The sequence below is a fragment of the Cellulomonas sp. P5_E12 genome, from assembly GCF_054049315.1.
In genome coordinates this window covers 57672-115342 of record NZ_JBFUMP010000001.1, presented here as the reverse complement: position 1 = coordinate 115342, position 57671 = coordinate 57672, and the positions used below count along the sequence as shown (strand labels likewise).

The window sequence follows — 57671 nt, the reverse complement described above, 5'->3', positions numbered from 1 at the left end:
CCGCGAGCGAGCCGACGGCGTCCTCGATGATCTCGAGCAGCGGCTCGAGCTCGTCGGCGCTCCGGGCGAGGTTGTCGGTGGAGAGCATCCACAGCGTGACCACCTCGACGCCGATGTCCTCGCTCCACTCGAGCAGGTCGGCGATCTTGTCCGCCCCGGCCTGGTGCCCGTGCCGGGTCGACTCCCCCACGCTGCGCGCCCAGCGGCGGTTGCCGTCGAGGATGACCCCGACGTGCCGCGGGAGCCCGTCCTTCGGCAGCGACGCCGCGAGCCGGCGTTCGTACAGCCCGTAGAGCGGGTGGGGCAGACGCACGCGCACTCCTCGGATGGACGACCGGAACCCGCTCACCGTACTCGCCGCGCGGGACCCCGCGGACCCGGTCCGCGTCGGGTCGCTCAGGCCGCGCGCGGTACGTTCCTCAGGGTCCTTCGAGGGTCCTGACGGGGGCTGCGTCGACCGCATCACACCCGCCGTGCCGCGGTCGACACCCCTACCTACGGCGTCGTAACCTACGGTGTCGTAGGTTGCCGCTGACGAATCGAGACCTGTCCATGAGCACGTCCCCCGCGTCCGCCCCGGGAAGCTCCGGTGCGCAGCCGACGGCCCCGGTCCCCACGGCGACCGACGGGGCGTCGACGGGGATCGTGGAGCGGGTGGCGGACAACGTCAAGCCGCACCTGCGGGGCTGGATCCACGCGGGCGTCACGCCGTTCGTGCTGATCGCGTCGATCGTGCTCGTGGTGCTCTCCCCGACGCCCGAGGCCAAGTGGTCGACGGCCGTCTTCGGGGTGACCGCCGTCATGCTGTTCGGCACCAGCGCGATCTACCACCGCGGCCACTGGTCCCCGAAGACCGCCGCCGTCCTGCGTCGGCTGGACCACACGAACATCTTCCTCATCATCGCGGGCACCTACACGCCGCTGTCGGTGCTGCTGCTGCCCGCGACGACCGCCCGCGTCCTGCTCATCGTCGTGTGGTCGGGCGCGCTGATCGGGCTGCTGGCCCGCGTGTTCTGGCTCGGCGCGCCCCGCTGGGTCTACGTACCCGTGTACGTGGCGCTCGGCTGGGTCGCCGTCTGGTTCTTCCCGGAGTTCTACCGCGCCGGCGGCGCCGCGATCGTCGCCTTCATCGCGATCGGCGGGCTCGCGTACACGCTCGGTGCGGTCGTGTACGGCACCAAGTGGCCGAACCCGAGCCCCCGCTGGTTCGGGTTCCACGAGATCTTCCACGTGCTGACCGTGGTCGGATACGGGTGCCACTACATCGCGGTGTCGATGGCGTCGTACGGCTCCGCCTGACCCTTATGCGACCGGGACCACCGTGTAACGACGGTTGGCGAGCGACGGATTCTTCTCCCGGACGCTGAGCAGCGCGGCACCGTCGAGGTCGACGGTCCGGATCTGCGGCTGGTCGTCCATCTCCAGGCCGACCACGCCGTCGGGCGCCACGACGATCGAGCGACCGACCACGCCCTTGCCCGCCTGACCGACGGCGACGACCGCCGCGGTGTTCTCGATGGCGCGGGCGATCGCGAGGGTCCGCCAGTGCATGGCCTTGAGGTCCCCGGCGGCCCACGCGGCGGGCACGACGAGCACCTGCGCACCCGCGTCGACCAGCCGTCGTGCCGACTCGGGGAACCGCAGGTCGTAGCAGGTCAGCACGCCGAAGGTCAGGCCGCCCAGCTCGAGGACGAGCGGCGGCGCGTCCACGGGCCCGGGCGCGAGCCGGTCGGACTCCCGCTGCCCGAACGCGTCGTACAGGTGCACCTTGCGGTAGACCCCGATCAGCGCGCCCGTGCCGTCGACCGCCACGACCGCGTTGACCGCGCGCGGGTCGTCGCCGTCGGCCGGCAGGGTGACGCCCGCCAGCACCGCCACCCCCGTCGCGGCCGCACGCGCGCGCAGCATGTGCACGAAGGGGCCGTTCAGCGGCTCCGCGTGCTCCGCGCCGACACCCCGCGGGTCGAACCCGGAGGCGTACTCGGGGACCACCAGCAGGTCGGCCCGCGCGCGTGCGGCGGTGTCGAAGGCGTCCTCGACCACCTGGCGGTTCGCGCCGTGGTCCGCGCTGACCGACAGCTGCGCGACCGTCACGCGGACCGCAGGCCGCAGCGGCGGCTCGGTGGAGCTCACCGCGACCCGCCGGCAGGCCCGAGGCCGGGGCCGGGCTCGTCCGGGCTGCTCTCGCGCGGTGGATCGGGCGTCTGCTCGTCCTCGACGTACTCCCACGGGGCCACCGCCACGTCGGCGTCGACCTCGGAGTCGGGGCCGGCCGCGCCGGCGTCGACCAGCCCGAGGTCGGCGTGCGGCCCCGCGGTGCGGTCGTCACCCGGCTCGTCGTCGTCGAGCCCCAGCTTCTTCGCCCGGCGGTCCACCACGCGCAGCTGCTTGGTCAGCGACAGGAAGAGGAAGACGAGCGCGACGGCGAGCAGGAACGTGAACACGAATCCGAGGAACCCGGGCGAGCCGACGGGGCTGCCGTCGATGTTCACGTCCGACGGGGACGGGCTGGGCGTCGGTGCGACGAGCAGCAGGGCCCCGATCATGCGCGCAGCCCGGCGAAGAGGTCGTCCTCGGGCAGCGTCACGGGCACCCGGGACGACGCGAGCTCGTACTCCTCGGTGGGCCACTGCGCGATCTCGAGCTCGCGGGGGACGGCGAAGAAGAAGCCGTCGGGGTCGATCTGCGTCGCGTGGGCGCGCAGGGCGTCGTCGCGCTGGCCGAAGTACGCCGAGCACTCGATGCGCGTGGTGACCTCGCGCTCGGGGATCTCGCGGGCCTGCCGGGAGTCGATCCAGTCGCCGAACGGCGACTCGCGACCGGCGGCAACGAGGGCGTCGTGCACCGCGCGCATGCGCACCAGCGAGAAGCCGTGGTTGTAGTAGAGCTTCGACGGCGCCCAGGGCTCGCCGAGTCCGACGTACCGGTCGGGGTCGCCGGCCGCCTCGAACGCCTCGACCGAGACCCGGTGGCACATGATGTGGTCCGGGTGCGGGTAGCCACCCGACGGGTCGTACGTCGTGATGACGTGGGGGCGGAACTCGCGGACCAGCTGCACCAGCGGGGCCGACGCCTCCTCCAGCGGGACGAGCCCGAAGCAGCCCTCCGGCAGCGGCGGCAGGGGGTCGCCCTCGGGCAGGCCGGAGTCGACGAAGCCGAGCCACCGGTGCTGCACGCCGAGCGCTGCTGCCGCGGCCGCCATCTCGTGGCGCCGGTACTCGCGCATGCCGTCCAGGCCGCCCTCGACCGGGGGGTGCTGCGTGTTGAGCACGTCGCCCCGCTCGCCGCCGGTGCACGAGACGACCAGGACGTCGACGCCCTCGGCCGCGTACTTCGCCGTGGTCGCGGCACCCTTGCTCGACTCGTCGTCGGGGTGGGCGTGCACCGCCATCAGGCGCAGCCGCTCTCCGGTCACCTCGGGCCTCCCGTCGGTCGCCCGCCGACGGACCGCGGACGCGGACACGCTCGGCACGGGCGGGTGGTTGGACGAGAGACAATGATCGCGCACGCGGCGCCCCTGTCGCGCCACCGCCCGAGGAGCTCCGTGACCGACTCGCCCGCCACCCGACCGCCGGCCGGGCGCTACGGCCCCGAGCCCACGGCGCGGTCCGCCCGGCGCGGACGCCTCGGCCTTGTGGTCGCCGGAGTGCTCGGGGTCGCGCTGGTGATCTGGATCGGGCTGAACATGGCCGGCCGGCCGGTGTCCTGGAAGGACGTCGGCTTCCACGTCGAGGGGCCACGGGCCATCGAGGTGACGTTCGAGGTCACCAAGCCGAAGGAGTCGACCGTGACCTGCACGGTCACCGCGCTGTCCGAGTCCTACGCCGAGGTCGGGGTGCGCAAGGTCGACGTCGGGCCGGCCGCCACCGCCACCCGCCGCGTCACCGCCACCGTGCAGACCACCGAGCTCGCGGTGAGCGGGACGGTCGAGCGCTGCGATCTGGTGGACACACCCGGCTCGACCGGCTGACGGCACCCGAACGGGCGACAGCGCGCGGCGTCGGGGCGCCCCGGACGGGGTGATTCGGACCCCCGCTTGCTATCCTGGTCGTTTCGACGCCGCCCCGGTCCGGCACCACCACCGGTCGACGTGACCGCGAGGGAACGGCGGAGCACCCCTTCAGTACCCGATCACCGGACGTGTCCTCGGATTCCTCCGGTCGACCGGACTGCCGAGAGCACGCCCTCGTGGCGCAGACCGGCCCGTCCGGCACACACGCAAGGAAAGGAGCGATCGTGACCGATACGACTGCGGCCACTTGGCTGACCCAGGAGGCCTACGACCGCCTCACGGCTGAGCTCGCACGCCTCGAAGGAGAGGGTCGGGCCGAGGTCACCTCGCGCATCGCCGCCGCGCGCGACGAGGGCGACCTCAAGGAGAACGGCGGCTACCACGCCGCACGCGAGGAGCAGGCGAAGCAGGAGGCCCGCATCCGCGAGCTCAAGGAGAAGCTGCGCAACGTGCAGATCGGCACGCCGCCGGACGACGGGATCGTCGAGCCGGGCATGGTCGTGACGGCCGTCGTCGCGGGCGACGAGATGGTCTTCCTGCTCGGCTCGCGAGAGATCGCCGGGACCTCCGACATCGAGGTCTTCTCCCCGACCTCCCCGCTCGGCGAGGCCATCAACGGCCACAAGATCGGCGACTCGACCACCTACACCGCACCCAACGGGCGCGAGATCCCGGTCGAGATCACGGACGCGAAGCCGTTCGCCGGCTGACCCACCGCACGCACGGACGAGGCGCCACCCCCACCGGGGTGGCGCCTCGTCCGCGTCAGCCGTCCGTGAGCCGGTAGCCCGCCTCGCGCAGCTTCTGCAGCACGTACGCGCAGTGGTCGGGACCCTTGGTCTCCACCTGCGCCACGATCGCCACCTCGTCGAGCTGAAGGTCGCCGACCGTCCGCGCGTGCGACACGTGCATGACGTTCCCGCCCGTGTCCGCCAGGGCACGCAGCAGGTCCGCGAGCGCGCCCGGGGTGTCGTCGATGCGGACCTGGAGCTGCAGGAACCGGCCGGCCGAGGCGAGCCCGTGCCGGACCACCCGCATGAGCACCAGCGGGTCGATGTTGCCGCCCGACAGGATCGCGACCACCGGCCCCTCCACGGGACCGACGCCCGCCATGAGGGCCGCGGCCGCGGCGGCACCCGACGGCTCGACCAGCATCTTCGCCCGCTCCGCGAGGAGCAGCAGCGCCCGTGAGAGGTCCTCCTCGGAGACGGTCGTCACCTCGATGTGGTGCGCGTCCAGGATGCCGAACGGCACGCTGCCCGGCGTCCCGACCGCGATGCCGTCGGCCATCGTGCGCAGCTCCGGCGCCGGGACCGGGTAGCCGGCGGCGAAGGACGCCGGGTACGACGCGGCGCGGGCGGCCTGGACGCCGATCACGCGCACCTCGGGCCGCAGCTCGGCGAGGGCGGCGACGATGCCGGCAGCCAGCCCGCCGCCCCCGACCGGCACGACGACGGTCGCCACGTCGGGCACCTGCTCGACGATCTCGAGGGCGATGGTGCCCTGCCCGGCGACGACGTCGTCGTGGTCGAAGGGGTGGATGAGGATCGCGCCCGTGCGCTCGGCGAACTCCCGGGCGTGCACCAGGGCCTCGTCGACGCTGGCGCCGACCAGCTCGACCCTGGCCCCGTAGTCGCGCGTGGCGGCGATCTTCGGCAGGGCGGCGTCGGCCGGCATGAACACGACGGCGTCCAGACCGAGCATCCGGGCTGCCAGCGCGACTCCCTGCGCGTGGTTGCCGGCGCTCGCGGCGACGACCCCTCGCGCCTGCTCGTCGGGCGAGAGCCTGGCCATGCGCACATAGGCGCCGCGCAGCTTGAACGAGCCCGCCCGCTGCAGGTTCTCGCACTTGAGCCACACCTCGGCGCCGCACACCTGCGAGAGCGCGCGGCTCAGCTGCACGGGCGTGCGGTCCGCGACGCCCTCGAGCAGCCGGGCGGCGGCCCGGACGTCGGCAAGGTCGGTCATCGGGGACCGGCCGCGTCGTCGTCGGCGGCGGGGTCCTCGCGACGATCCGCCGCCTCCGCCCTCGTCGCCACGCGCTCGGACGTGGCCTCGGCCACCTGCGCGATGGCGCGGTCGAGCACCGGGTGCCCCCGACCGCGGACGGGGACGTGGTCGTCCGTCCCGAGCTGCGGGAACTTGTCGTGGCCGTGCAGGTAGAGGACGACGGTGTTCAGGGTCGCGACGATGGGCACGGCGAACAGCGCGCCGATGATCCCCGCGACGAACGACCCGGCGGCCACCGACAGCAGCACGGCGACCGGGTGCAGCGACACCGCGTGGCCCATGAGGAACGGCTGCAGGACGTGCCCCTCGAGCTGCTGCACGAGCAGGACCACGACGAGCATCCAGATCGCCGACGCCGGACCGTTGGAGACGAGCGCCACGAGGATCGCCACCGAGCCCGTGACGACCGCGCCCACGATCGGGATGAACGACCCGAGGAACACCAGGACGGCGAGCGGCAGCGCGAGCGGGACCTGCAGGATCGCGGCGCCGACCCCGATGCCGACGGCGTCGACGGCGGCGACGAGGATCTGCGTCCGCGTGTACGCGCCGAGCGTGACGAGCCCGCGCCGGCCGGCCTGGTGGACGTGCTCGCGGGAGCCCCGCGGGAGCAGCCCGATGACCCACGCCCAGATGGAGCGGCCGTCGAGCAGGAAGAAGAACGTGCAGAACAGCGTGATCAGCGCGCCGGCGGCGACGTGGGCGACCGTCGTCGTCGCGTGCAGCGCGCCCGAGACCAGCTCGGAGCTGCCGCCGCTGAGCGACCCCTGGATCTTGTCCAGCCACCCCGAGATGTCGGCGGTGGTCAGCTGCAGCGGGCCCTCGGCGAGCGAGGTGGTGAGCTTGTCGATGCCCTGGGCCGCCTGGTCCCACAGCTCCCCGAACCCCTTGACGATCGACCGGCCGGCCAGCGTGAGCAGACCCGCCACGAGGACGACGAGCCCGGCGAGCGAGACCGCGGCCGCCGCCACGCGCGGCAGCCTCGTCCTGCGCTGCAGCCAGCCGACGAACGGCGCGAGCAGGACCGTCAGCAGCAGGGCCACCGCGATCGGGACCACGACGACCTTGAGCTCGGAGAGCAGCCACAGGAACACCGCCAGGGCGGCGCCGATGAGCAGCAGCCGCCACGACCAGTCCGCCGCGTTGCGCACCGACGGCGGCACGGACTGCCCGTCGGCGGCGCGGATGACGCTCGTGGCCGACGGCGCCCCGGTGCGGACCCCCGCCCGGGGTACGGCCGCGTCGTCGCCTCCCGGTGCGACCCCGCCGGACCCGCTCACGCGTCGCGCCCCGCCGCGAGAGCGGCCTCGAGGTCGGCGATCAGGTCGGCGACGTCCTCGATCCCGACCGACAGGCGCACCAGGTCGTCGGGGACCTCGAGCTCCGTGCCGGCCACCGAGCCGTGCGTCATCTTGTGCGGGTGCTCGACCAGCGACTCGACCCCGCCCAGCGACTCCGCGAGCGTGAACACCTGGGTCGCCGCGCAGAACGCCAGTGCGGTCGCCTCGCTGCCGGTGCGGAACGAGATCATGCCGCCGAACCCGCTCATCTGCCGCGTCGCGACCTCGTGGCCCGGGTGGCTCTCCAACCCCGGGTAGATCACCGACGTCACGGCGTCGTGCGCGGCCAGGTACTCGGCGATCGCCGTGGCGTTGCTGACGTGCCGGTCCATGCGGACGGCGAGCGTCTTGAGCCCGCGCAGCGTCAGCCACGCGTCGAACGGCCCCGCCACCGCGCCCGAGGCGTTCTGGTGGAAGCGCACCGCGTCGGCCAGGACCGTCGTGCCGGTCGGACCGTCGAGCCCCACCGGGAGCTGCGCGCCGTCCGCGACGACGAGCGCACCGCCGACGACGTCCGAGTGCCCGCCGATGTACTTCGTCGTCGAGTGGACGACGACGTCGGCGCCGAGCGCGAGCGGCTGCTGCAGGTACGGGGTGGCGAAGGTGTTGTCGACGACCAGCAGCGCGCCCGACGCGCGCGCGTGCGCCGCGAGGACGGCGATGTCCGCGATGCCGAGCAGGGGGTTGGTCGGGGTCTCCACCCAGACGACCTTGGTGCGGCCGGGCTGGATCGCGGCGAGGACCGCGTCGGCGTCGGAGAGGTCGACCGCGGTGTGCTCGATGCCCCACGGGCCGAAGACGCGGGCGATCAGCCGGTAGGTGCCGCCGTAGGCGTCGTTGGGGATGACGACGTGGTCGCCGGGCCGCAGCGTCGCGCGCAGCAGGGTGTCCTCGGCGGCGAGGCCCGACGAGAACGCGAAGCCGGCGGCGCCCCCTTCCGCCGCGGCCAGCGCCGACTCGAGCGCGGTGCGGGTCGGGTTGGCCGAGCGCGAGTACTCGTACCCGCCGCGCAGGCCGCCGACGCCGTCCTGCTTGTAGGTCGAGGTCGCATAGATGGGCGGGACGACCGCCCCGGTGGTCGGGTCCGGGTCCTGACCTGCATGGATGGCGCGGGTCGAGAAGCCGGCGGAGGACCAGTCGTCGTCGTGGGGGTGCGCGTGGTTCGTCACGCCTCACAGGCTAGGCGCTCGGGACGCTGAGGCCTCGGTGAGCCGCAGCCGAGCGGCCCGGTGCGCTGCGAGTGCGGTCTCGGTCATGGAATGGTGCGCTCTCGGTCTGGTATTCGTTCGGTCAAGACATTCCCACGATCGGTGCAGGCGAACGGGAACAGGACGGGGACGGGCGCCGTTGACATCGCCGGGAGGACCCAGGTGACCAACCGGGCTCCCGGAGAGGAAGCAGACTCATGAGCTGGCTGTTCGGATCCGCACTCAAGTCCACGATGGTCGAGCCGGAGCGCGCCCTCGCGGGTCGCGACCGCTACGCCTACACCGTCCCGACGACCCACACGGTCCTCGGCACCCCGCTGCAGGGCCCGTGGCCCGAGGGCACCGAGGTGCTCTACGTCGCGATGGGGTGTTTCTGGGGCGCCGAGCGCACCTTCTGGAAGGTCCCCGGCGTCGTCACGACGGCGGTCGGCTACCAGGGTGGCTTCACGCCCTTCCCGTCCTACGAGGAGACCTGCACCGGCCAGACCGGCCACACCGAGATGGTTCTCGTCGCGTACGACCCGTCGGTCGTCTCCGCCGAGGACCTGCTGCGGACCTTCTGGGAGTCGCACGACCCGACGCAGGGCTACCGGCAGGGCAACGACGTCGGTACGCAGTACCGGTCGGCCATCTACACCACGACGCCGGAGCAGGAGCTCGCCGCCCGCACCACGCGCGACGAGTACCAGCCGCGGCTGACCCGGGTCGGCTTCGGCCCGATCACCACCGAGATCCGGTCGGCCGACGACGCCGGCACGTTCTACTACGCCGAGGGCTACCACCAGCAGTACCTCGACAAGAACCCGAACGGGTACTGCGGCCTGGGTGGCACGGGCGTCTCGTGCCCGCGCCCGACCGGCGCCTGACCCTGTGCGCACGCCCCGCTCGCCGACCACGGCGGGCGGGGCGTCGTCCGTGAGAGGGCACCCGGGGCCAAAGATGCACGGGCGGGTGACCGACTCGCCCCCGCTGTCGGCCACCCGCCCGCCACGGGGCCGGCGACAGGTCCCCGGTCGCCGGCCGCCCTTCGGCGTCGTCCTTGGCGGACCGGCGGGTCGATCCCCCGGTCCGCCGCGAACGTATCGGCGTGCCACTGGGCCCGTCCACGCCCGTCCATCGGGCGCTGGACCCCGGTCCACCTGCACAAACGTCCATCTCGGCACCGTGGCGACCGTGCCGGTGCGCGGCCAAGGTGTCGCCCAGCGGGTCGGGAGCCGACAGACTGCACCCCGTGACCTCCGAGCTCCCGGCCGGCATCAGCGACGTGATCGCCGGCATCAACACCGAGGACCCTTCGCTCTTCCGAGGCGCCTTCACGGACGACGCGGTCGTCGACGACTGGGGCCGCACCTTCCGCGGCCCGGAGGCGATCGCGGGCTGGAACCGCACGGACAACCTCGACAAGCACACGCGCGTCCGCGTGACGGGCTACGACCGGCACGGCGACGCCCACGCGGTCGCGATCGACGTGAGCGGCGGCGGCTTCCACGGCGCGGGGACCTTCACCTTCCGGCTTGCCGACGACGGCCGGGTGTCCCGCCTCGACGTCACATGAGCGAAACGGCACCCGGCCAGACAGACACCTCCACGGCGACGAGAGCCGCCAGGATCCTCGCCGCGGCCCTCGTCTGCGGCGCCGCGATCCTGCTCTTCGCCGTCCACGTCCGCCCGCTCGGCTACGTCCCGCTCGCGCTGGGCGTGGGTCTCGGGCTGCTCGTCGACAAGCGACTGGGCACGGACCTCGCCCTCGTCGCGCTCGGCCAGGTGATCATCAGCACGATCTCGCTCAAGGCCGACCTGTCGAACGCCGGGATGGCGCGGTTCACGGTGGCGCTGGGCTTGGCGGTCGTCGTGCCGACGGTGCTGAGCCGCCGGGCGTTCCACGACGACAAGATCCACTTCCCCGTCCGCACGGGCCGCCGCTGGGAGCGCTGGCAGTGGGTGTACCTCGGGGCGGTCGCCGTGGCGGCGTACCTGATCCTGCCGGCGTACTTCCTCGGGTCCGGCGTCTGGCAGAACTGGCCGGACCTCGACGGCACGCACGACATCGTCCGGCTGTTCCTCGGGGTCAACGCGGTGGGCATCTGGGACGAGCTGTTCTTCATCTGCGTCGTCCTCGCGCTGCTCCGGGCGCACTTCCCGTTCTGGCTGGCCAACCTGCTGCAGTCCGCCGTCTTCGTGTCGTTCCTGTGGGAGCTGGGCTACCGCTCGTGGGGGCCGCTGCTGACGATCCCGTTCGCGCTGATCCAGGGCTGGATCTTCCGCCGGACCTCCTCGCTGAGCTACGTCGTCGCGATCCACCTGACGTTCGACCTCGTCGTGTTCCTGGTCCTGGTGCACGCCCACGACCCCGCGCTGTTCGACATCTTCGTCACCGGGGGGCCGTAGGTTGGCCTGGTGACGCTGACCAACTGGGCCGGGAACTACACCTACCGCGCGGCCGACATCCACCGCCCGCGCACGGTCGAGGAGCTGCAGGAGATCGTCGCGAGGTCCCCGAAGATCCGCGCCCTGGGCACCCGGCACTGCTTCAACGACATCGCCGACGACCCCGCCGCACTGGTCGCGCTGGACGGCCTCGAGGTCGCGCCGGAGATCGACGAGGCCGCCAGGACGGTCACGGTCACGGGCGGCACCCGCTACGGCACGCTCGCCCAGCACCTGCACCCGGCGGGCTGGGCGGTGCACAACCTCGCGTCGCTCCCGCACATCTCCGTCGCCGGTGCCGTCGCGACGGCCACGCACGGCTCGGGCGACCGGAGCCCCAACCTCGCGGCCGTCGTGCGCCGGCTGGAGCTCGTGGGTCCGGACGGGGACATCCGCACGGTGGAACGCGGCGACGACGACTTCGCCGGCTCGGTGGTCGCGCTCGGCGCCCTCGGCGTCGCCACGCGCGTGACCCTCGACATCGAGCCGACCTACGACGTCGCGCAGGAGGTGCACCTCGACCTGCCGTGGAGCGCTGCTCTGGAGCACCTCGACCAGATCACCGGCAGCGCCGACTCCGTCAGCCTCTTCACCGACTGGACCGGCGAGACGATCCAGCAGGTCTGGCGCAAGACCCGCGTCACGGACTCCTACGCGCTGCGCACCGACTTCTTCGGCACGACGCCCGCCGACGGCCCGCGCCACCCGCTGCCGGGCATCGACCCCGTGAACTGCACGGCTCAGCTGGGTGAGCCCGGGCCGTGGCACGACCGCCTGCCGCACTTCCGCATGGACTTCACGCCCAGCAACGGCGACGAGCTGCAGTCGGAGTTCCTGGTCCCGCGGGCCCACGCGGTGGACGCCCTGCAGGCGATGCGCGCGCTGAGCGACCGGATCGCACCGTTGCTGCAGGTCACCGAGGTCCGCACCATGGCCGGGGACGACCTGTGGCTCTCCACCGCCGAGGGCGGAGACCGCGTCGGCCTGCACTTCACGTGGCTGCCGCGGCAGCCCGAGGTCGAGGCGCTGCTGCCGACGATCGAGGCCGCGCTCGCCCCGTTCGACGCGCGCCCGCACTGGGGCAAGCTCTTCGCGGACGAGAATCGCGACCTGGCCCGCCTCTACCCGCGCTGGGACGACTTCCGCTCACTGGTCGCCCGCACCGACCCCGACGGCGTCTTCCGCAACGCGTTCCTTGACCGGCACGTCCTCTAGGACCGCCAGCGGTTGACCTTCGCGACGAGGTCCGCGTCACCGACACGTCCGGTCGGCGACAGCGTCACCACGCCGGTGCCCGGCTGCAGCCGCGGGTCGGTCGCGTAGCGGTCCGCCAACGCCGCCTCGGCCGCGGCATCCCCGGCGTCGGCGGCGACCAGCAGCGTGGCGACCTCGTCGGCGAGCCGGTCCAGCTCGTCCCCGGGCGTCGGCGTCTCGGGCAGGGTGTCGCCCCACGCGTCCCAGAGCAGCAGCTCGTCGCGCTGCCGGTGCGCGAGCTCGGTGACCACGTACCCGCGGACGAACTCCGGGCCGCACAGGAAGGGCAGGGAGGGGTCGACCCCGTAGGTCGAGACGTCGAGCCCGTCCCGCCGGTGCGCCAGCCAGACCTCGGCCGCGGTCTCGAACGGCGCCCCGATTCCCGACGCCATGTCGTGCGAGTCGAAGCCGAACCAGTTCTCGGCCATGTTCAGCTCGGGGTCGAACCGCACCCACCGGGCGCCGTCCCAGTACTCGCCGACGACGTGGTCGTGGTGGAACCCCGGCCGGAAGTAACCCGAGAACCCGACCCGGCTGCGCGCGGGGATCCCGTGCTCGCGCAGCACACCGAGGGCGACGAGCGTGTGGTCGCGGCAGCAGCCCGCAACCTGCTGCGCGGGCGCCCGCGGGGCGACGAGCGGACCGGCCGACCGTCGCTGCGCCTCCGCGAGCACGTCGGAGAGCCAGCGCAGGTCGATGTCGGCGTCCTGCCCGGGCTCCAGCTGCTCCGCCCCACCGCGGTAGTGGATGACCACCGAGCAGGCGGCCTCGTGCAGCGCGCCCGGCGACGGGTCGACCGCGGCGAGGAGCGGCGCGTACGGACCGGGGTCGGTGTAGCGGCTGTGCGTGGCGTACGAGGCGACATCAGGCATGCGACCAGCGTGGGCCCTGCCCCAGGGGCAGGGTCAAGCGACGGGTCGGGCGACGTGCGCAACGACGCCCGAGTCCGACCACGGGACCGGGTAGATCTCGCGCTGCGGGCCGCCGTGCGCCCGCCCGCCCGACACGAACCACGTCTCCAGAGCGACGTAGGCGCCGATGATCCGCGGGAACCGGCAGTCGGCGGCGGTCACCGGCACGAACGCCATGGTGTGCGCGGGCTCGCGGCGCAGCGTGATGCTGCCGGTGGGGTCGACCGGCCCCTCGTACGGCACGCAGACCTCGACCGGCCCGTCGCCGTCGTTGCCCACGGCACCGTGGAACAGCACCCAGAACTCGTCGCCGCGCGCCGCGCCGACCCCGTCGAGGAACCGGCGGACCTCCAGGACGTCGGCCGCGATCGCCGCCACCAGCTCGACCTGCGGGACGTGCCGGGTCACCGACGCGACCGTGCGTGCGGGCACCGGCTCGACGACCACGTCGTCGACACCGAACTGGCCCACGTGCGCGGGGCCGGGCGGCCCACCGAGCGCGTGCAGGACGAGGTCGAGCTCCGGCCCGTGCTCGGCCAGCTCGCGGCGCCGGCCGTCCCACCACGAGCGGATCGCGCCGGCCTGACCGCCCTGCGCCGCGAGCACGTCGGCGATCGAGCCGAGCGGCATCTCCAGCCGCCGCAGCAGCGAGATGGTCCGGGCGCGGTCCAGCTGGTCGGGGTCGTAGTAGCGGTACCCGCTGTCCGGGTCCACCCGCACGGGCTCGAGCAGCCCGCGGGCGTCGTACAGCCGCAGCGCCTTGAGCGAGAGCCCCGACCGGCGCGCGAACTCCCCGATCGTCACCTCGCCGTCGGCCACGGCCCGAGGATAGCGACGGCCCCCTGCATGCGGACGCGCAGCAGCGCAGGGGGCCGATCGCCTCAGATCAGTTGCTGGTGCCGACGATGTCGACGACGAAGACCAGCGTGTCCCCACCCTTGATCCCGGCCTGCGGGGCGCCGCGGTCGCCGTAGCCCAGGTGCGACGGGATGGAGAGCAGCACGCGGGATCCGACCTGCTGGCCGACGAGGCCCTCGTCCCAGCCGCCGATGACCGCGCCCACGCCGATCGGGAAGCTGATCGAGGAGCCGCGGTCGTACGAGTTGTCGAACACTCCCCCGTTCCAGGACTGGCCGAGGTAGTGGACCTCGAGGTCGTCGCCGGCCTCGACGAGGGCGCCGTCGCCGCGGGAGAGGACGACGACCTCGAGCTCCTTGGGCGCAGGCGCGTCCGGGAACGTGAGGGTCGGCTTCTGGCCGAAGGTTCCCGATGCCTCGGGCAGCGCTGCGGACATGACGTACTCCTTCAGTGGATGACAGTGCGCGCACCATCTTGCCAACCCCGACCGACACCCGTCGCACCGAGGGGTTGACCGCGTTGGCTAATGGCATTAGCTTATCTCTCATGACACACCACCTGCAGCGCCCCGAGGGACGGATCGCCTACACGGTCGACGGGCCTGCGAACGGCCCGCTCGTCGTCCTCATCCCCGGCATGGGGGACCTGCGCAGCACCTGGCGCGAGCTCACCGGCCCGCTCGTCGACGCCGGCCACCGCGTCGCCGTGCTCGACCTGCGCGGCCACGGCGACTCCGACACCACGTTCAGCACCCACGGCGACGTCGTGACCGGCCAGGACGCGCTCGCACTCGTCGAGCACCTGGGCGGCCCGGCCGTCCTCGTCGGCAACTCCATGGGCGCGGCCGCCGCCGGCTGGGCCGCCGCCGAGCGGCCCGACCTCGTCGCGGGCCTGGTGCTCACCGGCCCGTTCCTGCGCGAGCGCCCGATGCCGGCGGTCGCCGTGGCGGTCTTCCACGGCCTCGAGCGCCTGCTCTTCGCCCGCCCGTGGGGCGGGGCCATCTGGGCGTCGTACTACCGCGGCTACCTCAACCGCGGCACCAAGGCGCCGTGGCTCGACGAGCACGTCGCGGACCTGCGCGCGGCCATGAAGGACCCCGCCCACCTGCGCTCCTTCCGGCACCTGACCGTCCAGCTCACCCACGCCCCCGTCGAGGCCCGCGTCCCGGAGATCGTCGCGCCCGCCGTCGCCTTCGTCGGCGCCATCGATCCCGACTTCAAGGACCCGGCGGCGGAGGCTGAGTGGCTGCGCGGCGCGATCGACGCCGACGTGACCCTCATCCCGGGCGTCGCCCACTACCCGCAGAACCAGGCGCCCGAGGTCGTCGTCCCCCGGACGCTCGCCTTCCTCGCGGACCTGCCCCGGGACGCCGACGGCCGCTTCCGGGTGGGCGCGAGCGCGCGTGCCTAGGGCGGGGCTCGACCGCGCCGCCGTCGTCGACCTGGCCCTGGCGGTCGTCGACGAGGGCGGCCCGACGGGCTTCACCGACCTCACGCTGTCCGCCGTCGCGACCCGGGCGGGAGTCGCGGTGCCGAGCCTCTACAAGCACGTCGCCGGCCTGCCCGCGCTGCGCCGCGAGGTCGCCCTCGTCTGCATCCAGGGGTTCGGGGACGCCCTGCGAGCCGTGCGCGCCGACCACGACGGCCCCGACCTGCTGCCGGCCATGGCCCAGGCGGTCCGGGACCTCGCACTGCGCTCCCCCGGCCGCTACCAGGCGGTCCAGGGCAACGCGTGGCTGCACGATCCCGACGCCGGCGGCGTGCGGGAGGCGGCGGAGGGCGTCGTGGCCGAGCTCGCCGACGCCGTCGCCGCGCTGGGCGTCCCCCCGGAGCGTCAGATCGACGCGGTCCGCGCCGTCCGCGCGGCGGTGCACGGGTTCGTGGTCCTCGAGCTCGACGGCGGGTTCGGCATGCCCGACGACGTCGACGACAGCTTCGCCTTCCTCGTCGACGGACTGGTCGGCGGCCTGGAACGGCTGGGCGTGGGCTAGCCCCTGTGCTGGGATGGGTGGAGCCACCGCGAGGGAGGTTCGCCCCATGAGAGGTGTCCGCACGGGCTACGGCCTGGCCTACCGGATCGGGTTCGCCCCGTGGGAGCACTACGGCCGGGCGGCGTCCTCGACCTTCGACCGGCTGCTCGACCGCGAGGAGGCCGACCGGACCCACCCGCCCGGCCGGGCGCTCGACCTCGGTTGCGGGCGTGGCCAGAAGACCCACGAGCTCGCACGCAGGGGCTGGGACGCGGTCGGCATCGACACGGCCACGCACGCGATCGAGGTGTCGCGCCACAGCCCGGCGTCCGATGCGCGCTTCGTGGTGTGCGACGTCACGGACCTGCCGGCGGCCGGCCTGGGCACGTTCGACTTCTTCCTCGACGTCGGCTGCTTCCAGCACCTGGACGCCGACGAGCGTGCGGCCATGGGTCGCGGGGTGTCCGCCCTCGCGAACCCGGGCGCGACGCTGCTCATGCTCGAGTTCCAGGCGACCCGCTGGCGGTCCTTCACCGGCGGGGTGACGCCGGCGGAGATCCGGGCGGCGTTCGCGAACTGGCAGATGCTCTCGGTCGAGCCCGCGTCGACGACCGGGCTCGGGTGGCCGATGACGAGGACCGCGCCGCAGTGGTACCGGCTCCGCCGGGCGACCTGACCCGTCAGGCGCGAGCCTCGGCCGTCACCTGGGCGGGCTCCGGCGCCAGCAGCGCGCGCAGCCAGTGCAGCTGCCGCTGCACCTGGAACGCCTGCCCGCCCTCGTGCTGGTTGTAGGCGTAGACCTCGATCTCGGTCGCGGGCCGCACCGACGACACGCCGGCGTAGTGGTTGTAGGCCGCGAAGACGGTCGACGGCGGGCACGTCTGGTCGCGCAGAGCGACGGAGAACAGCGCGGGTGCCGACGCGCGACGCGCGAAGTGCACGGCGTCGAGGTAGGACATCGTGCGCATCACGACGGCCTCCTCGTCCCGGTGCACCGCGAGGTACTGCACGAGCTCGCCGTAGGGGAACGCGTCGGTGATCGCCAGCGCCCGCGGGTAGTGGCACAGGAACGGGACGTCCGGCATGACCGCGACGAGCCCGTCGGCCAGCCCGCCGACCGCGAGCGCGAGCCCGCCGCCCTGGCTGATCCCCGTCACGGCCACGCGGGAGGCGTCGACCCCGGGCAGCGCGCGGACCGCGTCGACGGCCCGCACGCCGTCGGTGATGAGCCGCCGGTAGTAGTGCTCGTGCGGGTCGCGGATCCCGCGCGTCATGACGCCCGGCGACGCCGGTCCGGAGCCCGCCGGGTCCGGGGTGTGGCCGCCGTTGCCCCACGTGGACCCCTGGCCGCGGGTGTCCATCACCAGGTGCACGTACCCGGCGGCGGCCCAGGCGAGCCGCTCGTGCGCGAAGCCGCGACCGCCGCCGTACCCGATGAGCTCGACGACGGCGGGCAGCTCCCCGGCGACCCCGGCGGGTCGCGTGACCCACGCCTTGATCGGGTGCCCGCCGAACCCCGCGAACGTCACGTCGAACGCGTCGATCGCGGTGAGCCCGGTGTCCACCGGCGTCACGGTCAGCCCGAGGTCGAACGTCCGCGCCTCGTCCAGCGTCGACGCCCAGAAGTCGTCGAAGTCGGCCGGCTCGTCCAGCTCGGGCAGGTAGCGCTCGAGCTCGGGCAGGGGCAGGTCGAACAGGGCCATCGTGCTCCTTCGGACGACAGTGCGGACAGCGTTTCCCGGGAGAACCTACCGCGCCAGGAACCCGAGCAGGTCGTGCCGGGTGAGCACCCCGACCGGCGACCCGTCGTCGACGACCATGAGCGCGTCGGCCTTCTGCAGCGCCGACCGGGCGGACTCCACGGACTCGCCCGAGCCGATGAGCGGCAGCGCCGCCGACATGTGCCGGTCCACGCGGTCCGACAGCTCCGCCTCCCCCGAGAACACGGCGTCGAGCAGCTCGCGCTCGCTCACGGCGCCGGCCACCTCGCCGATCTTCACGGGCGGCTCGGCACCGACCACCGGCATCTGCGAGACGCCGTACTCGTGCAGGATCTCGATGGCGTCGCGCACGGTCTCGTTCGGGTGCGTGTGCACCAGGTCGGGCAGCGTGCCGGTCTTGGTGCGCAGGACGTCGGCCACGGTGGCGCCCTCGTCGGCGGCCAGGAACCCGTACGAGCGCATCCACGAGTCGTTGAAGATCTTGGACAGGTAGCCGCGCCCGCTGTCGGGCAGAAGAACCACGATCACGGCCTGCGCCGCGGCGGCCGGGTCGGACTCCTGCAGCCGGCGTGCGTAGCGCAGCGTGGCCTCGACCGCCATGCCGCACGACCCGCCAACCAGCAGGCCCTCCTCGCGCGCGAGCCGCCGGGTCATGGCGAACGAGTCCGCGTCGGAGACGGCGATGATCTCGTCGGGCACTGTCGGGTCGTAGGCGGCCGGCCAGAAGTCCTCGCCCACGCCCTCGACCAGGTACGGACGCCCGTCGCCGCCCGAGTACACCGAGCCCGCGGGGTCGGCGCCGATGACGACCACCCGCCCGTCGGAGACGTCGTGCAGGTAGCGCCCGGTGCCGGTGATGGTGCCGCCCGTGCCGACGCCCGCGACCAGGTGCGTGACGCGCCCGTCGGTGTCGGCCCAGATCTCGGGGCCGGTCGACTCGTAGTGGCTGGCCGGCCCGTTCGGGTTCGCGTACTGGTTGGGCTTCCAGGCGCCGGGGATCTCGCGCGCGAGGCGGTCGGAGACCGAGTAGTACGAGTTGGGGTGGTCGGGAGCGACCGCAGTGGGGGTCACGACGACCTCCGCGCCGTAGGCCCGCAGCACGTCCCGCTTGTCCTGGCTGACCTTGTCGGGGCAGACGAACACGCAGCGGTAGCCCTTGCGCTGCGCGACGAGGGCAAGGCCGACGCCGGTGTTCCCGCTGGTCGGCTCGACGATCGTGCCGCCGGGCCTCAGCAGGCCGCTCGCCTCCGCGGCCTCGATCATCTTCAGCGCGATGCGGTCCTTCACGGAGCCGCCGGGGTTCATGTACTCGACCTTGGCGAGGATCGTCGCCGTCAGGCCTGCGGTCACGGACGTGAGCTGGACGAGCGGGGTGCCGCCGACGAGCTCGGAGATGTGCTTCGCGTACTTCACTGGGCTGCTGCTCCCATGGGTGGCGGGGCGGGCGGACGCACGTCGACCCGGGTGCGATCGATCATCGCACCCGGGCCGACGAGAGGTCGTGCACCGACGGTCAGTCGCGGCCCTGCAGGATCGCGAACAGGCGCAGGAACTCGAGGTACAGCCAGACCAGCGTGACGATGAGGCCGAAGGCGGCCGACCACGCGAACTTGGCCGGGGCGCCCTTCTCGACGCCGCGCTTGATGGCGTCGAAGTCGACGATCAGGCTGGCCGCGGCGAGCCCGACCCCCACGAGACCGGCGAGCACGCCCCAGATGCCGTTGCGGAACGGGCCGAAGCCGTCGCTCGCGATGAAGAACGACGCGACGAGGTTGGCCACGGAGAACAGCAGGTAGCCGACCATGCCGATGAGCAGGAAGCGCGTGAACTTCGGGGTGACGCGGACCTTGCCCGAGCGGAACAGGAACAGCGCGCCGGCGAAGGTGGCCAGCGTCGCGATGACGGCCTGCGTGACGATCGGCTCCGCGGTGCCGGTCGACGACCCCTCGACCACGAAGTTCTGGAACAGCAGGCTGATGCCACCGAGGAAGAGGCCCTCCGCCGCGGTGTACGCGATGATCAGCGCCGGGCTCGGCTCCTTCCGGAACGCGTTGACCAGGCCCAGGACCAGGCCGCCGATCGCGCCGACCCACAGGAGCCACGGCATCGTCGGCGTCAGGTACCAGGACCCGACGGACACGACCACGAGCAGCGCGAGCAGCCCGCCGGTCTTGATGATGACGTCGTCGTACGTCAGCCGCCCAGTCTCGCGCGTGGTTGCGGCGGGGGCGTCGTACATCTGGTCGAGCGTGGCCGCGTCGGTCACCTGGGCACCGGCGGTGCCGTAGGAGACCGTCGACGCGGGCGACTTCTGGCCCCGGCGCTGGACGGGATCCTGGAAGACCGGACTGTTGTTGAACACGGGATTGGCCATGGCGTCCTCCTGGACGGATCGGGCGCAGTAAGACAAGGCTGTCACCGTAGCGAACGTGAACAGGGGCGCGTTCGTTCCCAGGTTTCCCTACTCACGGGTTCTCGGCCTTTCGGCTGGGCCGCGCTCCCCCCATGGTCCGATGTAAGCCCTTGCGGCCCGACCTAGGGTCGTCAACGGTTCTGCTCCCGACGACGAGGAACGGCTGATGATCGAGGCCCACGACCTGACGAAGAGATACGGCACGAAGGTGGCGGTGGACGGCATCTCGTTCACCGTCCAGCCCGGAAGGGTGACCGGCTTCCTGGGACCCAACGGTGCGGGCAAGTCCACGACCATGCGGATGATCGTCGGGCTGGACAAGCCGACGCACGGCAGCGTGACCGTCAACGGCAAGCGGTACGCCGAGCACACCTCGCCGCTCACGCAGGTGGGCGCGCTGCTCGAGGCCAAGGCTGTCCACACGGGCCGCAGCGCCCGCAACCACCTGCGGGCCATCGCCGCGACGCACGGGATCGGCGACAAGCGCGTGAACGAGGTCATCTCCATGACCGGCCTCGACACGGTCGCCAAGCGCCGCGTCGGCGGGTTCTCGCTCGGCATGGGCCAGCGGCTGGGCATCGCCGCGGCCCTCGTCGGCGACCCGCAGACGCTGATCCTCGACGAGCCGGTCAACGGCCTGGACCCCGAGGGCGTCCTCTGGGTGCGCAACCTGGTCAAGTACCTGGCCGCGTCCGAGGGCCGGACCGTCTTCCTCTCGTCGCACCTGATGAGCGAGATGGCCGTGACGGCCGACCACCTGATCGTCATCGGCAAGGGCAAGATCATCGCCGACGGTCCCGTCGACACGGTGATCTCGCAGGCCACGCGGGCCACGGTCCGGGTGCGATCCCCGCAGGCGACGGACCTGGCGGCGCGCCTGGCCGGACCCGCGGTCACGGTGACGCCGTCGCCGGACGGCTTGCTCGAGATCCACGGCGCGACCGCGGTGGAGATCGGCGAGATCGCCGCCAAGGCCGGGTTCGTGCTGCACGAGCTCACCCCGCTCGCCGGCTCGCTCGAGGAGGCGTACATGTCCCTCACGTCGGAGTCGGTCGAGTATCACTCCGCCGCGCTGCCCGGCGAGGCCTCCGAGCCGCACGGCGCACACGCCGCGACCACGTCCCCGACCACCGGAGAGGATGCCCGATGAGCGCCGCCGTCGCCACCGAGCCGCACCGCCACGCCACCGCCACGAAGCCCTACCGGCTCAGCTTCGGCCACCTGGTACGCGGCGAGTGGATCAAGTTCTGGTCGGTCCGCTCGACCATCTGGACGCTCGCCATCTTCCTGATCGCGACGGTCGGCCTGGTCGTTCTGATCAGCCTGGCGTACGTCAACGCCCCGAGCCCCGAGCAGGGCGGTCCGCCCGACGCCAGCGACGCGCTCGGTCCGCTGAGCTTCGCCGTGACCCTCGGCCAGCTGGCCCTGGCGGTCCTCGGAGCCCTGACCATCACGAGCGAGTACACGACCGGGATGATCCGCTCGAGCCTGACGGCCGCGCCCAAGCGCCTTCCGGTGCTGTGGTCCAAGGCGATCGTGCTCATCGTCGCGGTCTTCGGGGCGGCCCTGGTGGCCGTGGCCGCCGGGACGGCCCTCCAGTGGCTCTTCTTCGACAGCAAGGGGCTCTCGGTCGACTTCAGCGACCCGGACATGATCCGGCCGCTCGTCGGGACTGCCGTGTACCTCGCGACGATCGCGCTGTTCTCGTTCGCCCTGGGCGCTCTCATGCGTCACTCGGCGGCGGCCATCGCGACCGTGCTCGGCCTCCTGCTCGTCGCGCCGATCCTCTTCAGCTCGATCCCGTGGAAGCCGCTGACCTACATGTTCCCGTTCCTCCCGGGAATCGCGGGGCAGCAGCTCACGCAGACCGACGCCCAGCTGGAGGCCGCCGCGGCCTCCTCACCGATCGGGGCTGACCTGACGGCGTGGCAGGGCTACGGCGTCCTCGTGATCTGGGTCGTCGTCGTCCTCGGGGTCGCGGCGATCCTGCTGAAGAAGCGCGACGCCTGACCCCAGGCACCACGAAGGGGGCGGTCCGGTTCCGGACCGCCCCCTTCGTCGTGCTCAGGCCGTGCGGCGACGCGCGACGCGTCCGCGGGCCTTCTCCGCCAGCGTGTACAGCACCGGCACGAGCACCAGGGTCAGCAGCGTCGAGGTGACCAGCCCCCCGATGACCACGATCGCGAGCGGCTTGGAGATGAACACCCCGCCGCCGGTGACGCCGAACGCCATGGGCGTGAGCGCGAAGATCGTCGCCAACGCCGTCATGAGGATGGGCCGCAGGCGCTTGCGGGCGCCCTCGGTCACGGCCTCGGCCAGCGGCCGCCCGTCGCGGCGGTACTGGTTGACCAGGTCGATGAGCACGATCGCGTTGGTGACGACGATGCCGACCAGCATGAGCACACCGATGAGCGCCGGGACGCCCAGGGGGGTGCCGGTGAGCAGCAGCGCCAGCAGCGCGCCCGTCGCGGCGAACGGTACCGAGACCAGCAGGATCAGCGGCTGCAGCAGCGACCGGAACGTCGCGACCATGACCAGGTAGACGATCGCGATGGCGACGAGCAGCGCGAGGCCGAGGTCGGCGAACGCGTCCTGCTGGTCGGAGGCCACGCCGCCGATGGCCACGCTGGAACCGGCCGGCACGTCGATCGTGTCGACCTTCGCCTGCAGCTCGCGCGTCAGCGCCCCGAGGTCCTGCCCGGACGGCGTCGCCGAGATCGTCGCCGAGCGTTCCCCGTCGACCCGCGTGACCGAGGTGGGCACGTCGACCTCGTCGATGCTGGCCACCTGCGTGAGCGGCACGATGCCGGTCGCCGTCGGCAGGACGACCTGGCGCAGCTGGTCGAGCGTCGTCGGGCCTGCCGTCGCCACGATCGTGACGTCCAGCGGCCCGTCGCCCAGGTCCACCGTGCCGATCGGCCGCGGGCTCATCACGGCCGCGACGGTGCCGGCCACCTGCGTCTCGGTGAGCCCGACCTGCGCCGCCGCGGCGCGGTCGACGACCACCTGCACGGTCGGCTGGGCCGCCGCGAGGTTGTTGGTGACGTCGGACGTGCCGTCGACGCCCTCGACCACGGTCTGCACCTGCTGCGCGAGCGTCGAAAGCTGGTCCGGGTCGTCCGAGCGCACGACGACGTCGACGGTCGAGCTGCCGAACGCCGCCCCGCCGCCGGCGACGGTCACGTCGCCCGCGGTCCCCGCGAGATCGTGAGTCGCTGCACGCACGTCCTCCTGCACCACGGCCGGGTCCGCGTCGCCGTCGAGCGTGAGCGCGAACGTCGCCCGCGGGGTCCCGCCGCCGCCGCTGAACGCCGCCTCCGCACCCCCGGACGTGCCGACCGTCGTCTGGACGGTGGTCACGCCGTCGACGCCCAAGAGCGCCTGCTCGACCTCCTTCGCGGAGGCGTCCTGCGCCGGCAGCGACGTCCCGGGCGCGAACGACTCGGTGACCGTCAGCGTGTCCTGGCCGGAGTCGCCCAGGAAGTTGGTCTCGAGCCGGGGCACCAGCGCGAGGGTGCCGACGAAGATCAGCAGCGCTGCGCCCAGCGTGAGCACCGGGTGCCGCAGCGCCGTACCCAGCGTCGCGAGGTAGCCGCGCTGCAGGACGCCGGAGCGCTCGCGCTCCTCGACCTCGTCGCGCACGTCCTTCTCGACCGGGACGGCCTCGTCGACGTCAGCGGTCGGCGCCCCCGCAGCCCGGGCACGTTCCTTCGTGGACGGCCGGATGAACCAGAACGCGAGCACCGGCACGATCGTCAGCGCGACGAACAGCGAAGCGGTCATGGCCACGGCGACCGTCACGGCGAACGGCCGGAACAGCTCCCCGACCATGCCGCCGACCAGCGCGATCGGCAGGAAGACGGCGACGGTGGTGACCGTCGACGCGGTGATCGCCCCGGCGACCTCGCGGACGGCCGTCAGGATCGCGGTCGCCTTCGCCTCGCCGTACGACATGTGCCGCTTGATGTTCTCGATGACCACGATCGAGTCGTCGACCACCCGCCCGATAGCGATGGTGAGCGCGCCGAGCGTGAGGATGTTGAGCGAGTAGCCGCCGACCTTGAGGCCGACGAACGTGACCAGCAGCGACAGCGGGATCGAGATCGCGGACACCAGCGTCGAGCGGACCGAGCCGAGGAAGAGCAGGATCACGAGCACCGCGAACAGCAGGCCCAGCGCACCCTCGGTGGCCAGGCCGTTGATGGACTCCTCGATGAACGGCGCCTGGTCGAACACGACCGCGACCGTCACCTGGTCGCCCAGCTGGTCCTCGAGGTCCGCGACCGCGTCCTGCGCACCGTGGGAGATCTCGACCGTGTTGCCGTCGGGCGTCTTGGTCAGCGCGACCGCGAGCGCCGCCTCGCCGTCGAGGCGCGAGTAGGAGGTGGCCGGCACGGGCGCGACCTCGATGTCGGCCACGTCGCCGAGCGTGGTCGGGGTCGAGGCACCGACCAGCGGCAGGGCCTCGAGGTTCTCGACGGAGGACAGCTCGCTGCCCACCTGCACCGAGAGGGTCGTGTCGCCCTCGTCGACGGTCCCGGTCGGGATGACGACGCCGTTGTCCTGCAGGATCGTGGTCACCGCGGCGGGCGACAGCCCGACCCCGGCGAGCGCGGGCATGTCGAGCGTGATGGTCACGGCGTCGTCGGCGACGCCCGTCACCGTGACCTCGCGGACGTCGTCGATCTGCTCGAAGCGCGGCACCACGGTGTCCTGCACGAGGGTCGCCAGGTCGGCGTCGGACGTCCCCTCGCCGCCGGAGATGGACAGCTGCACCACCGGGAAGTCGTCGAGCGAGCCGGTGAAGACCGTCGGCTCGACGCCGCTGGGCAGCGAGGTGCGCACGCGGTCGACCGCCTGCTGCAGCGCCTGCGCCGACGCGTCGAGGTCGCCGCCGTACGTGAGCTCGACCGTCGTCGTCGACAGGCCCGTGGACGACGTCGAGGTGACCTTCTCCACCCCGTCGACCGCGCGGACCGCCTGCTCGACGGGCACGGTCACCTGCTGCTCGACCAGCTGCGGCGAGGAGCCGGGGTCGACCGCGACGACGACCGCCGTCGGGATCTGCAGCGACGGGATGAGCTCCTGCTTGAGCGACCCGAGGCTGATCCAACCGAAGACGGCGATGGCGATGGTCAGCAGCGCGACCACCGCGCGGTTTGCCAGCGAGAGGCGGGCGAGGCGATACATGCAGGGGTCTCCCGAGTGTGCAACAGCTGACGCGGAACCGCGCCCACGTGCGAGAACGCGCCCGACCCGGGTGCGGTTCCCGGTCCGGACGCGTCCTACGTCACATCTGCTGGCGAGGTCAGACGACCTCGCCGAGCGCCTCCTCGGGCACGCCCTCGAACGCCTCGGCCTCGCGGTTCCACCGCGACCAGAGCACCCTCTCGCCCACCGTGCGCGCCACCACGTGACCGAACACGAGGAACGTGACGATGCCGACGGCGAGCACGACCACGCCCACCCAGAACGGGGCACTCAGGCCGACGTGCTCGGCCAGCAGCCCGGCGACGACCGGCGCGGGGGCCGCGAAGCCCCAGCGCACCAGGTTGAACGCCCCCGTGGTCACGCGGCGGTCGGGCGAGCCGGTGGCCAGCGCGAGGTCGGTGAGGTTGGCGTTGCAGATGCCCATGCAGACGCCGGCCACGACGAGCACGATCACGGACTGCGCGGTGCTGTGCGAGGTCGCCAGGCCGATCAGCGTCAGCATGAGGACCATCAAGGCGAACCCGACGGTCTGCACAGCGCCGAACCGGTGCGCGAGCCGGTGCCCGACCACCAGGATGCCGAAGGCGAGCCCGGCGCCCCACGCCGTGAACACGAGGCCCAGCGGCACGACGTCGAGGCCCAGGAAGATCGGCGTGTAGCCCAGCACGATGAAGAACACGAAGTTGTAGGTCGCGGTGATGACGCAGAGCGCGACGAACGCGGGCCGCCGGAACGGGTGGAACACCTGGCCGAGCCGCAGCGGCGGCGGCATCTCCTCCGGGTCCTTGAGGCGCGTCAGCGAGATGATCAGCGCCGCGATCATGAACAGGCCGCACAGGAAGAACGGCACGCGCCAGCTGATCTGCCCGAGCAGGCCGCCGATCAGCGGGCCGATGGCGAACCCGAGGCCCACGCACGTCTCGAACAGCTCGACGACCCACTTCTTGTCGTTGGCCAGCGACACCAGCAGCACCATCGCCGTGGCGAATAACATCGCGTTGCCGAGTCCCCACAGGCCGCGCAGGACCGCCAGCGACACGATGCCGCTGGACAGCGAGGCGAGGATCGCGGCGACCGCGACGGTGCTCACGCCGGTGGCGAGGACCTTCTTGTATCCGAACTTCCCGGTCGCCATGACGGCGGGGATCATGCCGACCGCCATGACGGCGATGTAGGCGGTGAAGAGCAGCTCGATCTGCCAGGTGGACGCGCCGATGGCAGCACCGATGGCGGGGAGGATGGGGTCCACGATCGCGATCCCCGCGATGGCGAAGAACGCCGTGAGTGCTGTCGAGTAGATCGCGGTCTTGTTCGGTTCTGTGCGGGACGACGCCACGTGCTGATCCTTGTATCTGTATGGGGCAGCTAACTCCATGTAGGCTACACCCATGAGCGACGACGACGCAGCCGCTGCGGTCGAGGCCCAGGTGGCTCTGCTGCTGCGGCTCGCGGACCGCAGCCGCCGGGCCACCACCCGCCTGTCCACGACGCTCGAGCGCTCCGCGTACCTGGCGCTCCGCCTCCTCGACACCACCGGCCCGGCCGGTATCAACGAGATCGCGGACCACCTGCGCCTCGACGCGTCGACCGTGACGCGCCAGGTGCTGGCGATGGAGGCCGCGGGCTACGTGACGCGCGAGCGCGACGTGCACGACGGCCGCCGCGCGGTGGTCACCACCACGCCCGCCGGCACCGCGGCGCTGGCCGACACGCGGGCCGCGCGTGCCGAGGTCTACGCGGACGTCCTCGCCGACTGGTCGCCGGACGACCGTCGCCTCCTGGCCACGCTGCTCACCCGCCTCAACGACGACCTCGACGCGCACGCGACCCGCACCTGACAGCGGGCTCGACTAGCGTGGGCCGCCGCACCACCACCCCCTCCGACGAAGGACCTCGATGACCGACGCACCGGCCCGCCCGCGCCCCGCCCCGCTCGTGGGGGTGGTCGTCCGGACGGAACGGATCGCGGCGACGATGGTCCGGGTCGTCGTCGGCGGCCCCGGGCTCGCCGCGTTCCAGCCGTCGCCGCACGCCGACTCCTACGTCAAGGTCGTGTTCCTGCCCGCGGGCACGCCGCGCCCGCTGCGCGAGGACGGCCGGCTCGATCTCGACGCGGTGCGCGCGACCCTGCCCCCCGAGCAGCAGCCCCGCCAGCGGTCCTACACCGTCCGTGCCTGGGACGCCGGCGCCGGCGAGCTCACGCTCGACTTCGTGGTGCACGGCGACGAGGGCATCGCCGGCCCGTGGTCGGCAGATGCCCAGCCCGGCGACGAGGTGCTGCTGGTCGGCCCCGGCGGCGCCTGGTCGCCCGACCCCGCCGCCGCGTCGCACCTGTACGCCGGCGACGCCAGCGCCCTCCCGGCCATCGCGGTCGCGCTCGAGCGCCTGCCCGCCGACGCCGTCGGGCATGCCGTCATCGAGGTGCACGACGCGCAGGACCAGATCCCGCTGACGTTCCCGCCGGGCGTGCACGTCCACTGGGTCCACCAGGGCATCGGCGTGGCTGGCCTCGCTCTCGTCGACGCCGTCACCGCTCTGCCCGAGCTGCCCGCCCCCGTCAGCGCGTTCGTGCACGGCGAGGCCGGCGTGGTCCGCGAGCTGCGCAAGCACGTGCGCGTGGACCGCGGGATCACGCGCGACCAGCTCTCGGTCTCCGGCTACTGGCGGCTGGGGGCCGACGACGAGGGCTGGCGTGCGAGCAAGCGCGACTGGCTCGCCACGATCGAGGAGTCGGAGCAGGGGCTCGACTGACCGGCTGAGGGGGCCTACGCCTTCTGCAGCCGGACGACGACCGCCTTCGAGACCGGCGTGTTGCTCCCGATCGCCGTGCTGGCCAGCGGGACGAGCACGTTCGCCTCGGGGAAGTACGCGGCGGCGCACCCCCGCGAGGTCGGGTAGGACACCACGCGGTAGCCCCGCAGCCAGCGGTCCGGTTCCCCGGGCCACTCGCTCGCGATGTCCACGCGGTCGCCGTCGGCGAGGCCGAGCTCGAGGAGGTCGTCCGGGTTGACGAACACCACGTCGCGGCCGTTCTTGATGCCGCGGTAGCGGTCGCTGAGGCTGTACATCGTCGTGTTGAACTGGTCGTGCGAGCGGACGGTCTGCAGGATCAGCCGGCCCGGCGGGCACTCCACGGGCACGAGCTCGTTGACCGTGATCATCGCCTTGCCGGTCGTCGTCGGAAAGGTCCGGGAGTCGCGCGGGCCGTTCGGCAGCACGAACCCGCCCTTGCGTCGGACCTGGCGGTTGAAGTCCGCGAAGCCGGGGACGACGCGCGAGATCGACTCCCGGATCGTGTTGTAGTCGCGCTCGAACCCGGCCCAGTCGATCGGCCCGTCGTCGCCCAGGACGGCGCGGGCCAGGCGGGTGACGATCGAGATCTCCGAGAGCAGGGTCGGCGAGACGGGCGGGACCGCGCCGTGGGTCCCGTGCACCGCGCACACGGAGTCCTCGACGGAGACGAACTGCGGGCCCGTCTCCTGCAGGTCGACGTCGGTGCGACCGAGCGTCGGCAGGATCAGCGCCTCCGCGCCCGTCACCACGTGCGACCGGTTGAGCTTGGTCGACACCTGCACGGTCAGGTCCGTCCCGCGCATCGCGGCCTCGGCGGCCGCCGTGTCAGAGATCGCCGCGACGAGGTTGCCCCCGAGCGCGAACCAGACCTTGATCTCGCCGCGCTGCATCGCCTCGATCGACCGCACGGAGTCCAGGCCGTGCCGGCGCGGCGGCTCGAACGAGAACTCGGCGGCCAGCGCGTCCAGGAACGCGTCGGGCATCTTCTCCCAGATGCCCATCGTGCGGTCGCCCTGCACGTTGCTGTGCCCGCGGATGGGGGACGCGCCCGCGCCGGGCTTGCCGATGTTGCCGCGCAGCAGGAGCAGGTTGACGATCTCCTTGATCGTGTCGACGCCCTTGCGGTGCTGCGTGATGCCCATCGCCCACGTGATGATCACGCGGTCGGCCGCGAGGTAGCGGTCCGCCAGCTCGTCCATCTCGGCGGCCGTGAGACCCGTCGCGGCGAGGACCTCCTGCTCGTCGAGCGCCTGGAGGTGCGCCCGGAAGTCCTGGAGCCCGAGCGTGTGCTCGGTCAGGAACTCATGGTCGAGCACGGTGCCCGGGCTGCGGTCCTCGGCCTCGAGCACACGCCGGGACACCCACTGCAGCAGGGCCATGTCGCCGCCGCTGCGGATCTGCAGGAACTGGTCGGCCAGGTCGGTCCCCCGGCCGACCATCCCGCGCACCGTCTTCGGGTTCTTGTAGCGCCGCATCGCCGCCTCGGGCAGCGGGTTGACCGCGACGATCGCCGCGCCGCTGCGCTTGGCGTCCTCGAGCGCGGTGAGCATGCGGGGATGGTTGGTGCCGGGGTTCTGCCCCATGACGATGACCAGGTCCGCCTTCGCGAAGTCGTCGTAGGCGATGGTCGACTTGCCGACGCCGAGCGTCGCGTTCATCGCCGTGCCCGTCGACTCGTGGCACATGTTCGAGCAGTCGGGCAGGTTGTTGGTGCCGAAGGCGCGCACGAACAGCTGGTAGAGGAACGCCGTCTCGTTGGCCGTGCGGCCGCTGGTGTAGAACGCGGCCTGGTCGGGTGAGTCGAGGCCACGGAGCCTGTCGGCCACCAGGCGGAGCGCGTCCGCCCAGCTCACCGGCACGTAGTGGTCGCTGCCGGCCGCCTTGTGGACGGGCTCGACGAGCCGGCCCTGCATGCCCAGCCAGTACTCCGACTTCTCTTGCAAGTCCGTGAGCGAGTGTTCCGCCCAGAACGTCGTCGGCACCGTCACCGGGGTGGCCTCCCACGAGACTGCGCGCACGCCGTTCTCGCAGAACTCCGCGCGCGCACGGTGCGCCGGGTCCGGCCAGGCGCAGCTCATGCAGTCGAACCCGTCCTTCTGGTTCACCCGCGAGAGCAGGGTGAGCGAGCGGCTGGGCCCCAGGTCCTCGAGCGCGTAGGTCACGGCGTTGACGACGGCCGGCAGCCCCACGGCCCACGCGTCCGGCGGGTGGACCCTCATCCGGTCGTAGGTCGGGTCCTCGACGGGCGGCTTGCGCGGCATCAGACCCGCGCTCCGACCAGCACGCGCTCGGGCCGCGAGTACACGACCATCGACGACCCCCGCAGGAACCCCACGAGGGTGATCCCCGACTCCTGCGCGAGGTCGGCGGCGAGCGAGGACGGCGCGGACACGCCGGCCAGCACGGGGATGCCGGCCATGAGCGCCTTCTGCGTCAGCTCGAACGACGACCGCCCGGACACCATGAGCACCGTGCCGCGCAGCGGGAGCAGCCCTGCCGTGAGCGCCCAGCCGACCACCTTGTCCACGGCGTTGTGGCGGCCGACGTCCTCGCGCAGCACGAGCAGCTCGCCCGTGGCGGCGTCGAAGAGTCCGGCGGCGTGCAGCCCACCCGTCTTGGCGAAGACCTCCTGGCGCTCCCGGAGGCGGTCGGGGAACGTCGCCAGCAGCTCGGCCGCGATCGCGCGGTCGTCGTCGGCGACCGTCCAGCGCGAGCGCGTCCGGACGGCGTCGATGCTCGCCTTCCCGCAGAGCCCGCAGGACGACGTCGTGTAGAAGCTGCGCTCCAGGCTGGGGTCGGGCGCCGGGACGCCGCGGGCCAGCGTCACGTCGAGGACGTTGTAGGTGTTGAGGCCGTCGACGGTGGCCCCGGCGCAGTAGCGCGCGGCGGCGAAGTCCTCGGCGGCCGCGACGACACCCTCGGAGACGAGGAACCCCGCGGCGAGGTCGACGTCGTGGCCGGGCGTGCGCATCGTGACGGCCAGTGCGCGGCCGCCGACGCGGATCTCGAGCGGCTCCTCGGCCGCGAGCACGTCCTCGGTCCGCCGAGCGCCGTCCTGGAGGGTGATGCGCGTGACTCGTCGTCGAACCGCGATGCGTTCCATGGCCCCATCTCAGCACTCAGGGGCCGGTCCGGTGCCCCCGCCGGGGTTCGAACCCGGACTGTGCCGGGTTTAAGCCGGCTGCCTCTGCCAGTTGGGCTACGGGGGCCGGGCCACATCCTGCCAGGGCGCGAACGAGCCCCCGGTCCGCGAGGGATCCGAGGGCTCGTGTCGGGCGTGCTCAGGCGCTCTTGGCGCCCTTGGTCGCGCTCTTCTCCGCCGGCGACCCGGCCTCGGCCTTGATGGCCGGCAACGACGGGTCCTTCTCGCCCGGCTCGACCGCCCGCGGCTTGGCGGGCACCGAGGCGGAGCGGAACTCCGCCCGGGGGTCGTGCAGGCTGCCGAGCGCGACGACCTCGCGGCGCAGCAGCAGCGAGCCGGTCCAGCCCGCGGCGATCCGGATCTTGCGGTTCCACGTCGGCATGGCGGCCACGTGGTACGAGCGGTGCAGCACCCACGCGAGGAAGCCGCGGACCTTGATCCGGCCGAACATCTGCGCGACGCCCTGGTACATGCCGAGCGACGCGACGGCGCCGATGTTCTTGTGCTTGTACTCGGTCAGCTCGGCGGAGCGCAGCACGCGGGAGAGGTTGTCGCCCAGGTGGTTGCCCTCGCGCAGCGCGTGCTGGGCGTTCGGCGGGCAGAACTTGCCGGGGTTGTACAGGTCCGGCACGGCGGCGCAGTCACCGGCGGCGTACGCGTCGGGCACTACGGTGCCGTCGGCGTCGACCACCTGCAGGAACGCGTTGCACGTGACCCGGCCCAGGCCGTCCAGCGGCAGGTCCGAGTCCTTGAGCACCGGGTTCGCCTTGACGCCCGCGGTCCACACCAGGGTCTCGGCGTCGAACTCGGTCTTGTTCGACAGCACGATGTGGCCGTCGACGCAGCTGCTCAGGAAGGTCGACAGGTGGATCTCGATGTTGCGCTTGCGCAGCTGCTCGAGCGTGTAGCCGCCCAGCTCCTCGCTGACCTCGGGCAGGATGCGCGGCGAGCCCTCGACCAGGACGAACCGCAGCTCGTCCTGCTCGACGGCCTTGTAGTACTTGACCGCGGCGCGGGCCATGTCCTCGACCTCGCCCAGCGCCTCGATGCCGGCAAAGCCGCCGCCGACGAACACGAAGGTGAGCATGCGGCGACGCAGCTCGGGGTCCCAGGTGCTGGCCGCGACGTCGATGCGGTTGAGCACGTGGTTGCGCAGCGCGATGGCCTCTTCGACGTTCTTGAAGCCGATGCCGAAGTCCGCCAGGCCCGGGATGGGCAGCGTGCGGGCGACGGCGCCGAGGCCCACGACGAGGTGGTCGTAGGTGATCCAGTACGCGTCGCCCTCCTCGGGCGTGATCTCGACCGTGCGGTCGGCGTGGTTGATCTGGCTGACCTTGCCCTGCAGCACGTCGACGCCCTTGAGCGCGCGGCGGTGCGGCGCGACGACGTTGCGGGGGTCGATCGAGCCGGCCGCTGCCTCCGGGAGGAACGGCGCGTAGGTCATGTAGGGGCGCGGGTCGACGACGACGATGGCCGCCTCCCGCTTGCCGAGGCGCTTGCGCAGCCGGCGTGCCGTGTACAGGCCGACCGTGCCGCCGCCGAGGATCACGACGCGGGGCACCTTGCGAGGCTTGCTCGGGCGGGCCGCCGCATCCACGGAGGCCTTCGGGGTCGCGACGTCGGAGGCAGACTGAGGCATACCTTCAACGGTAGCGGCGCGAGGGTTCCACTGCCGTACCAGAACCCGGTGATACTGCGCACAGTGCGCGCTCAGGAAGGCTCGACGGCGTTCGCCCGGACCACTGTGGAGTACCAGCTCGCGCTCTGCTTGGGCGTCCGCTCCTGGGTGTCGACGTCGACGTGCACCAGCCCCCACCGCTGTGTCATGCCCTCGGCCCACTCGAAGTTGTCCAGCAGCGACCACGCGTAGTAGCCGGTCAGGCGCACCCCGTCGCCGATCGCGCGCGCCGCCTGCTGCAGGTGCGCGCGCAGGAACTCGAGCCGCTCGGGGTCGTCGGTGGTGCCCTCGGGCGTCGGGTCGGGGATCCCGTTCTCGGTGATGACCAGCGGCGGCGCGTCCGGGTAGTCGATGAGCAGGTCCATCAGCAGGTCGTAGAGGCCCTCCGGGTGCACCTGCTGCCAGTCCGCCGCGGACGTCGGGTAGAGCGCGACCTGCTCGCCGTTCTCGTCGACACCTGCGACGCCGTAGTACTGCACCGCGAGGACGTCGAGCGGCGCGCTGATCGCCGCCAGGTCGCCGTCCTGCACCAGAGCCCCGAACTTCTGTGGGTCGGCCGGGAGCTGGCCGGGTTGGTCGCCGAGGGCGTCGGCTGGGTACCTCCCCCGCAGGACGGGGTCGAGGAACAACCGGTTCTCGACGCCGTCCACGCGGACCGCCGCCGCGTCCGCCTCGCGGCTCACCGGGTAGACAGGCATGAGGTTGAGCGCGATGCCGATGCCCCCCGCGGCGCCGCTCTCGCGGAAGGCCTGCACCGCCCTCCCGTGCCCGAGCAGCTGGTGGTGGACGGCCGCGGCCGCCTGGTCGACATCGGTGATCCCGGGCGCGTGCGACCCCCAGCGGTAGCCGACGAACGCCGTGGTCTTCGGCTCGTTGATCGTGAGCCAGGTGGCGTCCACGTCCCGCAGGGCGTCGAACATGACCGCCGCGTACTCGCCGAACCGGTCGGCCGTGTCGCGGACGGCCCAGCCGCCCGCGTCCTGCAACGGCTGCGGCAGGTCCCAGTGGTAGAGCGTGATCGCGGGGTGGATGTCGCGGGCCAGCAGCCCGTCCACGAGACGGCGGTAGAAGTCGACCCCCGCCGGGTTGACCGCCCCCGAACCCGTCGGCTGGATGCGCGGCCACGCCACCGAGAACCGGTACGCGGGCAGCCCCAGGTCCTTGATCAGGTCGAGGTCCGACTCCCAGAGCCTGTAGTGGTCGGCGGCGGGGTCACCGGTCGAGCCGTCGCGGATCCGTCCCGGCGTTGCTGCGAAGGTGTCCCAGATCGACGGGCCGCGCCCGTCCGCCGTCGTCGAGCCCTCGATCTGGAACGCCGACGTCGCCGCGCCCCACACGAATCCCGCCGGGAACGTCATCGGCTCCGCCGGGGGCCGCCAGGTCGTGTCKGGTGCCGGCGGGGTCGGCGCGGGGTCCGCGCCCTCCGGCGCGCAGGCGGCCAGCAGCCCAGTCGTCGCGCCCAGCTGGAGCAGCAGGCGGCGGTCGAGCACAGGCTCCCTCGTGGGCATGGCGCTCCTCCTCGAGCGACGACGGCGTCGGGCCTTGCTCTGGCGCCATGAGAGCGCTCCCAGGTCACATCCTGCCAGGTGGTCCGCCGTTGGGGGGCACCACCGGGCTCACAGATCCCGCGGAGGTGCGGAGTGGGGCGGGTTGGACCGCAGCGTCCGCACTCGTGCGGGCCAGAACCCGCAGCAGTGCGGACGTGTGGGCCTCCCGCGCTGCGTCCGCACTCGTGCGTGCCAGGACCCGCAGCAGTGCGGACGTCCGGCCTCCCCCGCAGGTTCGCAGATTCGGTCGTCGTGGCGCTCGATCGTGCGGACGTCCGGCTTGGGATGACGCAGCGTCCGCAGATTCGGTCGTCGGTACGCGCGATCGTGCGGACGTCCGGCTTGGGATGACGCAGCGTCCGCAGATTCGGGCGTCGCGACGCGCGAAAGTGCGGACGTGCCGGAGAGGCATAGCATCCGAGCAGGTGGAGGCCCTGGGGTGCTTCTGCTCGGACGTCGTCAGCGGGTGGCGATGCTCCAGGCGATGCCGTCGAGGATGTCGTGCTCGGAGGTGACGACCTCGGTGAGCCGACCGCCGGCCGCGGCGACCTCGTCGCGAACTCGCCGGACGACGTCGGCCCAGACCAGCGCGCCGGCGCCGATCACGTCGATGCGGCCGGGGTGCATGAACCCGAGGGCGGCACGCCCGGCACGGGTCCGGCCGAGGAGGTCGTCGCACGCGGCGAGCACGACGTCGACCGGCAGCACCGACCCGTCGATGATCGCGGGGTCGTAGGCAGGCAGGCCGAGCCCGTGGGCGGTCACGGTGGTCACCGAGCCGGCGAGCCCGACGAGCGTGACGGTCTTGCCGAGCGGGACGATGGCCGCAGCCGTGTCGAGTGCGGCGCCGACGTCGGCGTGGGCGGCGGCGATCTCGGCGGCGGTCGGCGGGTCGCTGCGCAGGTGGCGCTCGGTCATCCGCACGCACCCGACGTCCATCGAGAACGCGGCCTCAGGCGTCGTCGTACCCAGCACCAGCTCGGTCGAGCCGCCACCGAGGTCGACGACGAGGAACGGGCCGGGATGAGCACCGGCGAGCACGCCCGTGGCCCCGCGGAACGACAGGGCGGCCTCCTCGTCGCCCGGCACGACCTCGGGCTCGACGCCCAGCGCGGCACGCACCCCGTCGACGAAGTCGGCCCGGTTCTCCGCGTCCCGCGAAGCCGACGTGGCCACGAACCGGATCGCCTCGACGCCGAGCTCCGCGCAGATGTCGTTGTAGCGCCGGGCGGCGTCGAGCGTGCGCTCCAGGGCCTCGGGGGCGATGCGACCGGTCCGGTCGACGCCCTGCCCGAGGCGGACCACCTCCATGCGGCGGTCCAGGTCCACGAGCGTGCCGGCGTCGGGATCGACGTCGGCGACGAGCAGTCGGATGGAGTTGGTCCCGCAGTCGATGGCAGCCACACGCGTCACGCGCTCATCCTCCCCCACCGTCGCCCGCCCCACTCCGCCAACGTCCGCACATCCGGTCGCCAGGACGCGCGAAGGTGCGGACGCCGAGGAAGTGAGGTTGAGGCGCACCTACTCGGATCTCGCGTCGACGCAAGAGTCGGGTCAGCAGGTGCAGCGGTCGGGGCGCCACTCGTCGCGGATCAGCGCCAGGGCCTCGTCGCCGATCGGGTTGACGCCCGGGCCGGCGGCGAGGGCGTGGCCGACCAGCACGTGCAGGCACTTGACGCGCGTCGGCATGCCGCCGGCGGAGATGCCCGCGATCTCCTCGACGTGCCCGAGGGCCTCGCGGTCGGCGAGGTACGCGTCGTGCGCGCGACGGTAGGCGGCGGCCAGCTCCTCGTCGTCGGCGAGCCGGGCGGTGAGCTCCTTCATGAGCCCGCCGGCCTCGAGCGTGCTCACCGCGGCGACCGCCGGAGGGCAGGTGAGGTAGTAGGTCGTCGGGAACGGGGTGCCGTCGTCGAGGCGGGGGGCGGTGCGCACGACGAGCGGGCGGCCGCAGACGCACCGGGCGGCGATGCCGACGACCCCGCGCGGGGGGCGACCGAGCTGCTCGGCGAGCACCGTGATGTCCTGGTCGGAGACGGCGTCGAAAGAGGTGGTCACAGCAGCGGTCCGTTCGTGCGCGGGGTGGGTCAGCCGCCCGCCGGGGCCGTGGGGATCGGGGCGGGCGTCCCATTGTCGCCCGTCGGCGCGGCATCGTCGGTACCGGCCACCGGCGTCTGGCCGGCCACCTGCACGGACTCCCAGACGTTCGCGTACCAGGGCAGGGTCGAGCCCGAGTCGAGCACGGACGCGGGGCCGTCGGCGGCGGGCGGGGTGTCGGGGATGGTCTCCGGGTCGATCACCCGGAACGCCTTCTCCCCCGGCATCACGAACGACAGCCGCTCGCGCGCCTGCGCCCGCACGTACGCCTCGTCGTCCCACCGCTTGAGGTCCGCCTCGAGGTCGTCGTTCCGCTGCCGCGCCGACTCGACCTGGCCGCGCAGCTGGTCCACCTCGACGCGCTGCTGCAGGTAGGAGTGCAGCGTCGGGTACACGAGCACGAACGCGAGCAGCAGCACGCACGAGAACACCATCGCGCGCACCGTGAACAGCCGCGGCACGCGCACCTGCACCCGCTCGGCGCGGGGGGTGCCGCGGGGCGGCGTCGGTGCGCTGCCGCGCGTGGCGGGGCGGGAGGCGGAGGGTCGCGACGAGGAGGGGCGGGCCGACGACGAGGGCGCCGGACCGACGCGGGGCGTGGCCCCGGACCGGGGGGCCGACGACCGACTGCCCGTGTTCCCGCGCGGCACGTTCGCCCCAGCGGTCGGCGTCCCGGACCGCGGGGCCGCCGGACGCCGACCCGAAGCGCTCGGKGACGCCGGGCGTCGGGGGGCAGACATGGCGTCGATTCTGCCTCGGACCGCACCGACCTGCGCGGACGTCGCGAAACGTGGCGCGCCGAAGGCCGGCCACCCGTGGGTGACCGGCCTTCGAGGTCGTGCGTCAGGCCTGGAACCGCGGGAAGGCGGAGCGGCCGGCGTAGCGCGCAGCGTCGTCCAGCTCCTCCTCGATGCGGAGCAGCTGGTTGTACTTGTTGATGCGCTCGCCGCGTGCCGGGGCACCCGTCTTGATCTGGCCGGCGTTCGTGGCCACCGACAGGTCGGCGATCGTGGTGTCCTCGGTCTCGCCGGAGCGGTGCGAGGTCATCGTCGTGAAGCCGCTGCGCTGGGCCAGCTCGACGGCGTCGAACGTCTCCGTCAGCGTGCCGATCTGGTTGAGCTTGACCAGCAGCGAGTTGGCCGCCTTGAGCTCGATGCCCTTGCGCAGGCGCTCGGGGTTGGTGACGAACAGGTCGTCGCCGACGATCTGGACCTTGTCGCCGATGGTGGCGACCAGGTGGGACCAGCCCTCCCACTCGTCCTCGGACAGCGGGTCCTCGATGGAGACCAGCGGGTAGTCCTTCACCAGCTGCTCGTAGTACGCGGACAGCTCCTCGTTCGTCAGGGACTTGCCCTCGAACTGGTAGGCACCGTCCTTGAAGAACTCGGTGGCGGCGACGTCGAGCGCGAGGCCCAGGTCGACGCCGGGCGTGAAGCCGGCCTTCTCGATGGCGACCAGGATCAGGTCGAGCGCCTCGCGGTTGCTGCCCAGGTTCGGAGCGAAGCCACCCTCGTCGCCGAGACCCGTCGACAGGCCCTTGCTCTTCAGCACGGACTTGAGCGAGTGGTAGACCTCGACGCCGGTGCGCAGCGCCTCGCGGTACGTGGCCGCACCGATGGGGGCGACCATGAACTCCTGGATGTCGACGTTGGAGTCGGCGTGCGACCCACCGTTGAGGATGTTCATCATCGGGACCGGCAGCACGTGCGCGTTCGGGCCGCCGAGGTAGCGGAAGAGCGGCAGGTCGGCCGAGTCGGCAGCTGCCTTGGCCACGGCGAGCGAGACGCCGAGGATCGCGTTGGCGCCGAGCTTGCCCTTGTTGGCGGTGCCGTCGAGGTCGATCAGCGCGGCGTCGACCAGGCGCTGCTCGGTGGCCTCGAAGCCGATGAGCTCGGGAGCGATCTCGTCGATGACGGCCGCGACGGCCTCCTCGACGCCCTTGCCCAGGTAGCGGGCGGAGTCGCCGTCACGGCGCTCGACGGCCTCGAACGCGCCGGTCGAGGCACCCGAGGGGACGGCGGCGCGGGCGATGGTGCCGTCGTCGAGGGCGACCTCGACCTCGACAGTGGGGTTGCCGCGCGAGTCCAGGATCTCGCGGGCGCCGACGGCCTCGATGCTGGCCATGGGTGCTCCTTCTGAAGCGGGTGGGTTTACGACCTCACCCTACTGGCGTCCCCGAGCGGGCGTCCTGGGCCCTTCGACTGGTGGGACGGCTGGTTCAGAGCGCCAGCATGATGTGCTCGACCTGGTCCTTGGCATCGCCGAACAGCATCGAGGTGTTGTCGCGGAAGAACAGCGGGTTCTGCACGCCCGCGTAGCCGGTGGCCATAGACCGCTTGAAGACGATCACGCGCCCGGCCTTCCACACCTCGAGCACCGGCATGCCGGCGATGGGCGACGACGGGTCGTCGAGCGCCGCGGGGTTCACGGTGTCGTTGGCGCCGATGACCAGGACCACGTCGGTGTCCGCGAGATCGCCGTTGATCTCGTCCATCTCCAGCACGATGTCGTAGGGCACCTTGGCCTCGGCGAGCAGCACGTTCATGTGCCCGGGCAGCCGGCCCGCGACGGGGTGGACGCCGAATCGGACGTCGACCCCACGGGCGCGCAGCTTGGCGACGAGCTCCGCCACCGGGTACTGCGCCTTGGCGACGGCCATGCCGTAGCCGGGCGTGATGACGACGGAGCGGGCGTCGGCGAGCAGCTCCGCGACCTCCGGCGCCTTGACCTCGTGGAACTCCCCCAGGTCGACGTCGGACGCCGCCACGGTGCCGCCCTCGGCCCCGAACCCGCCGAGGATGACCGAGATGAACGACCGGTTCATGGCCGTGCACATGAGGTAGCTGAGGATCGCACCGGACGACCCGACGAGGGCGCCGGTGACGATGAGCAGGTCGTTGCCGAGCATGAAGCCCGCCGCCGCGGCGGCCCACCCGGAGTACGAGTTGAGCATCGAGACGACGACCGGCATGTCGCCGCCGCCGATCGACGCGACCAGGTGCCAGCCGAGGGCCAGCGCGACGACGGTCATGAGCAGCAGCGGCAGCACGCTGCCCGTGCCCAGGAACCACACGAGGAGCCCGGCCGACGCCAGGACCATGGCGAGGTTGAGCACGTTGCGGCCCGGCAGCATGAGCGGCGCGGAGCGGATCCGGGTGGACAGCTTGAGGTACGCGACGATCGACCCGGTGAACGTCACGGCGCCGATGAGGACGCCGAGGAACACCTCGACCAGGTGCGCGGGGTCTGCTGGCTCCGTGAGGAACGAGTTGTAGCCGACGAGCACGGCCGCGAGCCCGACGAACGAGTGCAGGATCGCGATGAGCTCGGGCATCTGCGTCATCTCGACGCGGCGCGCCTGCCACGTGCCGACGGTCGACCCGATGAGCAGCACGACGAGGATGAGCGACGCGGTGACCTCGACGGGCCGCTCGGAGCGCTGGAGGGCGAGCGCGATCGTCGCGACGAGGGCGAGCGCCATGCCCACCATGCCGGCGACGTTGCCCCGGCGGGCGGTCTCCTGCTTGGACAGGCCGGCGAGGCTGAGGATGAACAGGACTGCGGCGGCGACGTAGACCGCCTGGGCCACGGAGGTCAGCACGGGCTCAGGCGTCCTTCCGGAACATGCGGATCATGCGGTTGGCGACGAGGAAGCCGCCGAACACGTTGATGCTGGCCACCGATGCGGCGATCACCGCGAGCACGGTCACCAGCCAGCTGTCGTCGCCGATCTGCAGGAGCGCGCCGACCAGGATGATCCCGGAGATGGCGTTGGTCTGCGCCATGAGCGGCGTGTGCAGCGAGTGGCTGACGTTGGAGATGACGTAGTAGCCGACGATGACCGCCAGCACGAACACCGTGAAGTGGCCGAGGAACGCGGTCGGCGCGAACGAGATGCCGAGCAGCACGACCACCGCCAGCAGCGCGAGGACGACCGAGCGCTGTTGTCGTCGGCGAGCCTTGTCGCGTTCCGCGGTCGCGGCGAGGGCGGCCCGCTCCTCCTCGGTGGGGCCGGCGGCCGCGGCCGGAGCGGCCGACACCTGCACCGGGGGCGGCGGCCAGAGAACCTCGCCGTCGCGGGTCACGGCCATGCCGCGCTGCACGGGGTCGTCGAGGTCGAGGACGAGCTCGCCGTCCTTGCCGGGGGTGAGCAGCTGGAGCAGGTGCACGATGTTGGTGCCGAACAGCTGGGACGTGTGCTGCGGCATCCGGCTGGTCAGGTCGGTGTACCCGATCACGCGCACGCCGTTGTCGGTCAGGACCGAGGACCCCGGGACCGTGAGCTCGCAGTTGYCGCCGCCGGACGCCGCGAGGTCGACGATGACGCTGCCGGGCCGCATGCCCGCGACCATCGCCGCGGTGATCGTGGTCGGCGCGAGCCCCCGCACCAGCGCGGTGGTGATGACGATGTCCGCGTCGGCCGTCTCGGTGGCGTACATCTGCTGGGTCAGGCGCTCCTGCTCGGCCGTCAGGGCGCTGGCGTAGCCGTCGGCGCTGACCGCTTGCTGGGCGGCCTCCGCCTGCACGAACGTCGCCCCCATCGACTCGATCTGCTCGCCCACCTCGGGCCGCACGTCGAAGGCGCGCACGCGGGCGCCCATGCTGCCGGCGGCCCCGATGGCCGCGAGCCCGGCCACGCCCGCGCCGATCACGAACACCCGCGCCGGCGGCGTCTTGCCCGCGGCGGTGACCTGGCCGGTGAACATCCCGCCGTACGCCTCGGCCGCCTCGACCACCGCGCGGTAGCCGGCGACGTTGGACATCGTGCTCAGCACGTCGAGCGCCTGCGCGCGGGAGATGCGCGGCACCGCGTCGAGCGCGAGCGCCGTCACTCCCCGCGCGTGCAGGGTGTCGACGAGGTCCGGCGCCGACGCCGGCGCCAGCATCGCGACGAGCGTGGCGCCCGGGCGCAGAGCCGCGACCTCGTCGTCGGTCGGCGCGTTGACCTTGGCGACGACGTCGCTCGTCCAGACGTCGTCCGCCGACCCCACCGTCGCCCCGGCAGCCTCGTAGGCCTCGGGTCGGAACGTCGCGGCGTCACCGGCCCCACGCTCGACGACCACGTCGTACCCGAGGCCCACCAGCTGCGCGGCGGTCTTCGGGGTGGCCGCCACGAGCCGTTCGCCTGCCCGGCTCTCGGTCGGGATGCCGATGCGCATCGCTGCGGTCCTCCGTCGTCAGATGGTCGTGCCCGTGGCGCTCATCATGGCGGCCACGGGCAGGCTACGGGCCCGAACCGTGCGCGGGCAAGCGCTTTCCCTCCGGAACTCGGACGATCCTGGGAAACTCCGTACCAGCCGCGGGCGGAGGCGACGGGGCCAGAAGGTCCCGCCCTCACGCAGCGGGAGGCGAGGACGCCCCTGCGGTCCTCGCCTCCGCTGGAGCGGACTCAGTAGGGAGTCGGCTGGACGAACCGGAAYGTCGCGTGGGGCTCGGTCAGCCGGATGCACGACGGGAGTCGCGAGGCCTGGGCGAGAGCCCTGCTGCGGTACCAGTCGCACGCGGGCGACGTCGCCGTGCGCTGGGCGTGTAGCTCGGCGCAGGTCGGTGCGGTCGGCCAGGGTCCCGGCAACGGAACCGGCACGGACGGTGCCGACCCCGCGGACGTGGCCCCCGCGGTGAGCAGGACGGCTGCGAGGACGCCGACGGCCAGACCGGCGAGGCGGCGGGGGGTGCCAGAGCTGCGGCCGGGGGCGGTCGCGACGGGCGCGGTCGTGCGGTTCTGGGTGCTCGGCGTGGTGGTCATGCGGCCACCGTCGTCCGGCCTGCCCCGCACCCGCGCTCCGCCCGGTATCCGCCCGGTATGCACCACATTGACCTGCGTGTGGGCATGAGGACAATCGCAGCATGAGCATCTCGGTGCTCGGCCCGCTGCGTCTCGACGACGCCGGTGCGCTCGGCCCACGGGAGCGCATCGTGCTCGCCGCCCTGGTGGTGCATCTCGGCAGCCCGGTCGACGTCGACACGCTTGCCGACGCCGTCTGGGGTCAGCAGCCACCGACGACGTGGAACAAGCAGCTGCAGGCGGCGGTCGCACGACTGCGCAAGGCCCTCGGGCCCGAGAGCATCGAGACCACGAGCGCGGGCTACCGGCTGGTGGTCGACCCGGGCTCGATCGACGCGCACCGGTTCGAGGAGCAGGTCTTCCGCGCCCGGACGCACATGGCGACCGGGGAGCCGGAGCGGGCGACGTCCACGCTCGAACGCGCGCTGGCCCTGTGGAGCGGGCCGGCCTTCGTCGAGCTCGTCGGCTGGGACGAGGGCCGCTCCGAGGCCGAGCGTCTCCACGAGATCCGGCGGATCGCCGAGGAGGACCTGCTCGAGGCGCAGCTCGCCGCGGGCGACCACCGCACCGTCGCCGGCGACGGCGAGTCACGCGTGCGTGCGGAGCCGCTGCGCGAGCGTCGCTGGGCGGCCCTGGCGCTGGCGCAGTATCGCTGCGGGCGGCAGGCGGATGCGCTCGCCACGCTGCGGCGCGCGCGACGCTCGTTGTCCGACGAGCTGGGGATCGATCCCGGCCCGCAGCTCTCGGAGCTCGAGCTGCGGATGCTCCGGCAGGACCCGACGCTGCTGGAGACGCACAGCCCGGCGCCGATCAGCTCGACCTGCCCGTACAAGGGCCTGGCTGCCTACGGCGAGCGCGACCAGGACGACTTCTTCGGCCGGGACGCCGAGGTGCTCGTGTGCCTGGACCGGCTGCGCACTGCCCCGCTCCTGGTGCTGGCCGGCGCGTCGGGCTGCGGCAAGAGCTCGCTGCTGCGCGCCGGCATCGTCGCCGAGCTGCGCCGCCGCGGTCGCGAGACCGTCGTCGTGGTGCCCGGCACGGACCCGGTCACCGCGCTCGAGTCCGCGCTCGCGTCGTGCGGCGCGGACGCCGTCGTCGCGGTCGACCAGCTGGAGGAGCTCTTCGTGCTCCGTCAGGAACCCGGCCAGGTCCAGCGCTTCTGCCGGACGCTCGTCGAGCGGGCCCAGGCCGGTGCGGGCGTCGTCGTCGCGATCCGCTCGGACCAGATCACGGGCCTCGGGAGCGACGCGGACCTGGCGGCGCTCGCCGACCTGGGCATGCACCTGGTCCCGCCGCTGGTCGGCGACGCGCTGCGCGACGCGGTCGAGGGGCCTGCCGAACGCGCCGGGCTGCGCCTCGAGCCGGGCCTCGTGGACGTCCTGCTGCGTGACGTGGAGGGCGACGCCGGGGCCCTCCCCCTGCTGTCGCACGCGCTCGTCGAGACCTGGCGCCGTCGCGACGGCGGAGTCCTCACCCTCGAGGCCTACCACGCCACCGGGGGCATCTCCGGGGCGGTCGCGCGCTCGGCGGACCAGCTGTACGAGCACCTCGACCCCCACGAGCGCGACCTCTGCCGGTCGCTGATGCTCCGGCTCGTCGCACCGTCCCCCGACGGTCCGCCCACGCGCCACCGCCTGGCCAGCAACCACCTGAGCGGCGACGCCGGGCGCGACCGCGTCATCGCCGGCCTCATCGGCGCTCGCCTGCTCACCGCCGACGACGGGGCGGTCGAGATCGCTCATGAGTCGCTCGCGCACGCGTGGCCGCGCCTGCAGGCCTGGCTCGACGAGGACGCCTCGGGCGTGCGGATCATGCGGCACCTCGTGGCGTCCGCGGAGGGCTGGGAGTCTCTCGGCCGCCCCGAGGGCGAGCTGTACCGCGGGGGGCGCCTCGAGGCGACGCTCGAGTGGAGGTCGCGCGGCGGCACCGACCTCACCGCGGTCGAGGTCGCGTTCCTCGACGCCTCCGTGGCCGCACGCGACCGGGAGCGGACGCTCGCCGAGGCTCGCGCGCGGCGGGATGCGACACGGGCGCGCCGCCTGCGCGGCCTGCTCGGCGCGACCGCGGGCCTGCTCGTCGTCTCGCTCGTCGCGTCGGGCGTCGCCCTGGCCAACGGCCGGTCGGCGGGCCGGCAGGCGCATGCGGCGAGCGCGGCGCGCGACGACGCGCAGTTCGTCGAGCTGGTCTCCAGGTCCCTCGCGCTGCGCGACACCGACCGGGCCGTCGCCGCGCTCCTCGCGGCCGAGGCCTACCGGCGTCGACCCCAGTCCGCACAGGCTCGGTCCGCGCTCCTGGGCACGTTCACCAGCCAGGCGGGATTCCTCGGGTACACGTGGGTGCAGGACGCCGTCGGCTCGGCGCCCGGGGAGCTGATGCCCGACGGGACCACCGCGGTGCTCGCCCTGGACGGGGGCGCGCCGGCGCTGGTCGACCTGAAGACCGGCACGGTCGAGCGACGGTTCGAGGCCGCCGGTCCCGATCGGGGGCGGCCGGGGTCGATGCTGCGGCTCAGCGCCGATGGCGCCGTGGCCGTCCGCCTGACGGTCGGCTCGAGCCCCGAGCCGTGCGACGAGGAGCGGCCGGTGACCTCGGTGGAGCCGCTCGCCCGCACCGTCGTGGGTGAGCTCGCGTGCGCGACGGTCACGACCTATGACGTGGCGTCGGGCGCCGTGGTGGGCTCCCCGGCGATCCTGCCCTGGCAGTCCGGCGAGGTCGCCGTGACCCCCGACGGAACGACGACCGCCGTGACCAAGGGCGCCGACGGGACGACCGTGCTGCTGGGGGCGCGTGACAGCAGGGTGATCGGCGTGGTCCCCCCGCTCGACGCACCGCCCACGCGCGACTGGGGCTCCGGCGCGCTGGCGTTCGGCCCGGACGGCACCTTGTACGTCGGGTCGAACGCCGGGCAGGTCCGCGCCGTCGACCCCGCGACCGCGACAGTCGTGGGGACCTACGACGTCCCCGAGCTGTCGACCAACGTCTCTCTCGCGGTCGCCGGCGACGCCCTCGTCGGGGTCGGCCACCGGCGCATCGTGTCCGTCGACCTGGCGACCGGCGCGCAGCGCTGGGCGGTCGCGATCTCCGGCAGCCGCCAGTCGCCGTGCCCGTGGTTCGCCGTCTCGGCCGCCGCCGGCCGGATCTGGTGCGGAACCTTCCACGGCGTGATCGAGGAGCGCTCCCTGGCCACCGGGGAACGCACGGGGGTCACGCGCGAGAGCGGCCTCGGCAACGTCGGCTGGATGCAGGTGACCCCGGACGGGCGGGAGCTGGTGGACTTCGGCGTGACGTCGCCGGTGATCACCCGATGGCGGCTGGACGGATCCGGCCCCATCGCCCGGCTGGTGGCGCCCGGGCACGTGCTGGTCGACCGCTACCAGCCGGGTGGTGGTCAGCTGCTCACGGCGGTGCGACCCGACGTCCCCGCCACGATCCTCGACGACTTCACCGAGTTCGACGTGTGGGACCCGGTCGGGGACGTCGCGGTGCGGCGCCTCCCCGCAGTCCTGGGGCCGGGCTGGGGCACGGCGGACGCGATCGCGGCGTACGACCCGGACCTCGACGCGATCGTGACCGTCGACGTGCAGAGCGGCGAGGAGCGCCGCGTCCCCGGTGTCACCCCGGAGGCCGTGCTCCTCCGCGCAGCTCCGGACGGCAAGACCATGTTCGCCGCGATGCCCGACGGGTCCGTCGACCGGGTCGAGCCGATCACCGGCGACCGCGCCAGCCCGACGATGCACGCCGTGGGGTGGCCGCTGAGCGTCTCCGCGGCGCCTGACCTGTCCCGCGTCGTCGTCAGCACGGTCGCGCCCGGGGACGACACCGGGACGGTCTACACCTTCGACGGCCGCACGGGCGAGCAGATCGGCGATCCCGAGCGGGGCTGGTGGTCCAGCGAGCTCGGGCAGACGGCCCTCGTCCTGAACTCCGGGCCCGGAGTCCAGCTCGGGCTCCGTGACCCGGTGACCGGAGAGGCACTGGGCGAGCTCCCCAGCACCGTCGGCGAGGTCAGCTCCCTGCAGTTCAGCGATGACGGCCGCGTCCTGGCGGCATCGGCGAAGAGCGGGAGCGTGTCCGTCTACGACGTCGGGAGCCGGATCCGCCTCGGCGACCCGATACCGGTCGACGGCCCGGCCTTCTTCTCGGCGGCCCTGCGCCCCGACGGGCTCGCGCTCGCCGCCACCGGCAGCGCGGGCATCCTCCTGTGGGACTTGGACGCGCGGGACATGTTCGACGCCGCGTGCGGGTTCGCCGGCCGCGAGCTCAGCGCGGCCGAGTGGGCGACCTACCTGTCCGAGCTCGGGCCGCGGCGCGACACCTGCTCGGTCGCGCGGACGTCGTCCTCGAGCTGACGGACCGCGCCGCGCAGCGCGGTCTCCGCGTCGATCCCCTGCTCGTGGGCGTCGACGAGGACCCCGAGCAGCCGTAGGCCGATCTCGTCCTCGGTCTCGATCCGCCCCGCGGCACCGACCGCGTCGAGCCCGGCCCGCTCGGCGCGCGCGAGCACCTTCTGGCCCCGCGCGAGCGCACCGAGGGCCAGCGGTATCCCGTCGAGCGCGGAGGTGCGCTGCTTCTCGGCGTTCTTCAGCCGGTCCCACTGGACGTGCGCGTCGCCCTCGAGCGGCGTCTCCTCAAACACGTGCGGGTGCCGTCGGACGAGCTTGGCGACGAGGTCGGCGGCCACGTCGTCGACGTCGAACGGGTCGGTCGGGTGCTCGGTGGCGATGCGCGCGTGGAACACCACCTGCAGCAGCAGGTCGCCCAGCTCCTCGCGCAGGCCCGGGCGGTCGGCAGTCTCGATCGCCTCCGCCAGCTCGTACGCCTCCTCCAGCGCGTACGGCACCAGCGACTCGTGCGTCTGCTGGGCGTCCCATGGGCAGCCGCCCGGCGAGCAAAGGCGGTCCATGACGCGCACGAGTGCGCGCAGGGAGTCCGCCTCGGTCACGACGCCGAGGGCGTGGGCGTCGGCGCTGGGGTGGCGCCGTCCGTCGGGGCCGGCGCCGTGTCCTTGACCATCCACGGCGCGGGGGTGGGGTCGGTTACCTGGTTGGCGTCGGTCAGCGACCCGAACCGCGGGTTCACCTCGACGTCGAGCGCCCGTAGGCGCGTGTCGATCTCCTTGCCCACGTCGGTGGCATCGGGCAGGCCCTGCAGGTTGGTGTAGGCGATGGAGTACTTGGCCACTGCCAGGGACGGGTCGGTGAAGTCCGCGGTCGCGCCCTTGACCTTCTGCTGCACCACCGAGTCGAGCAGCTGCTGGGCGTCCTCGTCCGAGACGCCGACGCCCTTCTCGTCCGCGAGCGCGACCACCGTGGGCTCCTGGACCAGGACGGCCAGCACGTTCGTCGTGGTCACGCCCTGGAAGTACGGCGCCAGCTCGACCAGCGCGGCCTGCACGTCCGACGTCGGTATCGCGGTGCCGTCCACCACCGCGGCGGCGCCGGGCTCCCCGGCGCACCCCGTCAGGGTCGCCGTCGTCGCGAGCGCGACCAGCACACCCGCCGCCCGCACACTCGCACGCCACTGCACCGCCACCAGGGACCTCCCGCGTCGTCGCTCGTCGATCGGGGTCATCGTAGGGCCCTCACCTGCGTGCGGTGCCCACGGTCGCCGCCACACCGACGTCCCCGCGGACGACCGCGTCGATGAACTGCTTCGCCCAGAGCATCACCTCGCGGCCCTGCACCGGCTTGCCGCCGATGCGCGCCGTCATGGGCCAGGGCACCAGCACCGTGCGGACGGCCGGCTTGAGCACCGACCCCGGGTAGAGGCGCTTGAGCCGCAGCTGGGCCGACTCGGGGAGGTCGACCGGCGCGAACCGCACGAACTTGCCCTGCGCGGTGACGTCCGAGATCCCGGACGCGCGCACGTGGAGCCGGAACTCGGCCACCTCGAACAGGTTGTCCACGGCGGCCGGCACCGGCCCGTAGCGGTCGATCAGCTCCGCGTGGACGTCGCCGAGCGTCGCCGTGTCCAGCGCCGCCGCGATCTTGCGGTACGCCTCGAGGCGCAGGCGCTCGTGCGCGATGTAGTCGTGCGGGATGTGCGCGTCGACCGGCAGCTCGATGGTGACGTCGGGGACCTCCTCCTCGACGTCCCCCCGGAAGTTGGCCACGGCCTCGCCGACCATGCGGATGTAGAGGTCGAAGCCGACGCCCTCGATGTGCCCCGACTGCTCGCCGCCCAGCAGGTTGCCGGCGCCGCGGATCTCGAGGTCCTTCATCGCAACCGCCATGCCCGCACCGAGGTCGGTGTTCGCCGCGATCGTCTGCAGGCGGTCGTGCGCCGTCTCGGTCAGCGGCTTCTCGGGCGGGTACAGGAAGTACGAGTACGCCCGCTCCCGACCGCGGCCCACGCGCCCGCGCAGCTGGTGCAGCTGACTCAGACCGAGCAGGTCCGCGCGCTCCAGGATCAGGGTGTTGGCGTTGGAGATGTCCAGGCCCGTCTCGACGATCGTCGTGCAGACCAGGACGTCGAACCTCTTCTCCCAGAAGTCGACGATGACCTGCTCGAGCTGGTGCTCGTTCATCTTCCCGTGGGCCACGGCGACCCGAGCCTCGGGCACCAGCTCCATGAGCCGCGACGCCGTGCGCTCGATCGAGTCGACCTTGTTGTGCACGTAGAACACCTGGCCCTCGCGCAGGAGCTCGCGGCGGATGGCGGCGCTGATCTGCTTCTCGTCGTACGCGCCGACGAATGTGAGCACCGGGTGCCGCTCCTCGGGCGGGGTGGCCAGCGTCGACATCTCACGGATGCCCGTGACCGCCATCTCGAGCGTGCGCGGGATCGGCGTCGCGCTCATGGCCAGCACGTCGACGTTGGTGCGCAGCGCCTTGAGCGTCTCCTTGTGCTCCACGCCGAACCGCTGCTCCTCGTCGATCACCACGAGGCCGAGGTCCTTGAACCGCACCTCGCCGGTGATCAGGCGGTGGGTGCCGATGACGATGTCCACCGACCCGTCGGCCAGGCCCGCCACGACCTCCTTCGACTCCTTGGGGGACTGGAACCGGCTCAGCGCCCTCACCGTCACGGGGAACGCGCTGTACCGCTCGCTGAAGGTGTCGAGGTGCTGCTGCACCAGCAGCGTCGTCGGCACCAGCACGGCCACCTGCTTGCCGTCCTGCACCGCCTTGAACGCCGCCCGCACCGCGATCTCGGTCTTGCCGTAGCCGACGTCGCCGCAGACCAGCCGGTCCATCGGGATCGGCTTCTCCATGTCGGCCTTGACCTCGTCGATGGTCGCCGCCTGGTCGGGCGTCTCCACGTAGGCGAACGCGTCCTCGAGCTCGCGCTGCCACGGCGTGTCCGGGCTGAACGCGTGGCCCGCGGTCGCCATCCGCGCCGAGTACAGCCGGATGAGCTCGGCGGCGATCTCCTTGACCGCCTTCTTGGCGCGGCCCTTGGTCTTCGCCCAGTCGCCGCCGCCCATCTTGGACAGGCTCGGCGCCTCGCCGCCCACGTACTTGGTCACCTGGTCCAGCTGGTCGCTGGGCACGAACAGCCGGTCGCCGGGCTGGCCCCGCTTGCTGCTCGCGTACTCGATGACCAGGTACTCGCGCGTCGCCGCGTTGGCGCCCGTGCCGATGGTCCGCTGCACCAGCTCGACGAACCGCCCGACCCCGTGCTGCTCGTGCACCACGTAGTCGTGCGGCCGCAGCTGCAGGGGGTCGACGACGTTGCGGCGTCGGCTCGGCATCCTGCGCATGTCGCGCGTCGACGTGCCCGCGCGGCCCGTGAGGTCCGACTCGGAGAACACCGCGAGGTGCAGCGGCTCGGCGACGAACCCCGGCCCGACGGGCGCGGGCACGACGAGCACGACGCCGCCCTCGGGCTCCTCGGTGATGGTGCCGACCAGCCGCGCGGGCACCTCGGCGGCCTTGAGCTGCTCGACCATGCGCTGGGCGGGACCGTGCCCCTCGGTCGCCAGCACCAGCCGCCAGCCGGCCTGCTGCAGCACCCGCACGTCGGCGACCGCACGCGCGACCTCCCCGCGGTACCGCTCGACGTCCCGCGCGCCGATCACGAGCGTCTGCGCGGTGGCGGCGAGGTCGTCGGCCATCGCGGCCAGGTGCGGCGCCTCGTTCCGGGCTGCGGTGTGCCCGGTGCCGGTCGACCCCTCGTAGAAGTCGTCGGGCTTCGCGGCCTCCGTGGCATCGACGTCCAGCGAGAACGGGGACAGCGTCCACCAGCCGAGCCCGCGCACGGCCGAGAGCGCGCGGATCTCCGCGAACGACGCGAAGCTCGCCGCCGACAGGTCCAGCGGCGTCGCGGCACCGGCGGCCGCGGACGTCCACGCGGCCTCGAGGAACTCCTGCGTGGTGGCGACCAGGTCGTGCGCGCGCCGCCGCACCCGCTCGGGGTCGACCATCACCATCAGGCTGTCGTCCGGCACCAGGTCGAGGACAGGCACCATGCGCTCGACGAGGGCCGGCGCCAGCGACTCCATGCCCTCGACCGCGATGCCCTGCGCAAGCTTGTCGAGCATGTCCGTGGCACCGGGCAGCTGCGGGATCAGCTCCAGCGCCCGCGCGCGCACGGCGTCCGTGAGCAGGATCTCGCGGCACGGCGGCGCCCAGACCCCGTGGTCGGCGACCTCGAGGCTGCGCTGGTCCGCGATGGAGAACCAGCGGATCTCCTCGACGTCCTCGCCCCACAGCTCGACGCGCAGCGGGTGGTCCTCGGTGGGCGGGAAGACGTCGATGATCCCGCCGCGGACGGCGAACTCCCCGCGCTTCTCCACCATGTCGACGCGCGTGTACGCGGCGGCGACCAGCCGCTCGGCGAGGTCCGCGAGGTCGACCCGGTCACCCGTGCTGATCGACACCGGCTCCAGCTCGCCCAGCCCGTCGACCACCGGCTGGAGGAGCGCACGCACCGGCAGCACCAGCACCCGCACCGGGCCTGCGTGCCCCTCGGTCTCGGGGTGCGCGAGCCGGCGGAACACGGCCAGCCGACGGGCCACGGTGTCGCTGCGGGGCGAGAGCCGCTCGTGCGGGAGCGTCTCCCACGACGGCAGCACCGCGACGTCGGCGTGCGGCAGGTAGCAGCGCACGGCGGCGGCCAGCTCGTCCGCGTCGCGGCCGGTCGCGGTGACGACGACGAGGGGACGGCCGTTGCTCAGCGCCGCGAGCAGCGGCGGTCGGACCCCCGCGGGGCCGACGAGGTCGAGCTCCCCGCGGGCGCGCACGGAGTCGACCGCCGCGGCGGCGGCCGGGTCGGCGAGCAGGGCGGGCAGGAGGCCGGTGAGGTCCATGGGGTCCCTTGGGTCGAGGGCATGCGCACAGCACGACTGCCCCGGATCCGCAGGACCCGGGGTGCATCGCCAGTCTACGAGTCACCGCCGACACGCGACCGCTAGCCTGCGCGCAGGACTCGAAGCCCTAGGAGGCGCGATGCAGGTCGTGGTGGTCGGTGCCGGCATCGTCGGTCTGGCCGTAGCAGCACGCCTGACCGGCGACGGGCACCAGGTGACAGTCCTCGAGAAGGAGCAGGCGGTCGCCGTCCACCAGACCGGGCGCAACTCCGGGGTGATCCACTCCGGCCTCTACTACGCTCCCGGCAGCCTGAAGGCGACGATGGCGGTGGCCGGCGCGCGCAGCATGGAGCGGTACGCGCGCGATCGCGGCGTGGCGGTCGAGATCACCGGCAAGCTCGTCGTGGCGTCGACGGACGACCAGGTGGCCGGGCTGCACCGGCTGGCCGAGCGGGCGGTCGCGAACGGGGTGCCGGCGCGTCTCGTCGGGACGTCGGGTGCCCGCGAGCGCGAGCCGCACGTCGCCTGCGTCGACGCCCTCTGGGTCGAGAGCACCGGGATCGTCGACTACACGGGCGTCTGCCGCGCCCTGGCCGCGGACGTCTCCGACGGGGGCGGGCAGGTGCTGCTCGGCACCCGGGTGATCTCTGCGACGGAGACCGCCGACGGTGTGCACCTGCAGCTCGAGAGGAACGGCGTCCCGACGGAGCTCCGCGCGGACGCCGTCGTGGCCTGCGCCGGGCTGCACGCCGACCGCGTCGCGCGGGCGTGCGGCCTCGACCCGACCGCGCGGATCGTGCCCTTCCGCGGCGAGTACTACGAGCTGTCGGCGACCGCCGCCGAGCTGGTGAATGGCCTCGTCTACCCCGTACCCGACCCCCGGTTCCCGTTCCTCGGCGTGCACCTGACCCGCATGATCGGAGGCGGGATCCACGCCGGGCCCAACGCCGTGCTGGCCCTGGCACGCGAGGGCTACACGTGGCGCAGCGTGAACGTGCGCGACACCGCCGACGCGCTGACCTGGCCCGGGCTCTGGCGGATGGGCGCGCGCAACGCGGTGCCGGGCGCCCGCGAGGTGGGTCGGTCGCTCTCCCGGCGGGCGTTCGCCCGCTCGTTGGCCGCCCTGGTCCCCGCGATCGTGCCGGACGACCTCGTGCCCTCCCCGGCGGGCGTGCGCGCCCAGGCGGTGGCCCGGGACGGGCGGCTCGTCGACGACTTCCTGCTGCAGCGCACTGCTCGTCAGGTGCACGTGCTCAACGCCCCGTCCCCGGCCGCCACGTGCGCGCTGGAGATCGCCGACCACGTGGTGGGACAGCTCCCGACGGGTTGACCCGCGGGTCTGGACCGAACGTGTGACGGTGCCGCGCGAGCGGGGGTGAAAACCTCCCCGATCGGCCGAGAACCGTATTCCCGTCGGTACCGTGAGCACGTTCAAGATGTCCGCTTTCTGGCACTTTGGTCGTCCATCGACCCCTGCCGGAGCCCTCCCCCTCGAGGTCGTCGATGCTCACKCCGCACCGCTCCACCGCAGCCGCCCCGCGCGGCCGTGCGGTCGTGCTCGCAGCGGTGCTCGTGCTCGGCGCGACCGCGGGCTGCACGTCGCCCGGACCGGCGCCGGACGCGAGCCCGTCGGCGTCGGCGACCCGCCCGTCCCGGGCGGACGCGACGGACGCGCCGTCGAGCTCGTCGGCCGCGGCCACCGACCCGACCGCCGCGGCGACCGGTTCCACGGACGGCGGCGCCGCGGGCGCCCTCGCCAGCGAGATCCTCCCCTCCCAAGCTCCCGGACCGGCCGGCCTGCCGGACGTCGCACCCCCGGCCGCCGGACCCTCCCTCACGGGACCGCTGCCCGCGACCGGCGCCTCGAACGGCTCGGTGGTGAAGGGCTTCCCCAAGGAGGTCGTCCCGATCGTCGACGGCCTGACCGTGGTGTCGAGCTCGGTGTCGGCCTCGGGCGACCGGCTGCAGGTCGGGCTCCAGGCGAGCAGCGACGCCGCGCCGGCCGACGTCCAGGCCGCTTACGTCGCCGCCCTGGGTGGCGCCGGCTTCGCCGTCAGCGACTCGCCCTCGCTCCCCGGCACCACTGCCACCGCCTTCACGCGCGGCCCCGACGGGCTCGTCCTCACGACGAGCGACCGGATCGGCGGCGGCACGGAGCTCTCGATCGCCGGCACGCTGACGACGGCCGGGTGACGCGCGGTGTACCTGTCCCTGCGTGACCGTCCTGCCCGCGCCACCACCCAGGGCTCCCCAGAGGAGGCCCGTGCGGCACGGGCAGCCCGCCGCACCCGCGTCTCGTCGGTCGTCGTCACCCTCGGCATCGTCAGCATGCTCACCGACATCTCGTCGGAGTCGGTCGCCGCCGTCCTGCCGCTCTACCTGACCACCGCGCTCGGTCTCTCGACGCTGGCTTACGGCTTCGTCGACGGCCTCATGCAGGGCGCCAGCGCCCTCGTCCGGATCGCGGGCGGCTGGGCGGCGGACAAGGGCGACCATCCCAAGTGGGTGGCGGTCCTCGGGTACGGCCTGTCCGCGGTGACGCGCGGTGTGCTGCTCGTGGCCAGCAGCTTCGGCGCCGTCGTCGCCATCGTCGCTGTCGACCGCGTGGGCAAGGGCATCCGCACCGCCCCGCGCGACGCGATGATCACGGCGTCGTCCGACCCTCGGACCCTGGGCAAGTCGTTCGGCGTGCACCGGACGCTCGACACCGTCGGTGCCGCCCTGGGCCCGCTCCTCGCCTTCCTGATCCTGTGGGCGATCCCCGACGGCTACCAGACCGTCTTCGTCGTCTCGTTCGGCTTCGCCGTCATCGGCCTCGCCGCGCTCGTCCTGCTGGTGCCCGACCTGCGCCCGCGCCGCGCGGCCTGGCTCACGCAGCACCGCACCCGCGAGGCGCGCAAGCTGCCCAAGTGCAAGGGCTGCAGCTGCGACATCGCGGGCCTCGAGCCGGCGGGGCGGCCGTTCAGCTGGAAGTTCCTCACCGAGCCCGGCCTGCGACGACTCTTCGTCACGGCCGGCGTCCTCGCGCTGCTCACGGTGGGCGACGGCTTCATCTACCTGTCCCTGCAGGCCCGCGACGGCTTCGCCACCCAGTGGTTCCCGCTGCTGTACGTCGGCACCAACATCGCCTACATGTCGCTTGCCCTGCCCATCGGCAAGCTGGCGGACCGGGTCGGCCGGGCGCGGGTCTTCGTCTGGGGCCACGGAGCGCTCGTCGCCGCCTACGTGTGCGCGGGCGTCGCCACCGCCTCGGCCGCGTCGACCATCGGCGCGCTGCTCCTGCTCGGCCTGTTCTACGCCGCGACGGACGGGGTGCTCGCCGCGCTCGCCGGCCGGCAGGCCGCCCCCAACGTCCGCGCGTCGGCCATCGGCACGGCCCAGACCGTCGTCGCCGTGGCCCGCATGGCGTCGTCGGCCCTGTTCGGGCTGCTCTGGTACACCGTCGGCCGCGGCCCCGCGATCCTCTCGGTGGCCGTCCTGCTCGCGGCGGCCCTGCCCGTCGCGTGGTTCGTCGTCCGAGGCCTGGACGCCCCGGAGCCCGCCCTCGTCGACGCCGGTGACGGGCAGTGAGACGGATGTCCTCGCGCGTCGCGCTCCTCGTCGCCATCACGGCCGTCGTCGTCCTCGGCATCGGGGGGTACGCCGTCGCGGCGTGGCGCGGTCACCGCGCCGACGTCGACTCCGCCCCGCCCGTCGCCTCGACGGAGCTCGACGCGGTGACGTCCGGCCCCCACATCGTGTTCCGATCCACGCTGCCCGGCAACGAGTACGGCCTCGTCGCCGCCGTCCCTCTCGACGACCCCGACGGACCCCGCGCGTTCACGGACGTCGCCTGCGACCGCGTCGACGTCTCCGGACCGCTCGCCTCGTGCCTGCGCACCATCGCCGGCATCGCGACCCGCTGGGAGGCCGAACTGCTCGACTCCGACTGGCAGCCCACCGAGAACTGGGGCCTGCCGGGCATCCCGAGCCGGACGCGGCTGTCCGACGACGCCACGCTCGTCGCCACCACCTCCTTCGTCACCGGCCACTCCTACGCAACCGTCGGCTTCTCGACCCTCACCGAGATCCACCGGTCCGACGGCACGTCACTCGGGAACGTCGAGGACTTCGCCCTCACGGTCGCCGGGCAGCCGTTCACCGCCGCCGACCGCAACATCTGGGGCGTGACGTTCGTCGACGACGACATCTTCTACGCGACGGCCGCGTCGCAGTCCGCCGGCCAGACGTGGCTGGTCCGCGGCTCGCTGAGCGACCGCACGCTTACCTCCGTGCACGACGACGCCGAGTGCCCGTCGATCTCCCCCGACGGCACGGAGGTCGCGTACAAGAAGGTGGTCGACACCGTCGCCGGGCAGCCCGTCTGGGCGCTGGCCGTGCTCGACCTGGCCTCCGGCGACGAGACGCTCCTTCCCGCCACTCGCGGAGTCGACGACCAGGCCGCCTGGCTCGACGAGGACACCTTGCTCTACGGGCTGCCCCGGGCGGACCTGCCCGGGACCACCGACGTGTGGGAGGTCGACACGTCGGCCGATGCCGTCCCCGCGGTGCTGATCCCCGGGGCGTGGTCGCCGGCGGTGGTGGGCTGACGGCGGTGCAGGACGGCGGCTGCCCGCCCACCCGCACAGCGGGAGGACGGGCAGCTGGCGATCACAGGGTGCGCGGAGTGCTCACCCCGAGCACATTCGTCAGAGTGAGACCTGGGCGCCGTTGTCCGTGTAGGTGTTGCCAGTCCACGTCACGGGAACGTTCACCCGAACGGCGCCGTACTGGGAGTGCCGTCCGAACGTGTTGTTCTTGAATGTGATGTTGTTGATGAAGAACTGGCCATTGTTGCCGTCGACGCAGTACACCGTGTAATTGCCACCGTCGAAGTAGTTGCCTTCGAACAGCGCAGGTCCGTCAGTGCTCGGCCCGAGGTCGGGTGCCATGAACAGGGCGGCATTTCCGGACTTTGTGGTGGACAGGTCGATGACGTTGTTTCGCACGACCAAGTTCCTCACACCGGACTGCACCTGCATTCCGTCGGCGTGCGCGCCCGCGCCCGGCGTCAGGTCGTGGATCCAGCTGTCCTGCAACGTGGTGTTGCTGCCCAGCTTGACGCCGTCACCAGTGGTCGAGTGGACGTTCACCCGCGTCGCGGTCCAGTTGCCGAAGCCGATCCCGTTCTCGAAGCCGTAGATCTCGCTGTCGACGATCGTGACGTTTCCCGACCGCACCTGGATGCCGGTCTGCGAGCCGCCGCCGTGGATCTTCGAGTTCTTGATCGTGACGTTGGCGGCCTCGATCGAGACCGGGCCCGAGATGTCGAGACCGTTGATGACCGTGTTTGCAGCCGTGATGCGCAGCTCACCCGAGGCCTTCAGAACGGTGCCGGCCGGAACGCCGGTGTTGGACGCGCCCGGCTTGCCGGCCGGAGGAGTCGGCGTCGGAGTCGGAGTCGGCGTCGGCGTCGGAGTCGGAGTCGGCGTCGGCGTCGGCGTCGGAGTCGGCGTCGGCGTCGGAGTCGGCGTCGGCGTCGGCGTCGGCGTCGGAGTCGGAACCGGAATCGGAACCGGAGTCGGAACCGGCGCCACCGTCGTCGACGGGCTCACAATCGCGTCGACCCAGTAGTTGGTCGACCTGTACGTGGACTTCGGGAATGCCGTCTTGCTGCCGTAGGCGTACCGCCCGGCATTCGTCGTGGGGATGCTCACGGCCGAGGTCAGCGAGGCACCGGAGAAGTACTGGGTGTAGGCGTAGTTCCCCTCCGGAGCGAAGTAGGAGACGACGTACGACTTGCCCTTCACCACGTTGACGGGTGCCGCGAACTTCACGGTCTGCCAACCGGAGGCCGTCTCATTGGTGAACGTGGCGGTCGCGAGCTTGGTGCCGTCGCTGCTCCACAGCGACCCCGTGTGGGTGCCCTGGTTCGCGCTCGTGCGGTAGTACCGGACACCGGTCACGCCTCCGTCGGCCTGCGCGGTGAACGCGGTGCCGAGCTCGACAGCGTCGGGGTCGTTCGTCGCGACCTTCACGCCTGCGGGGGTGGACGTGGTCCAGATCGTC

49 protein-coding genes and 1 tRNA gene (2 of these 50 cut by a window edge) are annotated in these 57671 nt (G+C 72.8%); 19 read left to right on the top strand and 31 right to left on the bottom strand.

The window, feature by feature from the left end:
* A protein-coding gene (locus ACXJKA_RS00500) for an isoprenyl transferase (RefSeq protein WP_456823198.1) crosses the window boundary here: on the bottom strand, positions 1-313 show its start. It extends 449 nt beyond the left edge of the window; the window shows 313 of its 762 coding nt (coding positions 1-313); its start codon is at positions 311-313; its stop codon lies off the left edge, out of view.
* Positions 314-552: 239 nt separating this feature from the next.
* Between ACXJKA_RS00500 and trhA the strand changes: the two genes are divergently transcribed.
* Entirely contained in the window at positions 553-1299 is a 747-nt protein-coding gene (trhA, locus tag ACXJKA_RS00495) for a PAQR family membrane homeostasis protein TrhA (protein ID WP_456823197.1), read from the top strand.
* A gap of 3 nt (positions 1300-1302) precedes the next feature.
* On the opposite strand, the gene ACXJKA_RS00490 is transcribed toward trhA, so the two are convergent.
* Genes ACXJKA_RS00490 through mca form a run of 3 tightly spaced genes read right to left on the bottom strand, consistent with a single transcriptional unit; the run spans position 1303 to position 3415 of the window.
* Complete coding sequence (locus tag ACXJKA_RS00490) at positions 1303-2133, bottom strand: carbon-nitrogen hydrolase family protein (RefSeq protein WP_456823196.1); 831 nt, start codon at positions 2131-2133, stop codon at positions 1303-1305.
* A complete protein-coding gene (locus tag ACXJKA_RS00485) occupies positions 2130-2546 on the bottom strand; it encodes a hypothetical protein (RefSeq protein WP_456823195.1) in 417 nt (138 codons plus the stop codon). Before ACXJKA_RS00485 ends, ACXJKA_RS00490 begins: the two co-directional genes overlap by 4 nt.
* On the bottom strand, positions 2543-3415 hold the full coding sequence (gene mca, locus ACXJKA_RS00480) for a mycothiol conjugate amidase Mca (RefSeq protein WP_456823194.1): 873 nt from the start codon (positions 3413-3415) through the stop codon (positions 2543-2545). The genes ACXJKA_RS00485 and mca overlap by 4 nt, the downstream gene beginning before the upstream one ends.
* A 129-nt stretch (positions 3416-3544) precedes the next feature.
* On the opposite strand from mca, the gene ACXJKA_RS00475 reads away from it, so the two are divergent.
* Both ACXJKA_RS00475 and greA read left to right on the top strand, forming a co-directional pair.
* The gene (locus tag ACXJKA_RS00475; protein WP_456823193.1) at positions 3545-3970 is read left to right on the top strand and encodes a DUF4307 domain-containing protein; all 426 of its coding nucleotides are present in this window, start codon (positions 3545-3547) and stop codon (positions 3968-3970) included.
* A gap of 266 nt (positions 3971-4236) precedes the next feature.
* Positions 4237-4722, top strand: a complete 486-nt coding sequence (gene greA / locus ACXJKA_RS00470; protein WP_456823192.1) for a transcription elongation factor GreA — start codon at positions 4237-4239, stop codon at positions 4720-4722.
* 55 nt (positions 4723-4777) lie between these two features.
* Here greA and ilvA read toward each other — a convergent pair whose 3' ends face one another.
* From ilvA to ACXJKA_RS00455, 3 genes are all read right to left on the bottom strand, one after another.
* The gene (gene ilvA, locus ACXJKA_RS00465) at positions 4778-5980 is read right to left on the bottom strand and encodes a threonine ammonia-lyase (RefSeq protein WP_456823191.1); all 1203 of its coding nucleotides are present in this window, start codon (positions 5978-5980) and stop codon (positions 4778-4780) included.
* A complete protein-coding gene (locus ACXJKA_RS00460; RefSeq protein ID WP_456823369.1) occupies positions 5977-7209 on the bottom strand; it encodes an AI-2E family transporter in 1233 nt (410 codons plus the stop codon). The genes ilvA and ACXJKA_RS00460 overlap by 4 nt, the downstream gene beginning before the upstream one ends.
* 89 nt (positions 7210-7298) lie before the next feature.
* Positions 7299-8531, bottom strand: a complete 1233-nt coding sequence (locus ACXJKA_RS00455; RefSeq protein WP_456823190.1) for a cystathionine gamma-synthase — start codon at positions 8529-8531, stop codon at positions 7299-7301.
* Between the two features lie 236 nt (positions 8532-8767).
* On the opposite strand from ACXJKA_RS00455, the gene msrA reads away from it, so the two are divergent.
* The 4 genes from msrA to ACXJKA_RS00435 all read left to right on the top strand — a co-directional run bounded on the left by msrA (position 8768) and on the right by ACXJKA_RS00435 (position 12212).
* Positions 8768-9436: a peptide-methionine (S)-S-oxide reductase MsrA gene (gene msrA / locus ACXJKA_RS00450; RefSeq protein WP_456823189.1), complete on the top strand. Its 669-nt coding sequence runs from the start codon at positions 8768-8770 to the stop codon at positions 9434-9436.
* A gap of 365 nt (positions 9437-9801) precedes the next feature.
* Positions 9802-10125 (top strand): nuclear transport factor 2 family protein, encoded by a 324-nt coding sequence (locus tag ACXJKA_RS00445; RefSeq protein WP_456823188.1) that lies wholly within the window; start codon positions 9802-9804, stop codon positions 10123-10125.
* Positions 10122-10958, top strand: coding sequence for a CPBP family intramembrane glutamic endopeptidase (locus ACXJKA_RS00440; protein WP_456823187.1), 837 nt, complete (start codon positions 10122-10124; stop codon positions 10956-10958). The genes ACXJKA_RS00445 and ACXJKA_RS00440 overlap by 4 nt, the downstream gene beginning before the upstream one ends.
* A gap of 9 nt (positions 10959-10967) precedes the next feature.
* Complete coding sequence (locus ACXJKA_RS00435; protein WP_456823186.1) at positions 10968-12212, top strand: D-arabinono-1,4-lactone oxidase; 1245 nt, start codon at positions 10968-10970, stop codon at positions 12210-12212.
* On the opposite strand, the gene ACXJKA_RS00430 is transcribed toward ACXJKA_RS00435, so the two are convergent.
* From ACXJKA_RS00430 to ACXJKA_RS00420, 3 genes are all read right to left on the bottom strand, one after another.
* The gene (locus ACXJKA_RS00430) at positions 12209-13123 is read right to left on the bottom strand and encodes a transglutaminase-like domain-containing protein (RefSeq protein WP_456823185.1); all 915 of its coding nucleotides are present in this window, start codon (positions 13121-13123) and stop codon (positions 12209-12211) included. The genes ACXJKA_RS00435 and ACXJKA_RS00430 overlap by 4 nt on opposite strands.
* A 33-nt stretch (positions 13124-13156) precedes the next feature.
* Positions 13157-13981, bottom strand: a complete 825-nt coding sequence (locus tag ACXJKA_RS00425; protein ID WP_456823184.1) for a MerR family transcriptional regulator — start codon at positions 13979-13981, stop codon at positions 13157-13159.
* Between the two features lie 67 nt (positions 13982-14048).
* Positions 14049-14456, bottom strand: a complete 408-nt coding sequence (locus ACXJKA_RS00420; protein ID WP_456823183.1) for an FKBP-type peptidyl-prolyl cis-trans isomerase — start codon at positions 14454-14456, stop codon at positions 14049-14051.
* 110 nt (positions 14457-14566) lie between these two features.
* Between ACXJKA_RS00420 and ACXJKA_RS00415 the strand changes: the two genes are divergently transcribed.
* Genes ACXJKA_RS00415 through ACXJKA_RS00405 form a run of 3 tightly spaced genes read left to right on the top strand, consistent with a single transcriptional unit; the run spans position 14567 to position 16665 of the window.
* Positions 14567-15430, top strand: a complete 864-nt coding sequence (locus tag ACXJKA_RS00415) for an alpha/beta fold hydrolase (protein ID WP_456823182.1) — start codon at positions 14567-14569, stop codon at positions 15428-15430.
* Positions 15423-16010 (top strand): TetR/AcrR family transcriptional regulator, encoded by a 588-nt coding sequence (locus ACXJKA_RS00410; RefSeq protein WP_456823181.1) that lies wholly within the window; start codon positions 15423-15425, stop codon positions 16008-16010. Before ACXJKA_RS00415 ends, ACXJKA_RS00410 begins: the two co-directional genes overlap by 8 nt.
* Before the next feature lie 46 nt (positions 16011-16056).
* The gene (locus ACXJKA_RS00405) at positions 16057-16665 is read left to right on the top strand and encodes a class I SAM-dependent methyltransferase (protein ID WP_456823180.1); all 609 of its coding nucleotides are present in this window, start codon (positions 16057-16059) and stop codon (positions 16663-16665) included.
* A 4-nt stretch (positions 16666-16669) separates the two neighbouring features.
* On the opposite strand, the gene ACXJKA_RS00400 is transcribed toward ACXJKA_RS00405, so the two are convergent.
* The 3 genes from ACXJKA_RS00400 to ACXJKA_RS00390 form a co-directional block, all read right to left on the bottom strand.
* A complete protein-coding gene (locus ACXJKA_RS00400; RefSeq protein ID WP_456823179.1) occupies positions 16670-17692 on the bottom strand; it encodes an acetylxylan esterase in 1023 nt (340 codons plus the stop codon).
* A gap of 45 nt (positions 17693-17737) precedes the next feature.
* A complete protein-coding gene (locus tag ACXJKA_RS00395; protein WP_456823178.1) occupies positions 17738-19123 on the bottom strand; it encodes a cystathionine beta-synthase in 1386 nt (461 codons plus the stop codon).
* A 100-nt stretch (positions 19124-19223) separates the two neighbouring features.
* Complete coding sequence (locus tag ACXJKA_RS00390) at positions 19224-20084, bottom strand: Bax inhibitor-1/YccA family protein (RefSeq protein ID WP_456823177.1); 861 nt, start codon at positions 20082-20084, stop codon at positions 19224-19226.
* Between the two features lie 205 nt (positions 20085-20289).
* Here ACXJKA_RS00390 and ACXJKA_RS00385 point away from each other — a divergent pair, with 205 nt between their 5' ends.
* Both ACXJKA_RS00385 and ACXJKA_RS00380 read left to right on the top strand, forming a co-directional pair.
* Positions 20290-21273, top strand: coding sequence for an ABC transporter ATP-binding protein (locus ACXJKA_RS00385; protein ID WP_456823176.1), 984 nt, complete (start codon positions 20290-20292; stop codon positions 21271-21273).
* Positions 21270-22133 (top strand): ABC transporter permease subunit, encoded by an 864-nt coding sequence (locus ACXJKA_RS00380; protein WP_456823175.1) that lies wholly within the window; start codon positions 21270-21272, stop codon positions 22131-22133. The genes ACXJKA_RS00385 and ACXJKA_RS00380 overlap by 4 nt, the downstream gene beginning before the upstream one ends.
* Before the next feature lie 54 nt (positions 22134-22187).
* Here the strand turns inward: ACXJKA_RS00380 and ACXJKA_RS00375 are convergent, their stop codons facing one another.
* Together ACXJKA_RS00375 and ACXJKA_RS00370 are read right to left on the bottom strand one after the other, a co-directional pair.
* On the bottom strand, positions 22188-25313 hold the full coding sequence (locus ACXJKA_RS00375; protein ID WP_456823174.1) for an efflux RND transporter permease subunit: 3126 nt from the start codon (positions 25311-25313) through the stop codon (positions 22188-22190).
* Between the two features lie 118 nt (positions 25314-25431).
* Positions 25432-26670: an MFS transporter gene (locus ACXJKA_RS00370; RefSeq protein WP_456823173.1), complete on the bottom strand. Its 1239-nt coding sequence runs from the start codon at positions 26668-26670 to the stop codon at positions 25432-25434.
* 52 nt (positions 26671-26722) lie between these two features.
* Here ACXJKA_RS00370 and ACXJKA_RS00365 point away from each other — a divergent pair, with 52 nt between their 5' ends.
* Positions 26723-27172, top strand: coding sequence for a MarR family winged helix-turn-helix transcriptional regulator (locus tag ACXJKA_RS00365; protein ID WP_456823172.1), 450 nt, complete (start codon positions 26723-26725; stop codon positions 27170-27172).
* 58 nt (positions 27173-27230) lie between these two features.
* On the top strand, positions 27231-28085 hold the full coding sequence (locus ACXJKA_RS00360; RefSeq protein ID WP_456823171.1) for a siderophore-interacting protein: 855 nt from the start codon (positions 27231-27233) through the stop codon (positions 28083-28085).
* Between the two features lie 14 nt (positions 28086-28099).
* Here the strand turns inward: ACXJKA_RS00360 and ACXJKA_RS00355 are convergent, their stop codons facing one another.
* From ACXJKA_RS00355 to ACXJKA_RS00300, 12 genes are all read right to left on the bottom strand, one after another.
* Positions 28100-30388 (bottom strand): FdhF/YdeP family oxidoreductase, encoded by a 2289-nt coding sequence (locus tag ACXJKA_RS00355; protein WP_456823170.1) that lies wholly within the window; start codon positions 30386-30388, stop codon positions 28100-28102.
* Positions 30388-31230 carry a formate dehydrogenase accessory sulfurtransferase FdhD gene (gene fdhD, locus ACXJKA_RS00350; protein WP_456823169.1) on the bottom strand — a complete coding sequence of 281 codons (843 nt, stop codon included), beginning with the start codon at positions 31228-31230 and terminating at the stop codon, positions 30388-30390. The genes ACXJKA_RS00355 and fdhD overlap by 1 nt, the downstream gene beginning before the upstream one ends.
* Positions 31231-31262: 32 nt before the next feature.
* Positions 31263-31336: transfer RNA gene (locus tag ACXJKA_RS00345), tRNA-Leu, on the bottom strand.
* Positions 31337-31408: 72 nt separating this feature from the next.
* Positions 31409-32908: an NAD(P)/FAD-dependent oxidoreductase gene (locus ACXJKA_RS00340; RefSeq protein WP_456823168.1), complete on the bottom strand. Its 1500-nt coding sequence runs from the start codon at positions 32906-32908 to the stop codon at positions 31409-31411.
* Positions 32909-32979: 71 nt separating this feature from the next.
* The gene (locus ACXJKA_RS00335; RefSeq protein ID WP_456823167.1) at positions 32980-34455 is read right to left on the bottom strand and encodes a GH1 family beta-glucosidase; all 1476 of its coding nucleotides are present in this window, start codon (positions 34453-34455) and stop codon (positions 32980-32982) included.
* Between the two features lie 498 nt (positions 34456-34953).
* The gene (locus ACXJKA_RS00330; RefSeq protein ID WP_456823166.1) at positions 34954-35907 is read right to left on the bottom strand and encodes a Ppx/GppA phosphatase family protein; all 954 of its coding nucleotides are present in this window, start codon (positions 35905-35907) and stop codon (positions 34954-34956) included.
* A gap of 141 nt (positions 35908-36048) precedes the next feature.
* Positions 36049-36549: a DUF501 domain-containing protein gene (locus ACXJKA_RS00325; protein WP_456823165.1), complete on the bottom strand. Its 501-nt coding sequence runs from the start codon at positions 36547-36549 to the stop codon at positions 36049-36051.
* Between the two features lie 29 nt (positions 36550-36578).
* Positions 36579-37049 (bottom strand): FtsB family cell division protein, encoded by a 471-nt coding sequence (locus tag ACXJKA_RS00320; protein ID WP_456823164.1) that lies wholly within the window; start codon positions 37047-37049, stop codon positions 36579-36581.
* 382 nt (positions 37050-37431) lie between these two features.
* Entirely contained in the window at positions 37432-38712 is a 1281-nt protein-coding gene (gene eno, locus ACXJKA_RS00315; protein ID WP_456823163.1) for a phosphopyruvate hydratase, read from the bottom strand.
* 94 nt (positions 38713-38806) lie between these two features.
* Positions 38807-40189, bottom strand: coding sequence for a Re/Si-specific NAD(P)(+) transhydrogenase subunit beta (pntB, locus tag ACXJKA_RS00310; RefSeq protein ID WP_456823162.1), 1383 nt, complete (start codon positions 40187-40189; stop codon positions 38807-38809).
* 4 nt (positions 40190-40193) lie between these two features.
* Positions 40194-41747, bottom strand: a complete 1554-nt coding sequence (locus tag ACXJKA_RS00305) for a Re/Si-specific NAD(P)(+) transhydrogenase subunit alpha (protein ID WP_456823161.1) — start codon at positions 41745-41747, stop codon at positions 40194-40196.
* A gap of 230 nt (positions 41748-41977) precedes the next feature.
* Positions 41978-42334, bottom strand: coding sequence for a hypothetical protein (locus ACXJKA_RS00300; RefSeq protein WP_456823160.1), 357 nt, complete (start codon positions 42332-42334; stop codon positions 41978-41980).
* A 101-nt stretch (positions 42335-42435) separates the two neighbouring features.
* On the opposite strand from ACXJKA_RS00300, the gene ACXJKA_RS00295 reads away from it, so the two are divergent.
* On the top strand, positions 42436-46722 hold the full coding sequence (locus tag ACXJKA_RS00295) for an nSTAND1 domain-containing NTPase (RefSeq protein WP_456823159.1): 4287 nt from the start codon (positions 42436-42438) through the stop codon (positions 46720-46722).
* Here ACXJKA_RS00295 and ACXJKA_RS00290 read toward each other — a convergent pair.
* Genes ACXJKA_RS00290 through mfd form a run of 3 tightly spaced genes read right to left on the bottom strand, consistent with a single transcriptional unit; the run spans position 46656 to position 51623 of the window.
* Positions 46656-47315, bottom strand: coding sequence for a MazG family protein (locus ACXJKA_RS00290; RefSeq protein WP_456823158.1), 660 nt, complete (start codon positions 47313-47315; stop codon positions 46656-46658). The two genes, ACXJKA_RS00295 and ACXJKA_RS00290, sit on opposite strands and share 67 nt — an antisense overlap.
* Positions 47312-47944, bottom strand: coding sequence for a hypothetical protein (locus tag ACXJKA_RS00285; protein ID WP_456823157.1), 633 nt, complete (start codon positions 47942-47944; stop codon positions 47312-47314). The genes ACXJKA_RS00290 and ACXJKA_RS00285 overlap by 4 nt, the downstream gene beginning before the upstream one ends.
* Positions 47945-47954: 10 nt before the next feature.
* Entirely contained in the window at positions 47955-51623 is a 3669-nt protein-coding gene (gene mfd / locus ACXJKA_RS00280) for a transcription-repair coupling factor (RefSeq protein WP_456823156.1), read from the bottom strand.
* A gap of 139 nt (positions 51624-51762) precedes the next feature.
* On the opposite strand from mfd, the gene lhgO reads away from it, so the two are divergent.
* The 4 genes from lhgO (at position 51763) to ACXJKA_RS00260 (ending at position 56212) form a co-directional block, all read left to right on the top strand.
* A complete protein-coding gene (gene lhgO, locus ACXJKA_RS00275) occupies positions 51763-52953 on the top strand; it encodes an L-2-hydroxyglutarate oxidase (RefSeq protein ID WP_456823155.1) in 1191 nt (396 codons plus the stop codon).
* A 173-nt stretch (positions 52954-53126) separates the two neighbouring features.
* A complete protein-coding gene (locus ACXJKA_RS00270; protein ID WP_456823154.1) occupies positions 53127-53816 on the top strand; it encodes a hypothetical protein in 690 nt (229 codons plus the stop codon).
* A 6-nt stretch (positions 53817-53822) separates the two neighbouring features.
* Positions 53823-55193: an MFS transporter gene (locus ACXJKA_RS00265; protein ID WP_456823153.1), complete on the top strand. Its 1371-nt coding sequence runs from the start codon at positions 53823-53825 to the stop codon at positions 55191-55193.
* A gap of 5 nt (positions 55194-55198) precedes the next feature.
* Entirely contained in the window at positions 55199-56212 is a 1014-nt protein-coding gene (locus tag ACXJKA_RS00260) for a hypothetical protein (RefSeq protein ID WP_456823152.1), read from the top strand.
* Between the two features lie 99 nt (positions 56213-56311).
* Here the strand turns inward: ACXJKA_RS00260 and ACXJKA_RS00255 are convergent, their stop codons facing one another.
* A protein-coding gene (locus ACXJKA_RS00255; RefSeq protein ID WP_456823151.1) for a DUF4082 domain-containing protein crosses the window boundary here: on the bottom strand, positions 56312-57671 show its 3' portion. Its footprint extends 125 nt past the window's final position; only the last 1360 of its 1485 coding nucleotides appear in the window; its start codon lies off the right edge, out of view — the gene reads right to left on this strand; the stop codon is at positions 56312-56314.

Excerpts from the sequence above, each read along its gene's own strand:
- trhA (WP_456823197.1), top strand. The coding sequence starts at position 553 with ATGAGCACGTCCCCCGCGTCCGCCCCGGGAAGCTCCGGTGCGCAGCCG.
- ACXJKA_RS00485 (WP_456823195.1), bottom strand. The coding sequence starts at position 2,546 with ATGATCGGGGCCCTGCTGCTCGTCGCACCGACGCCCAGCCCGTCCCCG.
- ilvA (WP_456823191.1), bottom strand. The coding sequence starts at position 5,980 with ATGACCGACCTTGCCGACGTCCGGGCCGCCGCCCGGCTGCTCGAGGGC.
- msrA (WP_456823189.1), top strand. The coding sequence starts at position 8,768 with ATGAGCTGGCTGTTCGGATCCGCACTCAAGTCCACGATGGTCGAGCCG.
- ACXJKA_RS00440 (WP_456823187.1), top strand. The coding sequence starts at position 10,122 with ATGAGCGAAACGGCACCCGGCCAGACAGACACCTCCACGGCGACGAGA.
- ACXJKA_RS00430 (WP_456823185.1), bottom strand. The coding sequence starts at position 13,123 with ATGCCTGATGTCGCCTCGTACGCCACGCACAGCCGCTACACCGACCCC.
- ACXJKA_RS00420 (WP_456823183.1), bottom strand. The coding sequence starts at position 14,456 with ATGTCCGCAGCGCTGCCCGAGGCATCGGGAACCTTCGGCCAGAAGCCG.
- ACXJKA_RS00415 (WP_456823182.1), top strand. The coding sequence starts at position 14,567 with ATGACACACCACCTGCAGCGCCCCGAGGGACGGATCGCCTACACGGTC.
- ACXJKA_RS00405 (WP_456823180.1), top strand. The coding sequence starts at position 16,057 with ATGAGAGGTGTCCGCACGGGCTACGGCCTGGCCTACCGGATCGGGTTC.
- ACXJKA_RS00400 (WP_456823179.1), bottom strand. The coding sequence starts at position 17,692 with ATGGCCCTGTTCGACCTGCCCCTGCCCGAGCTCGAGCGCTACCTGCCC.
- ACXJKA_RS00390 (WP_456823177.1), bottom strand. The coding sequence starts at position 20,084 with ATGGCCAATCCCGTGTTCAACAACAGTCCGGTCTTCCAGGATCCCGTC.
- ACXJKA_RS00385 (WP_456823176.1), top strand. The coding sequence starts at position 20,290 with ATGATCGAGGCCCACGACCTGACGAAGAGATACGGCACGAAGGTGGCG.
- ACXJKA_RS00380 (WP_456823175.1), top strand. The coding sequence starts at position 21,270 with ATGAGCGCCGCCGTCGCCACCGAGCCGCACCGCCACGCCACCGCCACG.
- ACXJKA_RS00375 (WP_456823174.1), bottom strand. The coding sequence starts at position 25,313 with ATGTATCGCCTCGCCCGCCTCTCGCTGGCAAACCGCGCGGTGGTCGCG.
- ACXJKA_RS00365 (WP_456823172.1), top strand. The coding sequence starts at position 26,723 with ATGAGCGACGACGACGCAGCCGCTGCGGTCGAGGCCCAGGTGGCTCTG.
- ACXJKA_RS00360 (WP_456823171.1), top strand. The coding sequence starts at position 27,231 with ATGACCGACGCACCGGCCCGCCCGCGCCCCGCCCCGCTCGTGGGGGTG.
- ACXJKA_RS00355 (WP_456823170.1), bottom strand. The coding sequence starts at position 30,388 with ATGCCGCGCAAGCCGCCCGTCGAGGACCCGACCTACGACCGGATGAGG.
- fdhD (WP_456823169.1), bottom strand. The coding sequence starts at position 31,230 with ATGGAACGCATCGCGGTTCGACGACGAGTCACGCGCATCACCCTCCAG.
- ACXJKA_RS00340 (WP_456823168.1), bottom strand. The coding sequence starts at position 32,908 with ATGCCTCAGTCTGCCTCCGACGTCGCGACCCCGAAGGCCTCCGTGGAT.
- eno (WP_456823163.1), bottom strand. The coding sequence starts at position 38,712 with ATGGCCAGCATCGAGGCCGTCGGCGCCCGCGAGATCCTGGACTCGCGC.
- ACXJKA_RS00295 (WP_456823159.1), top strand. The coding sequence starts at position 42,436 with ATGAGCATCTCGGTGCTCGGCCCGCTGCGTCTCGACGACGCCGGTGCG.
- ACXJKA_RS00285 (WP_456823157.1), bottom strand. The coding sequence starts at position 47,944 with ATGACCCCGATCGACGAGCGACGACGCGGGAGGTCCCTGGTGGCGGTG.
- mfd (WP_456823156.1), bottom strand. The coding sequence starts at position 51,623 with ATGGACCTCACCGGCCTCCTGCCCGCCCTGCTCGCCGACCCGGCCGCC.
- lhgO (WP_456823155.1), top strand. The coding sequence starts at position 51,763 with ATGCAGGTCGTGGTGGTCGGTGCCGGCATCGTCGGTCTGGCCGTAGCA.
- ACXJKA_RS00260 (WP_456823152.1), top strand. The coding sequence starts at position 55,199 with ATGTCCTCGCGCGTCGCGCTCCTCGTCGCCATCACGGCCGTCGTCGTC.